Source organism: Massilia sp. Leaf139 (assembly GCF_001424165.1).
Taxonomy (GTDB): Bacteria; Pseudomonadota; Gammaproteobacteria; order Burkholderiales; family Burkholderiaceae_D; genus Telluria.
In genome coordinates this window covers 1,298,723-1,355,738 of the sequence record NZ_LMOJ01000001.1, presented here as the reverse complement: position 1 = coordinate 1,355,738, position 57,016 = coordinate 1,298,723, and the positions used below count along the sequence as shown (strand labels likewise).

Below are 57,016 nucleotides of genomic sequence, written 5' to 3'. Positions count from 1 at the left end.
TCCGGGCGGCGGCACCACCGACTACGCAATCGCGATCTTCCACGCGGCCCTGAAGGGCGAAACCTACGAGTGCTTCCTCGGCCCGGACACTACGTTGCCGATGATCTACATGCCGGACGCGATCCGCGCGACGATCGAACTGATGGACGCGCCACTGGAGCAGGTCAAGATCCGCTCCTCGTACAACGTGGCCGGTGTTTCGTTCAACCCGCGCGAACTGGCCGCCAGCATCCAGAAGGCCGTGCCGGCCTTCGAGATCGCCTACAAGCCGGACAGCCGACAGGCGATCGCCGATACCTGGCCGAAGAGCCTGGACGACAGCCGCGCCAGCGCCGACTGGGGCTGGAAGGCGCGCGTCGGCATCGAAGAAATGGTGGCCAGCATGCTCGAGAATATCGACGTCAGCGTCGCCGCCTGAACACCATAAGAATGACAAGGGCCTGCGAGGGCCCAGGAGACTAGTAACAATGGATATGAGTGTTTTCGATCTGTTCAAGATCGGTATCGGCCCATCGAGCTCGCACACCGTGGGCCCGATGGTGGCGGCGCGCCGCTTCCTGCTCGAATGCGGGCCGCTCGACAGCGCAGTCGGCGTCGAAGCCCACCTGTATGGCTCGCTGGCGCTGACCGGCGTCGGCCACGCGACCGACAAGGCCGTCGTGCTCGGCCTGATGGGCGAGACCCCGCAGGACATCGACCCCGATACGGTCGAGGACAAGCTGGCGGAAGCGGAGCTCGACGGCGTGCTGCGTTTGCTCGGTTCGAAGGAAGTGCCGTTCACAATGCGCGCCAACCTGGTCTGGCACAAGCAATCGAGCCTGCCCGAGCACCCGAACGGCATGCGCTTCGTGCTGCAGCTTGCGGACGGCAGCGTGATCGAGCGGATCTTCTATTCGGTCGGCGGCGGCTTCATCACCGCGGCCGGCGAGAGCCAGCGGCCGGCCGAGACGACGGGCGCCCCGGTGCCGTTCCCGTTCGCCACCATGGCCGAGCTGCTGGCCCAGGGCAGCGCGCACGGTCTCTCGATCCCGCACATGTTGCGGGCGAACGAGCTGGCGCGCATGAGCGAAGCCGAACTCGATGCGGGCCTGGATCGCATCTGGCACGTGATGCGCGACTGTATCGACCACGGCCTGGTGACCCACGGCCAGCTGCCGGGCGGCCTGAACGTCAAGCGGCGCGCGGCCACGCTCTGGAAGCAGGCGCACTGCATCGAAGGCAAGCGCGTGAACGAACTGCCGCACGACGCGACCCACCAGGTGACGCTGTACGCGATGGCCGTCAACGAGGAGAACGCGGCCGGCGGGCGTGTGGTGACGGCGCCGACCAACGGCGCGGCCGGCATCATCCCGGCGGTGCTGCGCTACTACGCCGAGGACTGCCGTCCGACGGATTCGGTGAAGGGCATCCGCGATTTCCTGTTGACCTCCGCTGCCATCGGCATGCTGTGCAAGAAGAACGCCTCGATCTCGGGCGCCGAGGTCGGCTGCCAGGGCGAGGTCGGCGTGGCCTGTGCGATGGCGGCGGCCGGCCTGGTGGCGGCGCTCGGCGGCTCGAACGAGCGCATCGAGAACGCTGCCGAAATCGGCATCGAACACCATCTCGGCATGACCTGCGACCCGATCGGCGGCCTGGTGCAGATCCCCTGCATCGAGCGCAACGGCATGGGCGCGATCAAGGCGATCACGGCGGCCTCGCTGGCCCTGAAGGGCGACGGCACCCACTTCGTCAGCCTCGACAACGTGATCGAGACCATGCGCCAGACGGGGGCGGACATGCAGGTGAAGTACAAGGAGACCTCGCTGGGCGGCCTGGCGATTCATGTGGTGACGGTGAATCACGCGGCTTGTTGAGGACATATACGCGGGCATGCCCGCTCTACGGGACACACGATCGCGTAGGGCAGGCATGCCCGCGTTGACAACGCAAACCCGTCCGCACACATGATTCCGGCGCGCGCACTATAATAAAAGATCAACGCGAGCCTACCGGATCATCCAAAACATGCACTACGTGTCTACCCGCGCAACGAGCGCGTCCGCTTCCCGCAATCCGGAAACCTTCTCGACCATCCTGCTCGGCGGCCTGGCGCCCGACGGCGGCCTGTTCATGCCGGCCGAATACCCGCGCGTCTCGCACGAGGAACTGAACGCCTGGCGCACACTCTCGTACGCCGGACTCGCCTACGAGATCCTGCGTAAATTCGCGACCGACATTCCGGACGCCGACCTGAAGGCGCTCACCGCCAGAACCTATACCCCCGAGGTCTACCGCAACGCGCGCGCCGGCGAGAACGCCGCCGACATCACGCCGCTGCGCACGTTGGAAGACGAGGGCGGACAGAAGCTCATTCTGCAGGCGCTGTCGAACGGCCCCACGCTCGCCTTCAAGGACATGGCGATGCAGTTGCTGGGCAACCTGTTCGAATACGCGCTGGCGAAGGACAACGAGGAGCTCAACATCTTCGGCGCCACCTCGGGCGACACCGGCAGCGCCGCCGAATATGCGATGCGCGGCAAGCGCGGCGTGCGCGTGTTCATGCTGTCCCCGAGCGGGAAGATGAGCGCCTTCCAGACCGCCCAGATGTTCAGCCTGCAGGATCCGAACATCTTCAACATCGCCGTCGAAGGCGTATTCGACGACTGCCAGGATCTGGTGAAGGCCGTCTCGAACGACCTGTCCTTCAAGGCGCGCCACAAGATCGGCACGGTGAACTCGATCAACTGGGCGCGCGTCGTGGCGCAGGTCGTGTATTACTTCCGCGGCTATCTGGCCGCGACGAGCGACAACGCGCAGAAGGTGTCGTTCACCGTCCCCTCTGGGAACTTCGGCAACATCTGCGCCGGCCACATCGCGCGCATGATGGGACTGCCGATCGACAAGCTGGTGGTCGCCACCAACGAGAACGACGTGCTCGACGAATTCTTCCGCACCGGCGTCTACCGCGTGCGCAAGTCAAGCGAGACCTTCCACACCAGCAGCCCGTCGATGGACATCTCGAAAGCCTCGAACTTCGAGCGCTTCGTCTACGACCTGGTGGGCCGCGACAGCGAACGCACCCACGCGCTGTTCCGCAAGGTCGAGACGCACGGCGGCTTCGACCTCTCCGGCGGCCCCGGCGCCGACGGCGACGAGTTCAAGCGCGTGGGCGACTACGGCTTCGTCTCCGGCCGCTCGACCCACGCCGACCGCCTCGACACCATCCGCATGGTCGCCGACGACTACGGCATCGTGATCGACACCCATACCGCCGACGGCATCAAGGTCGCACGCGAACACATGGCGCCGGGCGTGCCGATGATCGTGCTGGAGACCGCGCTGGCCGCGAAGTTCAACGAGACCATCCTTGAAGCCCTCGGCACCGACGCGGAGCGTCCCGCCGGCTTCGAGGACATCGAAGCGCTGCCGCAGAAGTTCGTGCTGATGCGCCCGAACGTCGACGAGATGAAGACCTTCATCGCTGCGCATACGGGGCTGTAACATGAACGGAACGAACGAGAAACCGGCGCCGCGCCCCATGCTCTCCGTGCGCGAGGCGCTCGACACGCTGCTGGCCGCCGCGCGCCCGGTGCAGGACATCGAACGGGTACCCACGCTGGAAGCCAACGGCCGCGTGCTGGCTGCCGATCAGGCATCGACCATCGATGTGCCTTCGGCCGACAACACCTCGATGGACGGCTATGCCGTGCGTGCGCAGGATTGCGTGAACGGCGGCGCGAGCCTGCGCGTGGCGCAGCGCATCCCGGCTGGCCATGTGGGCGAACCCCTGGAGCCCGGCACCGCGGCCCGCATCTTCACCGGCGCCATGATCCCGCTTGGGGCGGACGCGGTCGTGATGCAGGAACAGTGCGAGCTGGCGGGCGACACCGTCACCATCCGTCATACGCCGAAAAGCGGCGAATGGATCCGCCGCACCGGCGAGGACATCCAGGCCGGTGCCGTCATCCTGCCGGCGGGCACGCGCCTGCGCAGCCAGGAACTGGGACTGGCCGCCTCGGTCGGACTCGCGGCCCTGCCGGTACGGCGGCGCCTGCGCGTGGCCGTCTTCTTCACCGGCGACGAGCTGACCATGCCGGGCGAAGCGCCGGGCGGCGTGCTGGCGCCGGGTGCGATCTACAACTCGAACCGGTTCACCCTGCGCGCGCTGCTGGAGAACCTCGGCTGCGTGATTACCGATTTCGGCATCGTGCCCGATTCGCTCGAGGCCACGCGCGATACGCTACGCGCCGCAGCGCGCGAGAACGACCTGATCATCACTTCGGGCGGCGTCTCGGTGGGCGAGGAAGACCATATCAAGCCGGCGGTGGAAGCCGAGGGCCAGCTGAACATGTGGCAGATCGCGGTCAAGCCGGGCAAGCCGCTTGCCTTCGGTGAGGTGCGCAGGGAGAGCGAGCATGGCAAAAGCGCGTTCTTCCTCGGCCTGCCCGGCAATCCAGTCTCGAGCTTCATCACCTTCCTGCTCTTCGTGCGGCCCTTCATCCTGCGCCTGCAGGGCGTGACGGGTTCGGTGGAGCCGCGCGCCTGGCAGCTGCGCGCCGATTTCAGTCTGCCGAAGGCCGACCGCCGCAACGAGTTCCTGCGCGCGCGCTTGAACGCCGGCGGCGGCCTCGACCTGTTCCCGAACCAGGGCTCGGGCGTGCTCACCTCCACGGTCTGGGGCGACGGCCTGATCGACAATCCGCCGGGACGCAGCATCCAGGAAGGCGACATCGTGCGCTTCATTCCCTTCGCCGAACTACAGCACTGACACCATGCACATCGAACTGCGATTTTTCGCGTCCGTGCGCGAAGCCCTGGGCCTCGCCAGCGAACGCATCGAACTGCCCGCGCACGTGACCACGGTGGGCGCCGTGCGCGCGCACTTGATCGCCCGCGGCGGCGCCTGGGAAACGGCCCTCGGCGAGGAGCGGGCGCTGCGCATGGCGTTTAACCACGTCATGTGCGGGCCGGAGACCGAGGTGAGCGAGGGTGGTGAGGTGGCATTCTTCCCGCCGGTGACCGGCGGGTGAAGTTGTAGGGTGGGCTCTCCGAGCCCACGGCGTGTCGCCCGTATATCGAGACCGCATGAACCCGCATGCCCACCCTGCGCCTTACAAGGCCGCGATCGACTTCTCGGCCAGCGCCAGCAGCTTGGCGCAATTCTCATTGCGCGCGCCGAAGGCGGCCCAGGCGGTCGTGCGCGCCATCTCCTGCCACTTGCGCAGGGTCTCGCCATCCATGTCGACCACGCGCGCGCCGGTGCGGGCGTACACGTTGGCCAGCGCCGCATCGTCCGCTTGCGCCATGCGCAGCGCGAACTTTTCCAGGTCGGCCCCGACGGCCAGGATCGCCGCCTGCTGATCCTTGTGCAGGCGGTCGAACACGGTCTTCGACATCAGGAGCGGCTCGAGCATGAACCAGTAGCCGCCGCTGCGCGCCGTGGTGAGCGAGCGCGAAACGTCGTGCAGGCGGAAGGAGATCAGCGAGGTCGACGAGGTGAAGGCGGCGTCGAGGGCGCCGCTCTTCATCGCGCTGTGGATCTCGTTCGAGGGCACGTTGACGATGGTCGCTCCCGCCTCCTGCAGGATCAGGTCCATCTCGCGCGAGCCGCCGCGCACCTTCAGGCCGCGCGCGTCTTCGGGGGCAACGATCGGCGCGCCGCGCGAAGCGACGCCGCCGGCCTGCCAGATCCAGCTGATCACCATCAGCCCCTGGTCGGCCAGGATGCGGGTCAGCTCCTTGCCGACTTCGGCATTCTTCCAGCCGTAGCCTTGCGCGTAGGACGTCACCAGGCCGGGCATCAGGCCGATGTTCGCTTCCGGCGACTCGGCCGCGGCATACGAGAGCGGCACCAGGGCCAGCTCCAGGCTTCCCTTCCTGAGGGCGGCAAACTGGTTGTTCGGGGCCATCAGGCTGGCGTTCGGGTAGATCGAGAATTTCAGGCTGCCACGGGTGCGCTTTTCGACATCGGTGGCGAACATGCGGCACAGGCGGTCGCGGAAGTCGCCTTCCGTGATGCTGCCGCCGGGGAACTGGTGCGAGATTTTCATCGACTGCGATGCGGCCCAGGCGCTGCCGAGCCACAGGGGACTGGACGCGATCGCGCCCAGCAGGGTTCTACGAGCCAGGATCGGCCCTGTCTTCAACGACATATTCATCCTCCAAGATGAGTAAAACGACACTACCGGGCGAATCGCATTTATCTGATGACAAACGTCGTTCGCTTTTTATACCTATTAGGTGCTTACAAGAATATTCCTTCGATAAAGCTTGTCAAGCAGTATCTTGTTTTCTTAACAAATGCACCGTGAATAACTGATGAGTATCGCGCCTGCCGCGGACGGCAGGCTTCGGGGGCGTCAAGGAGGATGATTCCTAGAAAAGGAACTTATTTCCGGTCGAGCGTGTCGCAGACGCCGCAGGCTAGCCCGCGCTTGGTATTGCGGTAGCGGGCGCCGATGAACAAGGCCGAGGCGACCGCCGCCCAGGCCAGAGCCGACGGCCAGGCCCGTTCGAATGTCTCGCCGCTGGCCAGGTCGATGATGGTCAGCAGGGCGAACATCGAGACGACGGCGAACAGGTACTGCGTGATCCAGTGGCGCAGTGGGGGCATGGTGTGTCTCCTTTACAGGGTTTTCAGGAATCGGCGCAAGGCGTCGTGCACCGCGCCAGGCTGGTCGATCATGGCGAAGTGGCGCGCGTTGTCTATCTGGACGACTTCCAGCTTGGGGGTGCCGGTCATCAGTTCCCGATAATACGCCAGCTTCTCGCCGGCGGACATCCCCGTCGCAGCGGCGTCCGGGCCGTAGGTCGGCGCCATCAGCATGACCGGCGCCTGGATCTTCGGCAGGCCGGCACGCAGGTCGCGCGCCAGGACGGCGCCGACATAGGCGGCGGCCGCGGCCGGGTCGCTGCGCGCGGTGAGCTGGGCAAGGTCGTCGGCCTTGCCCATGTCGACCACGCCGATGGTGCGCATGTACTGGCGCTGCTGGGCCGCGAAAGCCTGGGGCGTGGCCGCCGCCATGCGCTGGCGCATATTCTCGGCCATGGCGCCGCGCTGCTCCGGCGGCGTGTCCTCGGTGCGCGGGAATACCGGCAGGCCGTCGATGGCAACCGCGCCGCCGATCCGGCTTCCCAGATCCTGGGCCAGGGCGATCGACAGGGTGGCGCCCACGCTGTGCCCGACCAGCACCGGCTTGACCAGCCGGTTCGATTCGATCAGCTGGGTCAGCGCCGCCTTGGCCGCATCGAACGGGTCGCCCGCCACCGCCGGGCGGCCGTCGAAGCCGGGCAGCGTGACGACATACACCGTGTGGCTGCCGGCGAACTGGCGCACCGTCTCCTGCCACACCCAGCCGCCGCTGGCGAGGCCCGGGATCAGGATCAGCGCCTGCCTGCCGCTGCCGTAGCGCTCGACCAGCATGCCCTGCAGCTCGAAGTGGCGTTCGGGCAGGACGGTGACGGCGGCGAAGCGGTTCTGGGTGGCGGGGGCAGGGGCGGCGGTCTGGGCCAGCGCCGGCACGGCGCTCGCGACGAGCAGGGTGAACAACAAGGATGCTTTCATACTGGCTCCGGGTCGGGGTTGAAGATCGATTCGATCGGTTGCTGAAACAGGCGGGAAATCGCAAAGGCGAGCGGCAGGCTGGGGTCGTAGCGGCCGTTCTCGATGGCGATCACGGTCTGGCGCGACACGTCGAGCAGCTCGGCCAGGTGGGCCTGGCTCCAGCCGTGCTCGGCGCGCAATTCCTTGATGTGGTTGTTCATCGGTCGAGCAGCTTGCGCGCGACCTGCACCACGACCACCGACAGGCAGAGCACGATCCAGACGGTGAACATCGACAGGCGCGGATAGCCGGCCGTTTCGAGGAAGCCGTAGCTGAAGGTCAGGCCGGCCGTGATGGCGGCGCCCAGCGAGACGTTTTCCAGCAGGTGCTTGCGCACATATTCGTCGGCGCGCCGGATCTGGCGGGCGATGGCCCAGATGCCCAGGCCGAATCCCAGCATGGGGCTGAGCAGGACGACGGTGCGCAGCAGGCCGGCTTCCATCGGCCGGCCGAACCGGATCGCGGCCATCAGCAGGATGGTGTACAGCGCGATGGCGCCGAAGAGTTCCCGCATGTAGATCTTTGCATTGCGTTTTTCGTGCACGATGGTCTCCTGGATGTAAAGTGAACTTTACTGTAAAGTATGCTTTACATCGTAGGCTAGGCCGAAAGTGATGTCAAGTACCCTTTACATTTTCTTCGGCCGCGTGTTCTGCACTACAATGCGCGTCCTTCCCTTATCGTCGCCAGCATGTCTTCTACCGTACCCGTACCCCGTCGCGTCGCCGTCATCGGCGGCGGCCCCGCCGGCCTGATGGCCGCCGAAGTCCTGGCGGCGGGCGGCGCCGAGGTCGACGTCTTCGACGCCATGCCTTCGGTAGCCCGCAAATTCCTGCTGGCCGGGAAGGGGGGCATGAACATCACCCATTCCGAGTCCTATGCCGACTTCGTCGCCCGCTACGGCGCGCGCAGCAGCGAGGTCGAAGCCTGGCTTGCCGCCTTCACGCCCGGCGACGTGCGCGCCTGGATCCATGGGCTCGGCATCGACACGTTCGTGGGCACCTCGGGCCGCGTCTTCCCGACCGACATGAAGGCCGCGCCCCTGCTGCGCGCCTGGCTGCACCGGCTGCGCGAAAGCGGCGTGCGCTTCCACATGCGCCACCGCTGGCTGGGCTGGGACGGCGAGGCACTGCGCTTCGCCACGCCCGTGGGCGAGACCACCCTCGCTTTCGACGCGGTCGTGCTGGCCCTGGGCGGCGCCAGCTGGGCGCGCCTCGGTTCGGACGGCGCCTGGGTGCCGCTGCTGGAAGCGCGCCGGGTCGATGTCGCGCCGCTGGTGCCGGCCAACTGCGGCTTCGACGTCGACTGGACGCCGCATTTCAGCGAGAAGCATGCGGGCGCGCCGCTCACCACGGTGGCGATCGAATACACCGGTCGCAGCGGAGAACGCGCACGGCGCCAGGGCCAGTTCGTGGTCACCGCCGGCGGCATCGAGGGCAGCCTGGTGTACGCGCTGTCGAGCGTGCTGCGCGACCAGATTGCTGCAGGCGGCGAGACCACCATCTGCCTGGATCTGGCGCCGGATCACGACGCGGCGCGGGTATTTGCCGAGGTGACGCGTCCGCGCGGCGCCCGTTCGATGTCGAGCCACCTGCAAAGCCGGCTCGGGATCAAGGGGGTGAAAGCGGGCCTGCTGCGTGAATGCCTGGCGCAGGCGGACTACCTGGATGAGGAAACCCTGGCCGCGAGCATCAAGGCGCTCCCCCTGACATTGAAACGTCCGCGCCCGATCGACGAGGCGATCAGCAGCGCCGGCGGCGTGCGTTTCGAATCCATGGACGAACATGGCCAGCTGCGCGCTCTACCGACGGTCTTCGTGGCGGGCGAGATGATCGACTGGGAGGCGCCGACCGGCGGCTACCTGCTCACGGCCTGCTTCGCCAGCGGCCGCGCCGCGGCGCGCGGCGTGCTGGAGCTGCTGAAGCCTCAGTGACCGGACTCAGTGATCAAACTCAGTGATCGAACTCAGTGATGAAAATGCACGTCGCCGCTGCCGGTGCGGCTGACGCTGCGCTCGGGCGGATTGCCGTGGACGTCGACGTCGCCGCTGCCGCTGACGGCCGCCGCCACGGCGGCGCTGGCCGTCACGCTGGCGTTGCCGGAGCCGGTCTGGCGCACCTTGACGTTCTCGGCGCGCAGGCGCTGGGCGTCGAGGGTGCCGGAGCCGTTCGACATCGCCTGGAAGCTGCGCGCCGCGCCTGCGATCGCGATCGTGCCGGAGCCGGTCAGCTCGGCCTCGACGCTGTCGCCGTTGCCGGCGTCGAGCGTCAGCTGCCCGGTGCCGTGCACAACCGCCTTCGCCTGGCGGTAGCGGCCGTTGAAATCGAGGCTGCCGGAACCGTTCAGCTCCACTTCGATCGCCTCGCCCGAGAAGCCGTTGACGCGGGTGTCGCCGCTGCCGTCGACGCCGACCCGTTCGAGCGCGGGCAGGGTGAGTTCGACTTCGATCGGCTGGCGGTGGCGCAGCACGATGCCGCGCGTGCCGATGCTCAGCACACGGCCGTTCTGGGTCGTTTCGACATTCGCCAGCAGTCGCTGTTCGCCGCGCACGGTCAGGGCCGGCTGGGCGCCGTAGCGCAGGGTAAGGTCGATCGGGCCGCTCAATTCCACGGCGCGCACCTGGCGCGTGACCTGGCGCGTCTCTTCGCCGACGATGCGCGCATCCAGGCGCGCGCTGCCACCCTGGGCGCGCAGGGCGCCGTAGGCCAGGCCGATCAGGACGAAGGCGAGAACCAGCAGGCCCAGGCCTACGCGCAGGTAGGAACGCATCGCTTCTCCTCAGGTAAGCTCACTTGGGTAAGCTCTATTAACTGCCGCGCAGCAGCGACATGTTCATTTGCAGGTAGCGCTTGACGCCAAGGGCGGCGTAGCGCGTCACGGCGATCGACACCAGGAACAGCACGATCCCGCCCAGCACCGCCGACACCCCCAGCACCGTTTGCGTCGCGCGCGACTCCTCGTCCATATCGGACGAAATGCGGATGCCGTCGACGGCCACGGGTGGGCTGGTCGCGCCGTCCACGTCGCCGCCTGCTTCCGCTTCGCTGCTCACCTCGACCCCTCTTTCGTCGATGCGCACGCGTGTGCGTACGTTCTCGTTGCCGATCTCGCCGCCGATGTCGTTGATGATCTCGCGCAGCGGCCCGCCCAGCACCAGTTCGTTGGCGCCGGCCAGGCCGGTGGCGGTGATCGCGATGCCGCCGACGTAGAGCGCAAAGGCGCAGGCGTAGAGCGCGGCCAGGAGCGAACCGAAGACGGCGGCCGGGATCACCATGAACAGGTTGAAGATCAACAGGCCGAGCACCGAGACGAACAGGCGCACCAGGTTGGCCGGGTTCTTCTGCTGGGCGAAAGCGCTCATGTGGGCGTTGGCGCGCAGGGTCAGGGCGACCTTCTTTGGATCGTCCAGCTCGGCCGCGATCTCTGTTTCAGGTTGCCCGGCGGCGATGCCGTCGACGAAGCGCTGCTCGTACCAAGCCAGGGTCTTCGCCTGCAGCTCCGGCGGCAGGCCGAGCATGGCCCGCTTGAGCGCGTCGAGGTAGTCGAGCTTGCCCATCGTTCAAGCGTGGCCGACGGCGAGCATCGACAGCAGCGCCGGGCCGGTGGCGTTGGTGCGCGCGCCGAGGAGTTCGGGAGCGACCAGCACCAGGGTGCTGGCGGCGACGAGGGCCAGCAGGAGCAGGGTGCGCAGGCCGAGTTGGGGTGTCATGGCGGTGTCCGGTGAACAGTGAGTGTGGCAGGGTATTCGATGGGACTACTGTACGGATCCGGCATGTCTCTTGCCAGCGGCATGCGACAAGCTGCCGTTTCCGGCGCTTGAACTGCCGCCACGCAGGATGACCGCGGCCGCGGCCTGGCCGCTGCGCACGGCCGACTCGAGGGTGGCGGGGTAGTTCGCGTCGCCTTCACTGGCTGTGTAGTCGCCGGCCAGCACCAGGCCGGGCAGGGCGGTGGCATTGGCCGGACGCGCCAGGCCCGGGGTGCAGGCGAAGGTGGCGCGCTTTTCCGTGATCACCCGGCTCCACTGCGGGGCGTCGAGTCCGAGGCCCGGGAAGGCGGCGCCCAGCTGGGCCGCGCAGGCGCGCGCGAGTGCTTCCTGATCCAGCGCCGCGGCGGCGCCGGCGGCGCTGATCACGACCGCCAGCAGGCCGGCCTGGTTGGTGTCGAGCTGGCCGCGGTCGAACACGAACTGGCCGAAGCGTGCCTGGCCAGGGGCGTCGAGCAGGGCGTACAGCGGATGGGGCAGGCGCAGGCCGGGGGCGTATTGCAGGTAGCAGGTGGCGATCGGCTCGTACTCGAAGGCGGCCAGCTGCGCGGCCTGGTCGGCGGTTTCGGACAGCGGCGCGAGCAGGGCGCCCGTCTGCGCCGGCGGCGTGGCCAGCACGACCGCATCGAATTCTCCGCGCCAGGCGCCGCCGAGGGCCTGGCCGGCCGCGTCCAGTTCCCACTTTCCGGCCGCCGGCGTCAGCGCCGTCACCTTGGCGCCCAGGTGCACCTTGCCGCCGTTCGACGCCAGGTAACGCCCGGCCGCCTGCGGGAACAGGGCGCCCAGGTCGAGGCGGGGAATCAGCATGTCGGATGCGGATCGCCTGGCGCCCAGGCTGTCGCGCAGTACGGCGAGGAAGACATTGGCGGAGGCGCGCTCCGGCGCCGTATTCAGGGCCGCGAGGCAGAGCGGATGCCACATCAGGCGCTGCACGCGTTCGGTCTGGCCGAAGCGCTCGAGCAGGGTGCTGACGCTGACGTCGGTGTCGAGCCGCCAGCCCATCCATTTGGCGGCGCTCGAGAACTGCGCCAGCGCCTTCTTGTCCTCGTAAGCCAGGCCCTTGGCGCGCAGCAGGCCGACCAGCATGTGCCAGGGCGCGGGCAGGCGCGGCGCGACCAAGTCCATGCCGCCGGCGCCGGGCGGATAACGCATCTGCAGCGGCAGGCGCAGGATCGCCTGGCCTGGTTCGACCCCGACGCGCTTCAACAGTCCCAGGGTTTGCTTGTAGGCGCCGAGCAGGATGTGCTGGCCGTTGTCGAGCACGCGGCCGTCGACTTCGACCTGGCGCGCGCGTCCGCCCAGGGTGCGCGCCGCCTCGAACAGGGTGACTTGCGCGCCGCGCCGCGCCAGTTCGACCGCCGCCGCGCAACCGGCCCAGCCGCCGCCGACAACGGCGACGCCGAGGCCACTTCCTTTAGTTGCGGACATAGGTCTTCCACGCCAGCCAGAGCTTGCGCAGGGGCGTGAGCGAGATGCGCTGGTTCAGCACGTGATAACCGTCGCGCGCGATCTCGTCGAGCAGGGTGCGGTAAATGGCGGCCATCATCAGGCCGGGCCGCTGGGCGCGCCGGTCTTCCTTCGGCAGCAGCGCCAGCGCCTCGTCGTACATGGCCTGGGCGCGTTCGGTCTGAAAGCGCATCAGCGCCTCGAACTTCTCGCTGTGCTTCGCATTCATCAGGTCGGCCGCCGTCACGCCGAACTGCTGCAGCTCGTTCACGGGCAGGTAGATGCGGCCGCGGCGCGCGTCGTCGCCGACGTCGCGGATGATGTTGGTAAGCTGGAAGGCCAGGCCCAGCTTCTCGGCATAGGCCAGGGTCTGCGGATTGGCGTAGCCGAAGATGCTGGCCGAGAGGATGCCGACCACGCCGGCGACATGCCAGCAGTACTTGCGCAGGCCTGGATAGTCCAGATAGCGGCTCTGGTCGAGATCCATCTCCATGCCATCGATGATCGCCTGCAGGTGCTGCTCTTCCAGGTGGTAGACGTCGAGGTGGGGCTTCATGGCCTGGGTCACCGGGTGCGTCGGCGTGCCCTTGTACATGGTCGACACTTCGGTGCGCCACCAGGCCAGCTTGATGCGGGCGAGCGAGGCGTCCGTCGCTTCGTCGACCGTATCGTCCACCTCGCGGCAGAACGCGTACAGGGCCGTGATCGCACGGCGGCGCTCGGGCGGCAGGAACAGGAAGCTGTAATAGAAGCTGGAACCGCTCTGGACAGTCTTTTGCTGGCAGTATTCGTCAGGAGACATGTAAAAAAGGCAATATTAGGCGATGCGAATCCGCTATCTTAGCCGATGCGCGCCATGGCCGGGCCGCTGTGCCCGCCTTTTTAGCCAATTACATCCGGATTGCGCGCCAGCCCATCACCAGGTAGTCCGGCTTGCCCAGCTGCGGGCGGCGCCGGAACACGTCGTAATCCGCCGCTTCGATCCGCTCCAGGATGCGCAGGCCGCCCTGGATCACCAGGCGCAGCTCCCAGCCGATGCGGCCGGGCAGGCGCGTGGCCAGCGGCGCGCCGGACAGCATCAGCGCCCGTGCGCGCTCCACCTCGAAGGCCATCAGGGCGCGCCAGGCCGGGGTATCCGTCCCGTTCGCGATGTCGGCCTCGGTCACCCCGAAGCGCTGCAGGTCTTCCTGCGGCAGGTAGATGCGGCCCTTGCCGATGTCGACGCCGACGTCCTGCCAGAAGTTGATCAGCTGGAGGGCGCTGCAGATGGCGTCGGCGTCGCGCAGGTTGGGCGCGCCGCCGACGCCGTACAGGGCCAGCATCAGGCGTCCGACCGGATCGGCCGAGCGGCGGCAATAGTCGAGCAGGGCGGCGTAGTCCGGGTAGCGGGTGGTGACCACGTCCTGGCGGAAGGCGGAGAGCAGGTCGCGCAGCGGCTGCAGCGACAATCCGTGCCGGGCGACGACGCCGGCCAGGCGCACGAACATCGGGCGGTTCGGGGTGCGGCCGGCGGCAATGTCGTCGAGGGCGGCCTCGTACTCGGCCAGGCCGGCCAGGCGTTCGGCGGGCAGGGCGTCGCCCTCGTCGGCGACATCGTCGGCGCCGCGCGCGAAGGCATAGATGGCTTCCACGGCAGGCACCAGGCGGCGCGGCAGGAGGATGGAGGCAACGGGGAAGTTTTCGTAATGATCGACGGCCATGCGACTGAAATGACCAGTAGGTCATTTGCGAAATGTATTTGCAACATTATAATTGCCGCGCTTGAGTAGGCCGAATTGCGCTGATAATGATGCCGATAATGACGCAGACAAGCTTGACGACGGCCGTGCCGCCGCACCTGTCCCATGCCACGAATTCAAGGAAGAACACCGTGTCCACTTCGACCCGACTGAACCGCAGGCTGGCCGCGCCGGCCCTGCTCCTGTGCGCGCTGTTGCTGACGGCCTGCTCGAAAGAGGAAGCGAAACCGGAGCCGGTGCGCCCGGTGCGCGCCGCCGTGTTGACGGAGGGCGCCGCGGGCGCCAGCGCCGATTTTTCGGGCGAGGTGCGCCCGCGCATCGAATCGCGCCTGGGCTTCCGGGTGGCCGGCAAGATCACGGCGCGCGAGGTCGACGTCGGCAGCGCCGTGACACAGGGGCAAACGCTGATGCAGCTCGATCCGCAGGATCTGAAGCTGGCCGCGAGCCAGGCCCAGGCCAGCCTGCGCGCGGCCGAGACCAACCGCGATCTCGCCAACGCCGACTACAAGCGCTACCAGGAACTGCGCGCCAAGAATTTCGTCAGCCAGTCGGTGCTCGACACCAAGCGTGCCGCCCTGCGCGCGGCCCAGGCCGAAGCCGACGCCGCGCGCGCGGCCTTCCGCGGCCAGTCGAACCAGGCGGGCTATGCCAGCCTCGTGTCCGACATCGACGGCGTCGTCACCGGCATCGACGCCGAGGTCGGCCAGGTGGTCACGGCCGGCACCCCGGTGGTGCGCGTGGCCCGTACCGACGAACTCGATGTCGTGATCGGCATTCCGGAAGACCGTGTCGGCGACCTGCGCAAGGCCAATTCGGTGACGGTGCGGATGTGGGCGGCGCCCGGCGCGGCGATTGCCGGCCGCGTGCGCGAAGTCTCGCCGGTGGCCGATCCGGCGACCCGCACCTATACCGCCAAGATCGCGATCCCGCCGAGCCCGAACGTGCGCCTGGGGATGACGGCGGCGGTGCAGGTGGCGTCGAAGGATGGCGGCGGCGGCCTGCGCGCGCCGCTGACGGCGCTGCACCACGAGAAGGGCGTGACCGGCGTCTGGCTGGTCGAGAACGGCGCCGTGCGCCGCGTGCCGGTGAAGATCGTCGGCCAGGCCGGCAACGACGTATTGTTGGGCGAGGGCGTGAAAGCCGGCCAGACCGTCGTCACCGCCGGCGTCAACCTGCTGCGCCAGGGCCAGAAGGTGCGCATCCTGACCGCGGACGTGGCGCGCCGCGACGACACCGAGGCCGCGGCATCCGGCGCTGGGGCGCCGAAATGAGAGGGTTCAATCTCTCGCGCTGGGCGCTCGAACACATTCCCCTCACGCGCTACCTGATCGGCGCCTTGCTGATCGGCGGTATCCTCGGCTACAACGTGCTGGGGCAGGACGAGGATCCGCCGTTTACCTTCCGCGTGATGGTCGTGCGCGCCATCTGGCCAGGCGCGACCGCCGTCCAGATCGCCGAGCAGGTCACCGACAAGCTCGAGCGCAAGCTGCAGGAAACGCCGTACATCGAAAAGATCCGCAGCTTCTCCAAGCCGGGCGAAACGACCATCCTGGTCGAATTGCGCGAATCGACGCCGCCGAAGGACGTGCCCGATTCCTGGTACCAGGTGCGAAAAAAAATCGGTGACATCGCAGGAACCCTGCCGCAGGGCGTGATCGGCCCCTTCTTCAACGACGAATTCGGCGACACCTACGGCTCGATCTTCGCCCTCTCCGGCGACGGCTTCACCTATGCCGAGATGAAGGACTACGCCGACTTCGTGCGCCAGCAGCTGCTCGCGGTGCCGCTGGTGGCCAAGGTCGAACAGTTCGGCGTGCAGAACGAGAAGATCAACATTCTCTTTTCGAACAAGAAGTTCGCCCAGCTGGGCGTGCCCTTCGAGCAGATCGTCAACCAGCTCGCCACCCAGAACAATGTCGAGGCGTCCGGGGTACTGGTGACGCCGACCGACAACCTGCAGGTGCGCGTCACCGGCGCCATCAAGACCGTGAAGGAACTCGAAGACCTGCAGCTGCGCGCGGGCAGCACGACCTTCCGCCTGGGCGACTTCGCCACCGTCAAACGCGCCTACCAGGATCCGCCGCAGGACAAGATGCGCTTCAACGGCAAGGAGGTGATCGGCCTGGGCGTGTCGATGGAAAAGGGCGGAAACATCATCAAGCTGGGCGAATCGCTGGAGAGCACGGTCGAGCGCATCCGCGCCCAGCTGCCGGTCGGGATCGAGCTCGAACGCGTGTCGGATCAGCCGCGCGCCGTCACGGCCTCGGTCAGCGAATTCATCCGCACGCTGATCGAGGCGGTCTTCATCGTCCTGGCCGTCAGTTTCCTCGCGCTGGGCCTGCACACGAAGCCGAAACTCTCGCTCGACGTGCGTCCGGGCCTGGTGGTGGCGCTGACCATTCCGCTGGTGCTGGCGATTACCTTCCTGTTCATGCGCATGCTCGACATCTCGCTGCACAAGGTCTCGCTGGGCGCCCTGATCATCGCCCTCGGCCTGCTGGTGGACGACGCCATTATCGCGGTCGAAATGATGGTGCGCAAGATGGAGGAGGGCCTGTCGCGCCTGGAGGCGGCCACCTATGCCTACACCTCGACCGCGATGCCGATGCTGACCGGCACCCTGATCACGGCGGCCGGCTTCCTGCCGATCGGCCTGGCCAAATCGGCGGCGGGCGAATACACCTTCTCGATGTTCTCGGTGAACGCGATCGCGCTGCTGGTGTCGTGGGTGGTCGCCGTCACCTTTACGCCCTATATCGGCTTCATCCTGCTGAAGGTGAACCCGCATGGACAGGGGCATTCCGAGCACGATGTCTTCGATACGCCGGGCTTCCGGCGCTTCCGCGGGGTGGTGAGCTGGTGCGTGGAGTTCCGCAAGACGACGATCGTGGTCAGCCTGCTGGTGTTCGCGCTGGGCGTGTTCGGCTTCAAGTTCATCGAGAAGCAGTTCTTCCCGGATTCGAGCCGGCCGGAGCTGATGGTCGAGATGTGGCTGCCCGAGGGGACGAGCTTTGCCGCCAACGAAGCGCTGGCCAGGAAGTTCGAAGCCTTCGTGCGCAAACAAGAGGGCGTGGAAAGCATCACCAGCTATGTCGGCACCGGCAGCCCGCGCTTCTATCTGCCGCTGGATCAGATCTTCCCGCAGTCGAACGTCTCGCAATTCGTCGTGCTGCCAATCGACGCGGCGCACCGCGAAACGCTCAAGGGCAAGATCGAAGAAGTGTTCCGCAACGACTTCCCCGAGGTGCGCGGGCGCGTAAAACTGCTGCCGAACGGGCCGCCGGTGCCGTATCCGGTGCAGTTCCAGGTGGCAGGGCCGGACATCGGCATCGTGCGCGGCGTGGCCGACCAGGTGAAGGACGTGCTGCGCGCGAATCCGAACGCGGTCGGCGTCAACGACAACTGGAACGAGTCGGTGAAGGTGCTGCGCCTCGATCTCGACCAGGACAAACTGCGCGCGCTCGGCGTCACCTCGCAACTTGTGCGGCGCTCTGTCCAGACTGTTTTGACAGGCACGACCATCGGCCAGTTCCGCGAAACGAACGAACTGATCGACATCGCCGTGCGCCAGCCGATCGAGGAGCGCTCGACCATCACGGTGCTGAAGGACATGAACATCCCGACCAGTTCCGGCCGCTCGGTGACCCTGGGACAGGTGGCGCGGGTCGACTTCGTCTGGGAGCCGGGCGTGATCTGGCGCGAGGGCCGCGAGTGGGCGATCATGGTGCAGTCCGACGTCGTGGCCGGCATCCAGGGGCCGACCGTATCGAGCCAGGTGGCCGAGCAGTTGGCCGACCTGCGCGCCAGGCTGCCGGCCGGCTACCGCATCACGCTCGAAGGCGCGGCGGCCGACAGTTCGGAAGCCGAGGCCTCGATCACGGCCAACGTGCCGCTGGTGCTGTTCATCGTCTTCACCCTGCTGATGCTCCAGCTGCACAGCTTCTCGCGCGCACTGCTGGTATTCCTCACCGGGCCGCTGGGCGTGGCGGGGGCGGCGATGGCGCTGCTGGTGCTCGATCGTCCCTTCGGTTTCGTGGCCAACCTGGGGGTGATCGCGCTGTTCGGGATGATCATCCGGAACTCGGTGATCCTGGTCGACCAGATCGAGCAGGACATCCGCGCCGGCGCCGAGGCCTGGGACGCGATCGTCGAGGCCGCCGTGCGCCGCTGCCGGCCGATTCTGCTGACCGCGGCGGCGGCGGCGCTGGCCATGATTCCACTGTCGCGCTCGGTGTTCTGGGGGCCGATGGCGGTGGCGATCATGGGGGGCTTGCTGGTGGCGACCGCACTGACCCTGCTGTTCCTGCCGGCCTTGTATGCGGCGTGGTTCAGGGTGAAGAAGCCGGTGCGTTGAGACGTTTTGGGGCGTTTCGATTCGCATGCGGCGGGACGCGGGCATGCCCGCCCTACGTTACGCCACTGTTCCGTGAACTTGCTACGGGGGGTGGTGCACCGTAGGGCGGGCATGCCCGCGTTCAGCCCTCGAATATCGGTGCAGCTGGCCAATAATCACGCCATCCGATATATGCATACCGACCAAGCCCGCACCGAATGAAAATTCACTCCTATAGTGTCAGAAAATCCAGTAAAATACCGGGTTGAAGTTGTAGCCCCTAAACAATGGAGTGCAAGGGCGGCCGGTTTCATTGTCGGGCGCCCTTTGTTTATGTGGCAATATGCAATCCTGCGCGAGGATGGCGAAATTGGTAGACGCACCAGGTTTAGGTCCTGACGCCAGCAATGGTGTGGGGGTTCGAGTCCCCCTCCTCGCACCACGAATAATTATTTTTTTGGACGATTTTTACGATGGCAACTGCAGTCGAAACCCTGGATAAACTCGAGCGTCGCTTGACGATCACTTTTCCGCTGAGCGACGTCCGTTCGGAAGTTGAAAAACGCCTCAAGAAGCAGGCCAAGACCGCCAAGGCGCCTGGTTTCCGTCCGGGCAAAGTGCCTCTGAAAATGGTCGCAGCCCAGTACGGCTACCAGATCGAGTCCGACGTGCTGAACGACCGCGTCGGTCGCGCCTTCAACGAGGCAGCCAACGAGAACCAGCTGCGCGTTGCCGGCTTCCCGAAAATCGAGCCGAAAGAAGACGCGCCGGAAGGCATGCTGGCCTTCGACGCCACTTTCGAAGTCTTCCCTGAAGTCGTCATCGGCGACCTCTCGAACGTCGAAGTCGAAACCGTGGCCGCCGAGGTGTCGGACGCCGAGATCGACAAGACCATCGACATCCTGCGCAAACAGCGCGTGCACTACCACACCAAGGGCGAGACAGGCGAGCACGGCGACGGCGGCGAGCCGGTCGCAGCCAATGGCGACCGCGTGACCGTCGACTTCGTCGGCGTAATCGACGGCGTCGAGTTCCCAGGCGGCAAGGCTGAAGACTACGCCTTCGTGCTGGGCGAAGGCCGCATGCTGCCGGAATTCGAAGCCGCCACCGTCGGCCTGAAGGTCGGTGAAGCGAAGACCTTCCCGCTGGCTTTCCCTGAGGATTACCATGGCAAGGACGTCGCCGGCAAGACCGCCGAGTTCACCATCACGCTGAAGAAGCTGGAATGGGCGCACATGCCGGAAGTCGACGAAGAGTTCGCCAAGTCGCTGGGCATCGAAGACGGTTCGATCGAAAAGATGCGCGCCGACATCAAGACCAACCTGGAGCGTGAAGTCAACGCCCGCGTCAAGGCCCGCAACAAGGAAGCCGTGATGGACGCCCTGGTCAAGGTCACCGAGATGGACGTGCCGACCGTCATGATCCAGCAGGATTCCGAGCGCTTGGCCGAGCAGACCCGCCAGGACATGGCCCAGCGCGGCATGGACGTCAAGAACATGCCGTTCCCGACCGAACTGTTTGCCGAGAAGGCCGAGCGCCGCGTGCGCCTGGGTCTGATCCTGTCGCAACTGGTGTCGGAGAACAACCTGCAGGCAACGCAAGAGCAGGTGAAGGCCCAGATCGAAGATTTCGCGCAGAGCTACGAAGATCCGAAGGAAGTGCTGAAGTACTACTACAGCGATCGTCGTCGTCTGGGCGAGGTGGAGTCCCTTGTTTTGGAAGAAAACGTCGTTAACTATGTGCTTGGCAAGGCGAAGGTCACTTCCAAGGCCGTCGCATTCGACGAATTGATGGGCAGCAACCCACAGGCTTGATTGGCGGGGTAGGCTCGGCGTTTTGGGCTTCCCCTTTTCGAGCACCACTTACAAGGAACGAGACAGGTATGAACCGTAATCCGGCATTGGACACCCAAGCACTCGGCCTCGTGCCGATGGTAGTTGAGCAAAGCGGCCGTGGCGAACGCGCGTACGACATTTACTCGCGTCTGCTCAAGGAACGCGTGATTTTCCTGGTCGGTCCTGTCAACGATCAAATGGCCAACCTGATCGTCGCCCAGATGCTGTTCCTGGAGAGCGAGAATCCCGACAAGGACATCTCGCTCTACATTAACTCGCCGGGCGGCTCGGTCTCGGCCGGTCTCGCGATCTTCGACACGATGAACTTCATCAAGCCCGACGTGTCGACGCTGTGCACGGGTCTGGCCGCCTCGATGGGCGCCTTCCTGCTCGCCGCCGGCGCCAAGGGCAAGCGTTTCTCGCTGCCGAACTCGCGCGTCATGATCCACCAGCCGTCGGGCGGTTCGCAGGGCATGGCCTCGGACATCGAGATCCAGGCCAAGGAAATCCTGTACCTGCGCGAGCGCCTGGCGCGCATCATGGCCGACAATACCGGCCAGACGATCGAGCAGATCCACAAGGATACCGACCGCGACCGCTTCATGTCGGCCGAGGAATCCGTCGAGTATGGTCTAATCGACAGGGTGTTGACGAATCGCTCGTAAGCGCGCTTGAGGCATCACACAGGTGTTGCTTAAATAACGCCCGGGCGCAAACACGTTCGGGCGTTTGTTTTTTATTTCGGGTAGCATGGTGGTGTACGCGAGCATTGCCGCGTGCCCCGCATTCGCGTTATGCTCGCGCTACATGCTAGCGTCACGGCTCACGCTGCTTGCGTTCTATTCTTTCTTAGTACTTCATACGAGACAAAGCCCCCCATGTCTGACAAAAAATCCTCCAGCGGCGAAAAGCTTCTGTACTGCTCGTTCTGCGGCAAGAGTCAGCACGAGGTCAAAAAACTCATCGCAGGCCCATCGGTCTTCATCTGCGACGAGTGCATCGACCTGTGCAACGACATCATCCGCGACGAGACATCGAACGTCGAGTCGGTGGCGGGCGCCAAGTCCGACCTGCCGACGCCGCACGAGATCGCCGAACTGCTCGACCAGTACGTGATCGGGCAGCAGACCGCCAAGCGCATCCTGTCGGTGGCGGTGTACAACCACTACAAGCGCCTCAAGCACCTGGGCAAGAAGGATGACGTCGAGCTGGCCAAGAGCAACATCCTGCTCGTCGGCCCGACCGGCTCGGGCAAGACCCTGCTGGCCCAGACCCTGGCGCGCATGCTGAACGTGCCCTTCGTCATCGCCGACGCCACCACGCTGACCGAGGCGGGCTATGTGGGCGAAGACGTCGAGAACATCATCCAGAAGCTGCTGCAGAGCTGCAACTACGAAGTCGAAAAGGCCCAGCGCGGCATCGTCTATATCGACGAAATCGACAAGATCTCGCGCAAGTCCGACAATCCGTCGATCACCCGCGACGTCTCGGGCGAAGGCGTGCAGCAGGCCCTGCTGAAGCTGATCGAAGGGACGATGGCCTCGGTGCCGCCGCAGGGCGGGCGCAAGCACCCGAACCAGGACTTCGTCCAGATCGACACGACCAACATCATGTTCATCTGCGGCGGCGCCTTCGACGGCCTGGCCAAGATTGTCCAGAACCGTTCGGAAAAGGGCGGCATCGGTTTCGCGGCCAGCGTCAAGAGCGCCACCCAGCGTTCGAACAGCGAGATCATGATGGAAGCCGAGCCGGAAGACCTGATCAAGTTCGGTCTGATTCCGGAACTTGTCGGCCGTCTGCCTGTCGTAGCTACCCTGAACGAGCTGACGGAAGAAGCGCTGATCCAGATCCTGATCGAGCCGAAGAATGCGCTGATCAAGCAGTATTCGAAACTGCTGGAAATGGAAGGCGCCGAACTGGAAATTCGTCCAGCCGCATTGCACGCCATTGCGAGAAAAGCATTGGCGCGCAAGACCGGCGCACGCGGTCTGCGCTCCATCCTGGAACACGCGCTGCTCGACGTGATGTACGAATTGCCGAATCAGCAAAACGTCGTGAAAGTCGTGGTTGATGAAAATACGATCACGAATGGCGCGAAACCTTTGCTCATTTATAGCGAAACTGCAAAAGCGTCCGGAGAAAATTAAAAAATATCCGCGCGGAAACCACAAAACCACTTGTGCGCTGGGAGCTTGGCGGTACAATTTACCTCAATAAAAGCATCCGGCTTCAATCGAAAAGCCACTCGTGACTCCGGTCGCGTGGTGGCTTTTTCATTTCAAATCGGGATTTTATTGGAACGTCCAGATTGCACTTAGCTACCAAAAATTTTCGACTTTTTTTATTCGAAGAAATTATTTTGGACGGTCTTGAGTTTTAACCGTGTACGCCCAACATCCGTTACACGCTTTTTATAAGGTATACCATGACAACTTCGAAATTAACCGAGCAAACGACGCTGCCCCTGCTGCCGTTGCGCGACGTGGTCGTATTTCCCCATATGGTAATACCCCTGTTCGTTGGCCGCCCGAAATCGATCAAGGCGCTTGAAGCCGCGATGGAGCAGGGCAAGAGCATCATGCTCGCCGCCCAGAAGGCGGCCGCCAAGGACGAACCTTCGGCCGCCGACATCTACGAGATCGGTTGCGTCGCGAATATCCTGCAAATGCTGAAACTGCCCGACGGCACCGTGAAGGTGCTGGTCGAAGGCTCCCAGCGCGCCCGCATCGACCACATCAGCGATGCGCCGACGCATTTCGTCGCCGAGCTGACCCCGCTGCGTTCGGAAATCGGCGACGATTCCGAAGTCGAGGCGATGCGCCGCGCGATCGTCCAGCAGTTCGACCAGTACGTCAAACTGAACAAGAAAATCCCGCCCGAGATCCTCGCCTCGCTGGCCGGCATCGATGACGCCGGGCGCCTGGCCGACACCGTCGCCGCGCACCTGCCGCTGAAGCTCGAGCAAAAACAGGTCATCCTGGAAATCTTCAACGTCGCCAAGCGCCTCGAGCACCTGCTCGGCCAGCTGGAAGGCGAACTGGACATCCTGCAGGTCGAGAAGCGCATCCGCGGCCGCGTCAAGCGCCAGATGGAAAAGTCGCAGCGCGAGTATTACCTGAACGAACAGGTCAAGGCCATCCAGAAGGAACTGGGCGAGGGCGAAGACGGCGCCGACATCGACGAGCTCGAGAAGAAAGTCATCGCCGCCAAGATGCCGAAGGAAGCGCTCGACAAGGCCACCGCCGAGATCAAGAAGCTCAAGCTGATGTCGCCGATGTCGGCCGAAGCCACCGTCGTGCGCAACTACATCGACACCCTGGTCTCGCTGCCATGGAAGAAGAAGTCGAAGGTCACCAACGATCTGTCGAACGCCGAGAAGGTGCTGGAAGCCGAGCATTACGGCCTCGAGAAGATCAAGGAACGCATCCTCGAGTATCTTGCAGTCCAACAGCGCGTCGACAAGCTGAAAGCCCCGATCCTGTGCTTCGTGGGCCCTCCAGGCGTTGGTAAGACCTCGCTCGGACAGTCGATCGCCCGTGCCACGAACCGCAAGTTCGTGCGCATGGCCCTGGGCGGCGTGCGCGACGAAGCCGAGATCCGCGGCCACCGCCGTACCTACATCGGCTCGATGCCGGGCAAGGTGCTGCAGTCGCTGGCGAAAGTCGGCGTGCGCAACCCGCTGTTCCTGCTCGATGAGATCGACAAGATGGGCGCGGACTTCCGCGGCGATCCGTCGTCGGCCTTGCTGGAAGTGCTCGATCCGGAACAGAACCACACCTTCTCGGATCACTACCTGGAAGTCGACTTCGACCTCTCGGATGTGATGTTCGTGGCGACCTCGAACTCCTTCAACATCCCGCCGGCACTGCTGGACCGGATGGAAGTCATCCGCCTGTCGGGTTATACCGAAGACGAGAAGACCAGCATCGCGCAGCGCTACCTGCTGCCGAAGCAGGTCAAGGCGAACGGCCTGCAGGACGGCGAGATCAAGGTGGAAGAGTCGGCGATTCGCGACATCATCCGCTACTACACCCGCGAAGCCGGCGTGCGTTCGCTCGAGCGTGAAATCTCGAAGATCTGCCGCAAGGTCGTCAAGATGCTGCTGCTGAAGAAGTCGGACAAGGCTGTCGTCGTCAGCAACAAGAACCTCGACAAGTTCCTGGGCGTGCGCCGCTACGATTTCGGCGTGGCCGAGAAGGACAACCAGGTCGGCCAGGTGGTCGGTCTGGCCTGGACGGAAGTCGGCGGCGACCTGCTGACGATCGAGGCCGTGAACGTGCCGGGCAAGGGCGGCATCATCCGCACCGGTACCCTGGGCGACGTGATGAAGGAATCGATCGAAGCGGCCCGCACCGTGGTGCGTTCGCGTGCGCAGCGCTTCGGCATCAAGGCCGAAGCCTTCGAGAAGAACGACATCCACATCCACGTGCCGGAGGGTGCGACGCCGAAGGACGGTCCGTCCGCCGGTATCGGCATGACGACGGCGCTGGTGTCGGCCTTCACCGGAATTCCGGTGCGCGCCGACGTGGCGATGACGGGCGAGATCACGCTGCGCGGCGAAGTCCTGCCGATCGGCGGCCTGAAGGAAAAGCTGCTGGCGGCGCACCGCGGCGGCATCAAGACGGTGTTGATCCCCGAGCAGAACGTGAAGGACTTGGCCGAGATTCCGGACAACGTCAAGAACAAGCTCGAGATCGTGCCCGTGCGCTGGATCGAGAAGGTGCTGGAAGTTGCGCTGGAACGCCAGCCGGAAGCACTGGTCGACGTGCCGGCCGTGTCGGTGACGCCGAACCCGACTGCCGAAGGGCAGGGCGAGGTGGTCAAGCACTGATCGCTTCGTGATGGAATGAAAGGCGCCCTGCGGGGCGCCTTTTTTTTGTTGTTGGGCTGCGCCAGATCATCGCGCGGGCATGCCCGCCCTACGTTATGCGGCTGCTAACGACATTCTGATCGAAACGGTGGTGCACCGTAGGGCGGGCATGCCCGCGTGTTGAACGCTGCGCATTCGAAACAAGCACCCCGGGGCACTGCCGCCGAATCCCGTTCATCACACACTACCCAACAAATCACGCAACTGAACCATTCATCAGTGAATGTTGCTTGACAGAAGCAATTCACCCTTGTTTAATACGCGCTTGCACTTTTTGCAGGAAGGCGCAGCGCCGCCGCGTCAGAACGACTAGAGGATACGAGTGAACAAGACTGAACTGATCGAAGAAATCGCGAAATCCGCGGACATTACGAAGGCCTCGGCCACCCGTGCATTGGACGCGATGATCGAAGCGGTGACCAACACCCTGAAGAACAACGACAGCGTGACCCTGGTCGGCTTCGGCACCTTCACCGTCGGCGATCGCGCCGCCCGCACCGGCCGCGATCCGCGCACCAAGGAACCGATCAAGATTAAAGCTGCCAAGGTTCCGAAATTTAAGGCTGGTAAAGCGCTAAAAGATGCTGTAAACTAATGCCTTCGTTGCAGTGACATGCAAAGAAAACTTCCTGAGGGAAGCCTGGTCGTCTCGGCTTTCTTGTAGGTTGATGTAGTACCCAGTATTTCGTGGAGCGGTAGTTCAGTTGGTTAGAATACCGGCCTGTCACGCCGGGGGTCGCGGGTTCGAGCCCCGTCCGCTCCGCCACGAATACAACGAATTTGGAGCGGTAGTTCAGTTGGTTAGAATACCGGCCTGTCACGCCGGGGGTCGCGGGTTCGAGCCCCGTCCGCTCCGCCAGATTTCAGTGATACCTGGAGTGCTTGAGAAAGAGCACTTCAACGAGAAGAGGCGAACGCGAGTTCGCCTTTTTTTTTAACATGTGCTTAGAAGTTTTTTACTGCGAGCCATTTCTACAGCGATTGGTGCACCATGTTTGATTTCGTACGTAACAACAAGCGCTTGCTGCAGGGCGTCCTGCTGCTGCTGATCATCCCTTCCTTCGTGCTCGTCGGCGTCGACAGCTACCAGGATCGCGGTGACAGCGCCACCGGCGTCGCCGAAGTGGACGGCCGCAACATCACCCAGCAGGAATGGGACGATGCGCAGCGCCGCCAGATCGACCAGGCGCGCCAGCAGATGGGCCCGCAGTTCGACCAGAAGATCTTCGACACGCCGCAAGCCAAGCGCGAAGTGCTGGAGAACCTGGTGGCCGAACGCGCGGTCAACGCCGAAATCGCACGCAGCCACCTGACCGTCAGCGACCAGGCCGTGTTCAAGGCCATCAATGCGATCGAAACCTTCCGCAAGCCGGACGGCAGCTTCGACATGGAGGGCTACCGCGCCGCGTTGGCCGCACAGGGCCTGACGCCGGAAGCCTTCGACGCGCGCATGCGCCGCGACATGGCGATCCAGCAACTGGCCGGATCGATCCAGGGCACCGCCTTCGTGCCGCGCTCGGTCGCCAGCCGCATCTCGGACATCAACGACCAGGAACGCGAAGTCCAGGAACTGGTGTTCCCGATCGCCCAGTACCTGCCGCAAGTCAAAGTGACCGACGAGATGGTGAAAGCCTTCTACGACAAGAACGCGACCCTGTTCCAGATCCCGGAAACCGTCAAGGCCGAGTACATCGTGCTCGACAGCGCCGCCGTGGAAAGCCAGGTCAGCGTCAGCGACGCCGAAATCAGCCAGTTCTACAGCGCCAACCAGAAGCGCTTCACGACGCCGGAACAGCGTACCGCCAGCCACATCCTGATCACCAAGGCGCAGGGCGCCAAGCCGGCCGAGGAAGCCGCTGCCAAGGCCAAGGCCGAAGCCGTGCTGGCCCAGGTACGTGCGAACCCGGCCGATTTCGCGGCCATCGCCAAGACCCAGTCGCAAGATCCGGGTTCGGCGCCGGCGGGCGGCGACCTCGGCCTGGTCGAGCGCGGCTCGCTGGTCAAGTCCGTGGAAGACGCGATCTACGGCTTGAAGGATGGCGAAGTCAGCGGCATCGTGCCGTCGGAATTCGGCTACCACATCATCAAGCTCACTTCGCTCAAGCCGCAAGTCCAGAAATCGTTGGAAGAAGCCAAGACCGAGATCGCCGCCGAGGTGAAGAAGTCGAAGCTGTCGAAGAAGTATTCGGAACTGGCCGAACAGTTCAACGACAGCGTGTACGAGCAGTCGGAGAGCCTGAAGCCGACCGCGGAGAAGCTCGGCCTGACCATCCAGACCGCCGACGGCCTGACCCGCAAGCCGAACCCGGCCCTGGGCGCGGCGCCGTTCAACAACGAGAAATTCCTGGCCGCCCTGTACTCGACCGATTCGATCAAGAACAAGCGCAACACGGAAGCGGTGGAAGTGGCACCGGCCGTCCTGATCGCCGGCCGCGTGGCTGAGTTCAAGCCGGCCACCAAGCGTCCCTTGGCCGAAGTCGAAGCCCAGATCCGCCAGCGCGTGACCGCGGAAGAAGCGCTGCGCCTGGCGCGCCAGGCCGGCGAAGCGAAGCTGGCCGCCGCCAAGGCCTCGGGCGACGCCGCCGGTTTCGGCGACGTCAAGGTGCTGTCGCGCACCAAGGAACCGGCGATCAACCCGGTCGGCGCGCTGGCCGTGTTCAAGGCCGACGTGACCAAGCTGCCGGCCTATGTCGGCGTGGATCTGCCGGGCCAGGGTTACGCGGTCTACCGCATCGGCAAGGTCGCCCAGCCGGCCCAGCCGGATACCGCGCGCCGCGCCCAGGAAGCCGAGCAGATCGGCAACCTGGTCGGCCAGGCCGAGCTGTACAACTTCGTCGAGGCGATCAAGGTCAAGTCGAAGGCGAAGATCAACGCGGCGGCGCCGGCCAAGGCGGAATAAATGGAAGAGGCCTGCGGGCCTCTTGCGACGACAAAAAAACCCGGGTGCTCTCGCAGCCGGGTTTTTTTACGTTTGGTGTGAAGAGATTATGCGGCGTGCGAACACACGTAAAACGTGTGGGCTCGTAGAGCCCGCCCTACGGTACTGTTGAAGGTGGTGTTCCGTAGGGTGGGCGCCCCGAGCCCACGCGTACGCACGTTCAAAAAGTCGAAACCGAATTCGGAGTCAACCGGAGCGGCTCAAGCCGCGTGCAACACCCGCGCCGCCCGCAAAAAATCAGCCTGTCCGATATCGCCCAGTTCCAGCACCTGCGCCTGCCCATACTGCACGAAATTGCGATCGATCGAACGCAGGTAGGCCGGATCGTAGTGCTCCACCAGCAGCTGGTCGACCAGCTCCGGCATCGCGCCCTCGTTCGCCAGCGCATGCCAGGCGTCGATCTTGGCGCGCCCGTGCAGCTGCACCAGGTGGTCGAGCTGGCCGTTCAGGGCGTCCGGATCGCGTGCAAAGTGTTCGTAGTCTTCCATCAGCAGCCGCACCCGGTTCGGACGCGACAGGTTCAGGGACACGCAGGGCGCCGCGCGGATGCCTTCCATGACGGCGTCCGGCACGCGCAGATTGCCGACCTTCTTGCTCTCGCTTTCGACGAAGACCGGACGGCTCGGGTCGAAATGACGCAGCTTGTCCCAGATCCGGGTCTCGAACAGCTTCTGGGTCGGCTGCGGCTCGTGCGGCAGGTGGCCGAGCACCGAGCCGCGGTGGGCTGCCAGCTTTTCCAGGTCGAGCACCTGGGCGCCGATGCCGTCGAGCGTTTCCAGCAGCCTGCTCTTGCCGCTGCCGGTCGTGCCGCAGATTACGCGCCATGCCAGCGCCGGCGGCGCCTCCAGCGCGGCGCTCACCTGGGCACGGTAGGCCTTGTAGCCGCCGTCGAGCTGCACCACCGGCCAGCCGATCTTGGCCAGGATGTGGGCCAGCGAACCGCTGCGGTTGCCGCCGCGCCAGCAATACACCAAGGGTTTCCACTCGCGCGGCTTGTCGGCGAACCGCGTCTCCAGGTGCATCGCGATGTTGCGCGCCACCAGGGCCGCACCCAGCTTCTTCGCTTCGAAAGCGCCGACCTGCTTGTAGAGCGTGCCGACCCGGATGCGCTGCTCGTTGTCGAGCACCGGGCAGTTGATCGCGCCGGGCAGGTGGTCGAGCGCGAACTCGCCTTCGCTGCGGGCGTCGATGATGGTGTCGAACCCGTCGAGGTCGGGGAGAATATCGGCAAAGCTCAGGACGGCGGGGTATTTCATCGGCATGTCAGCGTTGTTGAATGAGGGTGGAGAAGGTCGGCCAGATGTTGTTCAGGATGATCGGATGGGCCTGGGCGCTCGGGTGCAGGCGGTCGGCCTGGAACAGCGCCGGCTTGTCGGCCACGCCCTCGAGCATGAAGGGCACGAGGGGCGCCTTGAATTCCTTCGAGAGCGCGCTGAACATCCCGAAGAAGCGCTCGGTATAGGCGCGCCCGTAGTTGGGCGGCATGCGCATGCCGATCAGCATGACCTTGGCGCGCTGCTGCTGCGACAGCGTGATCATCTGGCGCAGGTTGGTCGCGGCCGCTTCCACCGGCAGGCCGCGCAGGCCGTCGTTGGCGCCCAGTTCGATGACGACCACGTCCGGCTTGTGCGCGGTGAGCAGGGCCGGCAGGCGCGCGCGGCCGCCGCTGGTGGTCTCGCCGCTGATGCTGGCGTTGACGATGGTGGCGTCGATTTTCTCGCGCTTGAGTTTTTGTTCGAGCAGGGCGACCCAGCCCGCGCCGCGGGTCAGGCCGTATTCGGCCGACAGGCTGTCACCCACCACGAGTACGGTTTTTGGTGCAGAATAGGCGCTCGCCGCCGCGAGCCCCAGGCTTGCGGCGACAATTAATTTCTTGAATAAAGCAAGCATGCGCGATAACTCCGAGGCGTTCAAAAATACCGTCGGCGGCAAGGCCGCCCCAGCGACCGGGGCCGCCGCGATACGGGTGGAAGGATTGTCCAAGCGGGTGGCGGACGCCAGCGGCGAACTCACCATCCTGCACAGCATCGATTTTACCGTGCAACCGGCCGAGACGCTCGCGATCGTCGGCGCCTCCGGCTCCGGCAAGTCGACGCTGCTCGGCCTGCTCGCCGGTCTCGACACCCCGAGCGGCGGCCGCGTGCTGCTCGACGGCACCGACATCTTCGCCCTCGACGAGGACGGCCGCGCCGCCTTCCGCAAGGCCAAGCTCGGCTTCGTGTTCCAGTCCTTCCAGCTGCTGTCGCACCTGAACGCGCTGGAAAACGTCATGCTGCCGCTGGAACTGCGCGGCGATAACGGTGCGCGCGAAAAGGCCGAGGCGATGCTGGGCCGGGTCGGTTTGTCGAGCCGGCTGCGCCATTATCCGAAATACCTGTCCGGCGGCGAACAGCAGCGCGTCGCCCTGGCCCGCGCCTTCGTCACCGAACCGCCGCTGCTGTTCGCCGACGAGCCGACCGGCAGCCTCGATGCGGCAACGGGTGAATCCGTGATTCAGCTGATGTTCGAACTCAATCGCGAGCGCGGTTCGACGCTCGTGCTGGTGACGCACGATCCGGCGATGGCGGCGCGCTGCGGGAGAACCATTACGATCGCGGCGGGGAAGCTGGTTTAGCGTTTCGAATCGCGAGCGCCTGTTGAACGCGTGGGCAGCAGAGCCGCCCACCGTACGGCGCAGGATGTAGGGTGGGCGGGTTCTCCGCCCGCGCGTTCAAGCAGCTTAAGAACGTCCTGCCGCGTGCTGTTTCACCAGCCCGTTGAACACCGCCCGCACCGCCGCCGGCAATTCCCCGGCCGTCATCCCGACCGGCCCGATCCCTTCCTGCACCAGCCGATCCGCCGCCGCGCCGTGCATCCAGACGGCGCCCACGGCCGCTTCCCAGGCCGGCCAGCCCTGCGCCAGCAGCGCGCCGCAGACGCCCGCCAGCACGTCGCCGCTGCCGCCCGTCGCCAGCCCCGGATTGCCGGTCGGGTTGACCGCCACTTCGCCATCCGGGCGCGCCAGCACGGTGCCGCAGCCCTTGAGCACCACTACCGCCTGCAAGCGCTTGGCGAGGGTGCGGGCGGCGCCCAGGCGGTCGGCCTGCACCTCCACGGCCGTGATCCCGAGCAGCCTCGCCGCTTCCAGCGGATGCGGGGTGACGACCGTCGGTTCCTGGCGCCGCGCCGCGCGCTCCTGCAGTTCCAGGCTGGCCGCCACCAGGTTCAGGCCGTCGGCGTCGATCACGATCGGCGTCGTGCCGTCGATGCCGGCGCCGAGCACGCGCATCGCTTCCATGGCGCCGCCCATACCCGGCCCGAGCACCAGCACGCGTCCGGCCAGCTCGACATCGTGTGCGGCGCGCAGCATCAGCTCCGGCTGCAGCGGGTCGAGCGCCAGGGCGGGCCCCAGCATGGCCGCGAACACGCGTCCGGCGCCCGCGTACAGCGCCGCGCGCGCGGCCAGGATCGCGGCGCCGGCCATGCCGTGCGCCCCGCCGATCACCGCTACGTCGCCGTACTGGCCCTTGTGCGAATTCAGGCGCCGCGGCGCCAGATACGGTGCGAAGAGGGCGGGCGAGGCGATGCTGGCCTGGGCCGGCTCGTACAGGTTCGATTCCAGTTCGAGATCGGCGACCTGCACCGCGCCCGCGTGGTCGCGCCCCTCGGCAGTGTGCAGGCCGGGCTTGTCGCCGATGAAGGTGATCGTGTGGGTCGCGCGTACGGCGACGCCGTTGCCGACGATGGCGCCGCTGTCGGCATCGAGCCCGCTCGGCACGTCCAGCGCCAGCACCGGGCAGGCCAGGCGGTCGATGCCGGTGACGAGCTCGCGGTAGCGCCCCTCCAGCGGGCGTTCCAGGCCGATGCCGAACAGGCCGTCGACCACCAGCGCCCAGTCGCGCACGTCGAGGCCGACGTCGGCGAAATTGGCGCGGCTGGCGCGGGCGCGGGCGAGCGCCTGAGCGGCCTCCGGCGAGACCTTGCCGCTGCCGGCCAGGTGCAGGACGACGACGTCGGCGCCGGCTTCGGCCAGGTTGGCCGCGACCTCGAGCGCGTCGCCGCCGTTGTTGCCGGGGCCGGCCAGCACCAGCACCGGCCGCGCGCGTTCGCTGCCGAGCAGGGCAAGGGCGGCGTCGGCCGCGGCGCGGCCCGCGCGGCGCATCAGGGTGCCCGGCTCCAGGCTGGCCGCGGCGGCCGCTTCGATGGCGCGGATCTGCGCTACGCTGTAAAGACGAGTGTCCATATGAGTTCCAAAATTTTCGTGTTCATGCATTTTCGCCAATTTTCGGGCGCTGGGCGCATACAATACGCGAATACTTGAACCGGCAGGGAGTTTGACGATGGATTGGCAGTTCTGGATCGACCGCGGCGGCACCTTTACCGACATCGTGGCGCGCCGCCCCGACGGTGCGCTGGTCACGCACAAGCTCCTGTCGGAGAACCCCGAACAGTACCGCGACGCGGCCGTGGCGGGCATCCGCCACCTCCTGAGCCTGGCGCCCGGCGCGACCTTGCAGGGCGCCTCCATCGAGGCGGTCAAGATGGGCACCACGGTGGCCACCAACGCGCTCCTCGAACGCAAGGGCGCGAAGACGGCCCTGGCCATCACTCGCGGCTTCCACGACGCCCTGCGGATCGCCTACCAGAACCGGCCCAAGCTGTTCGAGCGCCACATCGTGCTGCCCGAGCTGCTCTACGGCGAGGTGGTCGACGTGGTCGAACGCATCGGCGCCCATGGCGAGATCGTGCGCGAACTCGACCTGGAGCGCGCGCGGCGCGACCTGCAGGCCGTGTTCGACGGCGGCACGCGCGCGCTGGCGATCGTCCTCATGCACGGCTACCGCTACACCCAGCACGAGGAAGCGCTGGCCCGCATCGCGCGCGAAATCGGCTTCACCCAGGTCTCCGCTTCGCACGCGGTCAGCCCGATGATGAAGCTGGTCGCGCGCGGCGACACCACCGTCGTCGACGCCTACCTGTCGCCGATCCTGCGCCGCTACGTCGACCAGGTCGCGAGCGAGCTGCCGGGCGTGAACCTGCAGTTCATGCAGTCGAACGGCGGCCTGACCGACGCCCGTGCCTTCCAGGGCAAGGACAGCATCCTGTCCGGGCCCGCCGGCGGCATCGTCGGCATGGTGCGCGCCAGCCGCCTGGCCGGCTTCGAGCGCGTCATCGGCTTCGACATGGGCGGCACTTCGACCGACGTTTCGCATTACGCGGGCGAGTTCGAACGGGTGTTCGAGACCCAGGTCGCGGGCGTGCGCATGCGCGCCCCGATGATGAGCATCCACACGGTGGCGGCCGGCGGCGGCTCGATCCTGCACTTCGACGGCAGCCGCTACCGCGTCGGCCCGGACAGTGCCGGCGCCAATCCCGGCCCGGCCAGCTACCGGCGCGGCGGGCCGCTCACGGTCACCGACGCCAACCTGATGCTCGGGAAGATCCAGCCGGCGCACTTCCCGCACCTGTTCGGGCCGAACGGCGACGCGCCGCTCGACCTCGACATCGTGCGCGGGAGGTTCACGGCACTGGCCCGCGAGATCGAAGCGGCCAGCGGCGACGCGCGCACGCCGGAACAGGTGGCCGAAGGCTTCATCCAGATCGCGGTCGGCAACATGGCCAACGCGATCAAGCAGATCTCGGTGCAGCGCGGCCACGACGTGACAGACTATGCGCTCACCAGCTTCGGCGGCGCCGGCGGCCAGCACGCCTGCCTGGTGGCCGACGCGCTCGGCATGAAGACGGTGTTCATCCACAGCCTGGCCGGCGTGCTGTCCGCCTATGGCATGGGTCTGGCCGACCAGAGCGCGATGCGCGAGCAGGCGGTCGAGGAACGCCTGCATGAGAGCGGGGCCGCGGCGCTCGGCGCGCGCCTGGAGGCGCTGGCCGCGGCCGCCGTGGGCGAACTTCGCGCGCAGGGTGTGCCCGATGCCCGCATCGAGGTCGTCAAGCGCGTACACCTGCGCTACGAGGGTACCGATTCGGCCCTGGTCGTCGAACATGCCGACGCCGGCGCCATGCAGGCCGCCTTCGAAGCGGCCTACAAGCGCCGCTTCTCCTTCCTGATGCCGGCGCGCGCCCTGATCGTGGAAGCCGTCTCGGTGGAAGCCCTGGGCCGCTCGGAAGCGCCGCCGGAGACGATCGCAGCAAAGACGCAACGCGCCTCGCCGCCGGCGCCGGCGCAAACGGTGCCGATGTTCGGTGCCGGCGAGTGGCGCGCGACCAGCATCTACCGCCGCGCCGACATCGGGCCGGGCGACCTCGTCGCCGGCCCGGCCATCGTCGCCGAAGACAATGCCACCACCGTCATCGAACCCGGCTGGCAGGCGGAAGTCACGCCCTATAACCACCTGGTGCTGCGCCGCGTGGAGGCGCTGCCGGAGCGGCGCGCGATCGGCACAACCGCCGATCCGGTCATGCTGGAGATCTTCAACAACCTGTTCATGTCGATCGCCGAGCAGATGGGCCTGCGCCTGCAGAACACGGCGCATTCGGTGAACATCAAGGAGCGGCTCGACTTCAGCTGCGCCATTTTTGACGCCGACGGCAACCTGGTGGCGAACGCGCCGCACATGCCGGTGCACCTGGGCTCGATGGGCGCGAGCATCAAGACCGTGATGAACGCGAACGCCCGCCGCATGCGCGCCGGCGACGTGTACGTGCTGAACGACCCCTACAATGGCGGCACCCACCTGCCGGACGTGACGGTGATCTCGCCCGTGTTCGACGCAGCGGGACAAGAGATTCTTTTCTACGTCGGCTCGCGCGGCCACCACGCCGACATCGGCGGCACCACGCCCGGCTCGATGCCGCCGGATTCGACGCACATCGACGAGGAGGGCGTCCTGATCGACAACTTCAAGCTGGTCGACGGCGCCGACGGCGTGCTGCGCGAGACTGAAGTCCGCGCCATGCTGACGGGCGCGCGCTACCCGGCGCGCAATCCGGATCAAAATCTGGCCGACCTGCGCGCCCAGGTCGCGGCCAACCAGAAGGGCGTCGAAGAGCTGCACCGGATGGTCGCGCACTTCGGCCTGGACGTGGTGCGCGCCTACATGGGCCACGTGCAGGACAATGCCGAAGAGGCCGTTCGGCGCGTGATCACAGCCCTGGACGACGGCGCCTTCACGGTGGAACTCGACAACGGCGCGCGCATCGCGGTGGCGGTCAGCGTCGACCGCCAGGCGCGCAGCGCCCGCATCGATTTCACGGGCACCTCGTCCCAGCTGCCGAACAACTTCAATGCGCCGTCGAGCGTCTGCATGGCGGCCGTGCTCTACGTGTTCCGCACCCTGGTGCAGGACGAGATTCCGCTCAACGGAGGCTGCCTGAAACCGCTGGAAGTGATCATCCCGCCCGGTTCCATGCTCAACCCGCATTACCCGGCCTCGGTCGTCTCGGGCAACGTCGAGACTTCGACCTGCATCACCAACGCCCTCTACGGCGCGCTGGGCGTGATGGCGGCCTCGCAGGGCACGATGAACAACTTCACCTTCGGGAATGCGAAGTACCAGTACTACGAAACCATCTCCGGCGGCAGCGGCGCGGGCGAGGGCTTCGACGGCACCGACGTCGTCCAGACCAACATGACCAACTCGCGCCTGACCGATCCGGAGATCCTGGAGTTCCGCTTCCCGGTGCGGCTGGAGAGCTATGCGATCCGCACCGGCTCAAGCGGCGCCGGGCGCTGGTGCGGCGGCAATGGCGGCGTGCGTGAAGTGCGCTTCCTGGAGCCGATGACGGCGGCGATCCTGTCCAACAACCGGATTTACGCGCCCTTCGGCATGGCCGGCGGCGGGCCCGGGCAGCGCGGGATCAACACGGTGGTGCGCGCGGACGGGCGGGTCGAGCAGATCGGGCACATCGGCAAGGTGGAGATGGCGGCGGGCGACATGTTCGTGATCGCCACGCCAGGCGGGGGAGGGTATGGCGAACCGTAGGGTATATGCCGAATGCGCCGGCGCGGGCCGGCCATCAGCCCGAAATACCGTACTTCCGCCGCATCGCGTGGTACTCCGCCTCCAGCGGCTCCAGCCGCGGATGCTGCGCATCGATCGCCCGGATCTTCTCCAGCTGCGCGCGGCATAGTGCGCCCAGCGGGTGATCCCAGCCCAGCTCGTTGATCTGGCGGAGCACGCCGCCGGCCACGGCGATCATCACCTGCAGGTTCTGCGGCGCCATGTGCAGCGCCTCCAGCAGGGTCTGCACCGCACCGCGCACGTCGCCCATGTTGCGCTTCTCGTCGGCCACGCCGAGCAGGATCTGGGCTTGGGCCTTGAGCTGCTGCTGGACGCCGTCGGCCAGGTCGCGCCGGCCCGCTTCGGCGAACAGGGCCAGGGCGTCCTGCGAAGTGATGCCGCTGCCCGTATCGTTCACCACCGCCATCATCACGTCCTGCGCGCCCTTGTCGAAGCGGTGCTCGAGGCAGGCGCGCACCAGGCCCAGCTTCAGGCCGGTGGACAAGCCGCTGCTGGCGCGCACGGCGCCCACGGCGCCCTGCAGGTCGGCCAGGGCGCCGGCGCGATTGCCGGCGGCGTCGTGCACGGCGGCGTTGGAGACGGCCACGCACGCGTCCAGTTCGGGCGAGGCTTTCATCGAGCGCTCCAGTTCGCGCACCACGCCGCTCGCACCGAGCACGTCGCCGCGCTTGACCAGCGCTTTTACGAGACGCACGTGGTCTTCCGGATCGCGGAACTCCGAATAGCGCGCCTTGGCGACTACCTGCCTGAAGGATTTTTCGGCGGCCGCGGCGTCGCCCGCTTCCAGCGCGAGCTCGCCGAGCTTGCGCAGGCGGCGCACCATGTGCGGCGAGATCGCCACGGCTTCCTCGAGGATCTTCTGGGCCTGGGCGTGGTTGCCGGCCGCCTCGTGGCAGCGCGCCAGCAAGTCATAGGCCGCCATCAGGCGCGGATTGGCGGCGACCAGCACCTGCAGCGTCTCGCGCGCGTCCTCGATGTTCTTCTGCGCGAACTGCGCGCGCGCCAGGCCGAGCGCGGCCCAGCCCAGCGCCTTGTAGTCGAGCACCTTGCGGTAGATTTCCTCGGCCTCGCCATGCTGGCCCAGGTTCACATGCAGGTCGGCGCGCAGGCGGGCGAACTCGAGGGCGTAGCGCGGATGGGCGATCTCGGCGGCGGCGGCCGAACGGATCGCTTCCTGCGTCTTGCCCTGGGCGACCAGCTGCCAGGTCGGCAGAAACACGACGCGCCGCTCGAGCGCCCGCCCAATGCGTGCGCCCAGGGTTTCGGCGGTGAAGGGTTTCAGCACATAATCGGTCGGCGCCAGCTCGGCCGCGCCGATCACCTTGCCGTAGACGGCTTCCGAGGTGAGCATGATGAAGATCGCCCAGGGGCTGATCAGGCGGTGGTGGCGCAGGTCTTCCAGCAGCTGCTGGCCGTCCTGGCCGTCACCCGCGTTGCTACCGAGGTCGTATTCGCAGAGGACGATGTCGTAGGCCCGGCGCATCAGCTGGCGGATCGCGGTGCCGGAGTTGACGGCGTATTCGATCTTGCTGATGCCCAGCAGGTTGAGCATGTTCTGCAGGTTGCTGCGCATGCCCGGATTCGGGTCGATCACCAGTACCGATAATTGGCTGTTTTCTTGCATCGTCTCTCTCTTGGACAGCCTCGTGGCCGCGTTCTCCGATCGCTACAATACCGGCAAGCGCCGGGCGCGGCAACCGGCAGCGAGGCTGCGATCGCAGGCAATATTGTCAACCCTGTATAATAGCGGGCTATCTTCCACCCGCAGCCACGCTGCATCAACCGACTTCCAGCCATGTTGATTCTGCCGGGTTCCAACGCCCTGTCTGTATTTCGTAGCCAACGCCTCCTGACCCAACTGCAAGCTGCCGCCCCCGCGATCGCCGCGGTGCAGGCCCGCTTCGTCCATTTCATCGACAGCGGCGCCCCGCTCTCGATCGAGGACACGCGGCAGCTCACCGCCATGCTGACCTACGGCGAGCCGGTGCCGGAGACCCTGTACGAAGGCACCACGGTCGCGTTCTTCGTAATTCCGCGCCTGGGCACGATTTCGCCCTGGGCCTCGAAGGCCACCGACATCGCCCACAACTGCGGCATGGCCCACGTGCACCGCATCGAGCGCGGCGTGGCTTACACGCTGGTCTTGAAGAGCGGGATCCTCGGCAGCAGCATCGGCGCGCCGAAGAAGCTGAGTGAAGAAGAACTGGCCAATGTCGCCGCCTTGCTGCACGACCGCATGACGGAAACCGTGCTGCGCAGCGCCGACGAGGCTTCCCAGCTGTTCCAGGAACTCGAGGGCAAGCCGCTCGAAGCGATCGACGTGCTCGGACAGGGACGCGACGCCCTGGTGCGCGCGAACACGGAACTCGGCCTGGCGATGTCGATCGACGAGATCGACTACCTGTTCGACGCTTTCACGAAAGCGCAGCGCAATCCGACCGACGTCGAGCTGATGATGTTCGCCCAGGCCAACAGCGAACACTGCCGCCACAAGATCTTCAACGCCGACTGGATCATCGACAGCGTGAAGCAGGACAAGTCGCTGTTCGGCATGATCAAGAACACGCACCAGCTGCAGCCGAAGGGCACCGTGGTGGCCTACAGCGACAATTCCTCGATCATGGAAGGTGCGACGGTGACGCGCTTCTTCCCACGCGAAGATGGGGAATACGCGCCGGTCACCGACTTGACCCACACCCTGATGAAGGTCGAGACCCATAACCACCCGACCGCGATTTCGCCCTTCCCGGGCGCCTCCACCGGCGCCGGCGGCGAGATCCGCGACGAAGGCGCGACCGGCCGCGGCGCCAAGCCGAAGGCGGGCCTGACCGGCTTCACGGTCTCGAATCTGCTGCTGCCGGATGCCCAGCGTCCGTGGGAGAACGCCGCCGACGTGACGGCTGCCGGCGCCAAAGCCGACGCTCCTGTCTACGGCAAGCCGGAGCGCATCGCCTCGCCCCTGCAGATCATGATCGACGGCCCCCTCGGCGGCGCCGCCTTCAGCAACGAATTCGGCCGTCCGGTACTCGGCGGTTATTTCCGCACCTACGAGCAGAACGCGCAGGCGGCGGGCGGCGTCTACGGCTACCACAAGCCGATCATGATCGCCGGCGGCATCGGCAACATCTCGGACCAGCACACCTTCAAGAACGACATTCCGGCCGGCAGCCTGCTGATCCAGCTCGGCGGCCCCGGCATGCGCATCGGCATGGGCGGCTCGGCGGCGTCCTCGATGGCGACCGGCACCAACACGGCCGACCTCGACTTCGACTCGGTGCAGCGAGGTAATCCGGAAATGGAACGCCGGGCCCAGGAAGTCATCAACGGTTGCTGGCAGCTGGGCGAGAAGAACCCGATCATCTCGATCCATGACGTCGGCGCCGGCGGCCTCTCGAACGCCTTCCCGGAAATCGTGAACGACGCCAAGCGCGGCGCGACCTTCGATCTGCGCAAGATCCAGCTGGAAGAATCGGGCATGGCGCCGAAGGAAATCTGGTCGAATGAGTCGCAGGAGCGCTATGTGCTGGCGATTGCGCCTGAAAGCCTGAGCTTGTTTGCATCGCTGTGCGAGCGCGAGCGTTCGCCCTTCGCCGTGATCGGCGTCGCCACCGAGGAGCGCCAGTTGCGCGTGGTCGATCCGCAGGCCGGTAACAATCCCGTGGATATGCCGATGGACGTCCTGCTCGGCAAGCCGCCGAAAATGCTGCGCGAGGTCGAGCACGTCCAGCGCGCCCTGCCTGCGATCGACCTGACCGGCATCGAACTGGAAGAGGCGGCGCGCCGTGTGCTGCTGCTGCCGACCGTGGCCGACAAGTCCTTCCTGATCACCATCGGCGACCGCTCGGTCGGCGCCATGACCGCGCGCGACCAGATGGTCGGCCCGTGGCAGGTGCCGGTGGCTGACTGCGCCGTCACCACCATGAGCCACGAAGGCTTCCTTGGCGAAGCGATGGCGATGGGCGAGCGCACCCCGCTGGCCGTGATCGACGCCGCCGCCTCGGGCCGCATGGCCGTGGGCGAGGCGATCACCAACATCGCCGCCGCCCCGATCGCCAGCATCGAAGACATCAAGCTGTCCGCCAACTGGATGGCCGCCTGCGGCCAGCCGGGCCAGGACGCGGCCCTGTTCGACACGGTCAAAGCGGTCGGCATGGAGCTGTGCCCGGCACTGGGCATCAGTATCCCGGTGGGCAAGGATTCGCTGTCGATGCGCACGACCTGGAACGATGACGGCGAAAATAAATCCGTGATCTCGCCGGTGTCGCTGATCGTCTCGTCGTTCGCGCCGGTGACGGACGTACGCCGTTCGCTCACCCCGCAACTGCGCACGGACGTGGGCGACACGGCGCTCGTGCTGATCGACCTCGGCCGCGGCAAGAACCGCCTTGGCGCATCCAGCCTGGCGCAGGTGACCCAGCAGCTGGGCGACTCGGTGCCGGACGTCGATTCGCCGGAAGACCTGAAAGCCTTCTTCGCCGCCGTCCAGCGCCTCAACGGCGAGGGCAAGCTGCTGGCCTACCACGACCGTTCGGATGGCGGCCTGTTCGCCACGCTGGTCGAGATGGCCTTTGCCGGCCGCGCCGGCGTCTCCGTCAACCTCGACATCCTGACCATGGAAGGCGAGCATTCGTCGGACTGGGGCGACGCCAAGAACTGGGCGACGCAGGTGGGCGAGCGCCGCAACGAAATGACGCTGCGCGCCCTGTTCTCGGAAGAGCTGGGCGCCGTGCTGCAGGTGCGCGACGCCGACAAACGCGAAGTCATGAACGTACTGCGCGAACTGGGCCTGGGCGCCTGCAGCCATATCATCGGCAAGGTCAACGAGCGCGGCGCGATCGAATTCACGCGCGACGCCAAAGTCATCTACAACGCCAAGCGCAGCAGCCTGCACCGGCTGTGGTCGGAAACGAGCTGGCGCATCGCGCGCCTGCGCGACAATCCGGACTGCGCCGACCAGGAATACGAGCGCCTCCTGGACGAAAGCGATCCCGGCATCACGCCGATCCTCACTTTCGACCCGAGCGAGGACATCGCCGCCCCGTTCATCGCGACGGGCGTGCGTCCGCGCGTGGCCATCCTGCGCGAGCAGGGCGTCAACTCGCACATCGAGACCGCCTGGGCGATGCACCAGGCCGGCTTCGCCGCCGTCGACGTCCACATGAGCGACCTGATCGCGGGCCGCGCGACACTATCCGACTTCCATGGCGTGATCGCGGTGGGCGGCTTCTCCTACGGCGACGTGCTGGGCGCGGGCGAGGGCTGGGCCAAGACCATCCTGTTCAATGCTCAGCTGGCCGACCAGTTCGCCGCCTTCTTCGCGCGCCAGGACACCTTCGGCCTGGGCGTGTGCAACGGCTGCCAGATGCTGGCCAACCTGAAGCCCATCATCCCGGGCGCCCACGCCTGGCCGAAGTTCACGCGCAACAAGTCGGAGCAGTTCGAGGCGCGCTTCGGCATGGTCGAAGTGCTGGACTCGCCGTCGATCTTCTTCGCCGGCATGGCGGGAACCCAAGCGCCGCTGGCAATCGCCCACGGCGAGGGCTTCGCCGACTTCTCGCTGACCGGCAACCTGGACGAAGTCGTGCAGTCGCTGCGCTACGTCGACAACCGCGGCCAGGCGACCGAGGCCTATCCGTTCAACCCGAACGGCTCGCCGGGCGGCTTGACCGCGGTGACGACGCCGGACGGCCGCTTCACGGCCATGATGCCGCACGCCGAACGCGTGTTCCGCACGGCCGTCCACTCGTGGGCGCCGCCGAGCTGGGGCGACGACGCGCCGTGGATGCGCATGTTCCGCAATGCGCGCAAGTGGGTGGGCTGATCAGCCAGATACGCGAATGAAAAACGCCTCCCTCCGGAGGCGTTGTTGTTCGCGCAGGGTGGTCGGCTCCACCCTGGCATGGGCGCCGACGCTGCGTGTGCGCCGCCCACGCGTTCAACCGACACAAGAACGGCCGCGCGGCATGCATGGGCCGCTTGAACGCGTGGCGGCGTTCAGGTCGCGAGGGGAGCAAACCGTAGGCTGGAGCCGACCGGTGAAGCCGTGGTCGAGGCCATTGGCCCCGACCACCCCTACGGCAATAAAAAAGGCGCTTCCATGGAAGCGCCTTTCTATCGAGCCGATCCGGAATTACTGGATCTTGGCCTTCTTCAGCAGCGACTCGCGGTATTCCGCCAGCTTACGCTGTTGCAGTTGTTCCGCGACCTGCTGCTTGACCTGCTCCAGCGGCGGGATGGTCACTGGACGGGTTTCTTCCAGCTTGATGACGTGGTAGCCGTACTGGGTCTTCACCGGGGTCTCGGTGATGCCGCCTTTTTGCAGGGCGGTCATGGCCTTCGAGAACTCAGGAACGAAACGGCCTGGGTCAGCCCAGCCGAGGTCGCCGCCATTGGCAGCCGAGCCCGGATCCTTGCTCTGCTTGGCCAGTTCGTCGAACTTGCCGCCGGCCTTGAGCTTGCTGATGATGGCTTTCGCGTCTTCTTCCTTCTCGACCAGGATGTGGCGCGCGTGGTATTCCTTGTCCGGTGCGCCGGCTTTCGCCTTGTCGTACTCGGCCTTGATCTCGGCATCCTTGACCGGGTTCTTCTTGACGTAGTCGGCCAGCATCGCGTTGATGATGATGCTCTGGCGCGCGTTGTCGATGGCGGCCTTGACGTCGGCTCTAGCGCCTACGTTCTGCTTGTCGGCTTCCTGGATCAGCACTTCGCGGCCGATCAGGTCTTTCTTGATCATTTCGCGCAGCTGCGGCGAATCGCTTGCACGGCCCTGGGCAACGACCTGCTTGACCATCTGGTCGACCCGCGCTGCCGGAATCGGCTTGCCGTTCACGGTCGCAACGTTTTGGGCGAAGACAGGTGCGGCCACGATGAACGACATGGCGAGCAACAGGCGGGTTGGCTTCAAAATCATTGTTCAGATCCTATAAAAACACGAAAAGTCGCCCGCTGGCGACGCGAGACCGGCGCCAGCGACGGCGCCGGTGGCAAACATCTTACTGTACCTTCGCCTTCTTGACCATTTCCTCTTGGTAAGCCGCCAGTTTGTTCTGGGTGAGGCTTTCCGCGATCTGGGCCTTGATCTCGTCCAGGGCCGGCACTTTCACGGCGCGCGTGTCGTCGACCTTGATGACGTGGAAGCCGGCGCCGGTTTTCACTGGCGTCTCCGTGAACTGACCCTTGTTCAGCTTGGTGAAGCCGGCCGCGAACTCAGGCGGGAAGGCTGCCGGGGTTGCCCAGTCGAGGTCGCCGCCATTGGCTGCCGAACCGGTGTCCTTGCTGGTCTTGGCCAGGTCTTCGAACTTGGCGCCGCCCTTGAGCTTGGTGACGACGGCTTTGGCTTCGTCTTCGGTCGTGGTCAGGATGTGGCGGATGTGGTATTCCTTCTCGCCGGACTGGGTCTTGGCGAAGCGGTCGTACTCGGCCTTGATCTCGGCGTCGGTAACCGGGTTCTTGGCGATGTAATCGCGCGCCAGCTGGTTCACGACGATGGCCTGGCGGGCGCTGTCGAGGGCTTGCTTGACGTCGGGCTTCTTGTCGTAGCCCTGCTTGATGGCTTCCTGCATCAGCACTTCGCGTGCGATCAGATCGCGCTTGATGGCTTCGCGCAGTTGCGGGGAATCCTGGCCTTGGCCCTGGGCGACGACCTGCTTGACGATCGCATCGACGCGCGAGGTCGGGATGGCCTTACCGTTAACGACGGCCAAGTTCTGGGCGAAGGCGGGTGCGGCGATCATGGCGATCAGGGCTAACAGCAGGCGTGCTGGCTTAAAAGTCATTATTGAATTTCCTGTGGAGGGAGTTGCTTGGACGAGATTAGAGTAGTTCTTTTGCAGAGCAGTTCAATACAGAGTGTGAAGCATCATTCTTAAGCCATCCTGAACCGGCCTCAGTCCGATTCGGAAGGCGTCAGGGCCGTGATCGCCAGGGCGTGGATCTCGGCCCGCATCATTTCGGCCACGGCATCATACACCAGTCGATGACGCATGACGAGTCTCAGTCCATGGAAGCGATCCGAGACGATTTTCACGCTGTAATGCCCGCCGCCCGAGGCCGCGCCGGCATGGCCGACGTGCAGGTGGGAGTCGTCGCTGACCTCGAGGAAGCTGGGTTCGAGCGCGGCCGCCAGTGCGGTGTGGATGCGCTCCAGACGTTCGTTGGGGAATTTGGTGGTGCCGGTGTTCATGCTTATGCTTCCTCCTGCGGGATATGCTTCATGAGCAGCATCGACTGGGCGATGGTGAACACGAAGAAGATGGCGGTCATGCCGAAGACCTTGAAATTGACCCAGGCCGCCATGTTGTCGCGGTAGACGACGAAGGCCATCAAGAGGTTCAGCGCGCCGAGCAGGAACAGGAACACGACCCAGGTATAGCCGACGCGGGGCCAGACGGCGTCCGGCAAGGGCAGCGCTTCCTCCATGGCCTTGCGCATCAGGTTCTTGCCGAAGAAGAGCTGGCTGACCAGCAGCGCCGCGGCGAAGATCCAGTAGATGATGGTCGGTTTCCACTTGATGAAGGTTTCGTCGTGCAGGTAGATGGTCATGCCGCCGAAGACGACGATCACGGCCAGCGACACCCACAGCATGCCGTCCACCTTGCGCTTGCGCGCCAGCAGGTAAGCCACCTGGAGCATGGTGGCAATGATGGCGACGACGGTGGCGAGCATGGTCGGCGCCTGCGCGGCCATGATCTTGCCGCCGGAAACCATGCCGCCCAGGTACTGCTCGGCGATCGCGAGCGCGGCCGCCTCGTTGCCGTTGCCGATCTTGTAGACCAGGAAGAACAGGATCAGCGGAAAAAAGTCGAACAAAAATTTCATGGGGTTCCAGGCGATTAAACTTCTTTGAAACTCAATGCTGCCGAGTTGATGCAGTAACGCAGTCCGGTGGGGGGCGGGCCGTCGGGAAACACATGGCCGAGGTGGGCGTCGCAGACGGCGCAGATGATTTCGGTGCGCACCATGCCGTGGGTGCGGTCGGTCTTCTCGATGACGTTGTCGGGATCCAGCGCCTTGAAATAGCTGGGCCAGCCGCAGCCGGACTCGAACTTGGCGTCGGATTCGAACAGCGGCGTATTGCAGCAGACGCAGGTGTAGATGCCGTGCTCATGGTGATCCCAGTACTTGCCCGTAAAGGCGCGTTCGGTGGCGGCGTGGCGCGTCACCTGGTATTCCATCGGGTCGAGCTGGGCACGCCACTCGGCGTCGGTCTTGGTCACTTTGTCGGTCATGGTTAGTCTTTCTACAGGAATGGGGAAGTGCCTCAGGACGAGCAGCTCACTTCGAGGTGCGCCGCCCAGTCCGGCGGCAGCGCGGCATAGCGTTCCTTGCCGGGCTGCTCGTCGAAGGGATGTTCGAGCACGGCCAGCAGTTCGCGCACGCCCGTGTAATCGCCGTTCTGCGCCTGTTCGATCGCCTGCTGGGCCAGATAGTTTCGCAGAACGTAGATCGGATTGACGCGGTTCATGGCGGCGCGGCGCTCGGCGTCGACGCTCGCCTCCTTGCGCAGGCGCGCGCGGTAGCGCACGGCCCACTCGTCGAAGGCGGGGCGGTCGATGAACAGGTCACGGATCGGCTCATCGCGCAGTTCAAGCTGATCCGTGGGTGCGTCAACCTGCAGTTCGCCCAGGCGCCGGAACAGCAGCGTGAAGTCGACGTGGCTCCCCTGCATGACGGTGAACAGGCCGTCGATCAGGGCGCGGTCGTCGGCCTCGAAGGTGCGCAAGCCCAGCTTGGCATGCAGCAGTTCGTCGAGCTTCGCTTCGAAGACGGGCATGTAGACGTCCAGCGCTTGCTGGGCCGCCTCAACGGTGCCGATCAGCGGCAGCAGCGCATTGCCCAGCGCGTAGCAGTTCCAGTGGCCGATCGCCACCTGGTTCGCGTACGAATAGCGCCCGCCCTGGTCGGTGTGATTGCAGATGTGGTTCACGTCGAAGGCTTCCATGAAGCCAAAGGGGCCGTAGTCCAGGGTCAGGCCGAGGATCGACATATTGTCGGTGTTCATCACACCGTGCATGAAGCCGACCGCTTGCCAGCCGGCGATCATGCGCGCCGTGCGCCGCGTGACTTCGGCCAGCAGGGCGGCATACGGATTCTCGGCGCCGCGCAGCTCGGCATAGAAGGTGTCGATCACATAGTCGGCGAGGCGCTTCAGTTCGTCCGGCTTGTCGCGGTAATGCCAGTGCTCGAAGGAGCCGAAGCGCACGAAACTGGGCGCCATGCGCGTGACCACGGCCGCCGTCTCGATGTTCTCGCGCATCACGCGCTGGTTCGAGCCGGTCACGCTGAGTGCGCGCGTGGTCGGGATGCCGAGCGCGGCCATCGCTTCCGAGCACAGGAATTCGCGGATCGAGGAGCGCAGCACGGCGCGGCCATCGCCCATGCGCGAATACGGCGTCTTGCCGGCGCCCTTCAGTTGCAGTTCCATGCGGCCTTCAGGGCCGTCGATGTCGCCGAGCAGGATGGCGCGGCCGTCGCCGAGCTGGCCGGCCCAGACGCCGAACTGGTGGCCGGAATAGACGGCCGCGAGCGGCTCCGAGCCGGGAAGCAGGCTGTTGCCGGTGAGGGCCGCGACGAAATCGTCCTGGGCCAGGCTGGCGGCGTCGAGACCGATCAGCCTGGCCGCGCGCTCGCTGGCCGCGACGAAATAAGGCGCGGGCAGGGGCGTCGGCATCAGGCGCGTGTAGAACGCGGGCGGCAGGGCGGCGAAGCCGTTCTCGATGTGCAGGTCGGCAGGTGTAATGGCAGCTCCAGTGAAGAGAATCAACGCAATTGAGCGGGATTCTACCGTACCCGGCAAATTCTATTCGCGCACGCCCGATCTGCGGCAGGGGCTTACATTCCGTAACGAATAGCACGGTCGTGCTGCGTCGCAGCATGGAAAGGGCTTGACGGGCTGCGCTGGCGCGAATCACACTCGACCGGAGAGTTGATATTTCGTCCACAGGAGACCCCGCACATGTCCTATCCGAAGAGCCCGCTCATGGGCCAGATGATGAACCAGCCGCTGCTCATCTCGAGCATCATCGAATTCGCGGCGCGCCATTTCGGCGACAACGAAATCGTCTCGCGCCGCGTCGAAGGCGACATGCACCGCTATACCTACCGCGAATGCGAAGTGCGCGCGCGCCGCATGGCCAAGGTGCTCGAGGGCCTGGGTGTGCAGCTGGGCGACCGCGTCGCCACCCTGGCCTGGAACGGCTACCGCCACCTCGAGCTGTATTACGCCGTGTCCGGCTCGGGCGCGGTGATGCACACGGTGAACCCGCGCCTGCATCCGGAACAGATCGCCTACATCGTCAACCACGCGGAAGACCAGTACCTGTTCTTCGACCTGACCTTCCTGCCGCTGGTCGAAGCCGTGGCCGCCCACTGCAAGACGGTCAAGGGCTTCGTCCTGATGAGCGACCGTGCCCACATGCCGGCCGAGACCAAGATCCCGAACCTGCTGTGCTACGAAGACCTGATGGCATCGAGCAGCGACGATTACGCCTGGCCCCTGTTCGACGAGAACTCGGCCGCGACGCTGTGCTACACCTCGGGCACCACCGGCAACCCGAAGGGTGCCTTGTACTCGCACCGCTCGACCATCCTGCACGCCTACGCATCCAGTACGCCGAGCGCGCTGAACGTGTCGTCGAGCGACACCGTGCTGCCGGTGGTGCCGATGTTCCACGTGAATGCCTGGGGCCTGCCGTATTCGGTGCCGCTGTCGGGCGCCAAGATGGTGTTCCCGGGCGCGGCGCTGGACGGCAAGTCCTTGTATGAGCTGTTCGAAGCCGAAGGCGTCACCTTCTCGGCCGGCGTGCCGACGGTCTGGCTCGGCCTGATCAACCACGCGGTGCAGAACAAGTTGCAGTTCTCGACCTTCCGCCGCACCGTGATCGGCGGCTCGGCCTGCCCGCCAGCGATGATGGACACCCTGATGGACAAGCTCGACGTCCAGGTAATCCACGCCTGGGGCATGACGGAGATGTCGCCGCTCGGCACGGCCAGCACGCTGCAGGCCAAGCACCGGAACCTGCCGGCGGATGCGCAGCGCAAGATCCTGCAGAAGCAGGGCCATGCCATCTACGGCGTCGACATGAAGATCGTCGACGACGACGGCGTCGAGCTGCCCTGGGACGGCACGACTTACGGCCACCTGTACGTGAAGGGCCCGTGGATCATCTCCAGTTACTTCAAGGAAGAGGGCGGCGACGTGCTGAAGGACGGCTGGTTCCCGACCGGCGACGTGGCCACCATCGACAGCGACGGCTACATGCAGATCACCGACCGCAGCAAGGACGTGATCAAGTCCGGTGGCGAATGGATCGGCAGCATCGACCTGGAAAACATCGCCATGGCGCACCCGGCCGTGCTGCAGGCGGCCTGCATCGGCGTGGCCCACCCGAAATGGGACGAGCGGCCGATGCTGGTGGTCGTCAAAAGGCCCGGAGCGGAGGTCACGCGCGAAGAGCTGCTCGGCTTCTTCGAGGGCAAGATCGCCAAATGGTGGCTGCCGGACGACGTGGTCTTCACCGAAGCGCTGCCGATGGGGGCGACCGGGAAGATCCAGAAGAACCGGCTGCGCGATCAGTATCGGGAGCACAAGCTGCCGACGGCCTGAGGAGAAGTGCCGATGCCGCTGCCGATCGATCCGAACGCGCCGACCGACTTCGATTTCATCGTCGGCGACTGGAAGGTGCTGCACCGGCGCCTGGATGCCCGCCTGGCCAACTGCACGGACTGGACGGAATTCGAGGGCCTGTCTTCGACCAGCAAGACCCTCGGGGGCTTCGGCAATCTCGAGGACAACCTGCTGTATTTTCCGGAAGGCGCGGTGCGCGCGATCGCCGTGCGCTCGTTCTGCGCAGCCACGGGAGTGTGGTCGATCTGGTGGCTCGACGGACGCAACCCGACCATGCTCGACGTGCCGGTGCGCGGCCGCTTCATGGACGGCGTCGGGCTGTTCTATGCCGACGACGTGCTGAACGGGCAGCCGATCCGGGTGCGCTTCACCTGGACGGCCACGCCGGGTGCGCACCCGCGCTGGGAGCAGTCCTTCTCGAACGACGGCGGCGCCAGCTGGGAGACCAACTGGACGATGGAGTTCGTTCCGCGCTAGCGCGGTTCAGGCGCTAAAACCTTCCCATCCGGGCAGGCCCGGCTGGCTGAACAGAGCGAGGATCTCCCCGGCCGGCACCGGCCGCGCCAGCAGGAAGCCCTGGATCTCGTCGCAGTCGTGTTTTTTCAGACAGTCGGCCTGGCCCAGGGTCTCCACACCCTCAGCATTCACGCGCATGCCAAGCGTGCGCGCAAACGAGATCACGGCCAGCGCCACTGCGGCCGCACTCGGCACCGTTTCGATCTCGTGCACGAAGGAGCGGTCGATCTTGAGCTTGTCGGCCGGGAAGTTGCGCAGGGCGCTCAAGCTCGAATAACCGGTGCCGAAATCGTCGATCGAGATCGTCACGCCCAGGCCCTTGAGTTCGTGCAGGAGCGCCGTGGCGTGCTCGAGGTCGTGCATGATGGAGCTTTCCGTGATCTCCAGCTCGAGGCAGGCCGGCCGCAAGCCGGTGTCGCGCAACACCGCGCGCACCGTCTCGACGATGCGGCGCTCGCGCAGCTGGCGCGCCGCGACATTCACCGCGACCGTCAGCTCCCTCGCCGCACCAGTGCTGGCTTCCTGCCACAGACGCGCCTGCAGGCAGGCCTGGCGCAGTACATGCTCGCCCAGCGCCACGATCAGGGCCGAGTCTTCCGCGATCGGGATGAACTGGCCGGGCGGGAGCAGGCCACGGGTCGGATGCTGCCAGCGCACCAGCGCTTCGGCGCCGACGAAGCGGTTGCTTGCCACGTCGAGCTTGGGCTGGTAGTGCACCACCAGTTCTCCCGCCGGGATAGCGCGGCGCAGCTCGCTCTCGAGTTCCATGCGCTCGGCCACGGCCGCGTCACGGGCGCTGGCGTAGAACTGGACATTGTCCTTGCCTTGCGCCTTGGCCCGGTGCATGGCCGTGTTGGCGCGCCGCAGCAGCGGTTCGGGCTCGTCGCCGTCGAGCGGATAGATGCAGGCGCCGATGCTGGCCGTCAGCACGACATCCTTGCCCGCCAGGCGTACCGGTTCGCGCACGGCGGCCAGCATGGCCGAGAGGAGCACGCTGCTGCGCCCTGCGCTGTCGAGTCCGCACAGCAGGACGACGAATTCGTCGGAGCCGATGCGCGCGACGGTGTCGCTGTCGCGCACCAGGCGGGCGAGGCGGCGCGCCGTCTCGCACAGGAAGGCGTCGCCGCAGGCATTGCCGAGCCCCGTATTCATGAACGAGAAGCCGTCCAGGTCGAGGTAGACGACGGCGACCAGGCTGCCCTCGTGCTGGGCATTGAGGATCGCCCCCTGCATGCGGTCGACCAGCAGGGCCCGGTTCGCCAGCCCGGTGATCTGGTCGTGGGTGGCGCGGTGCTCGAGCTCGCGGGTGCGCTCGGCCACGCGCATTTCCAGCGTGTCGCGCGCGATGCGCAGCGCTTCGTTCGCCTCGGCCAGGCGCGCCTGGTAGCGGCGGGCCTCGATGATGCGGTGGATGGCGCTCGAAATATTGCTGAGGAAGGGTAGGTAGGGGCGCAACGCGGCGGCGTCGGCCACCCGGATCGCCAGGCAGCCCAGGTGCTGTCCCGGCGCATACATCGGAAAGCACTGCAGGTCCGGAGCCAGCTGGCGCAGCAGGTTCTGCGCCGGCTCACGCGGCACCTCCCCGCAGCAGCGTTCCAGCAGTCCCGCCAGGGCCGGCTCGGGTTGGTTGACGCCCTTCAGGTAGAGAAAGGCATCGGCGATGCCCGGCACGGCCGACATGGCGCGGCGCACGAAATCGGCGATGCGCAACTCGTCGGGAATGGCGTCGATGGCCTGCTGGATCACCAGCAAGCGCCCCAGCACGGCAGCGCTCGGGCTGTCCGCATCCGCGCTTGCCGGCGTGTCCATGCTCAGGCGCGCTGGAAGAAAGGGTTGCGCAGGATGTGGCCGCCGACGATCATCACCGGATGCACGTTCATCACGTCGAACATCATCGCGCCGTCGAACTTGCGCAGGTCGTACTGGCACATCACGGTGATCGGCGTCTCCTTGACGAGCTCGTTGATGCGCGACTCGCATTCGATGATGTGCTCGCGGCCCGGCACGCCGCGCAGCGCCCAGTCCATTTCGCCGGCGAAGCGGGCGCCGGCCGCACCGGCGGCCTTGGCCTGGACATATTGCGCGCGCAGGCGCGCCAGCATGCCGTCGGGATCGAAGCTGCCGTCCGGATAGTAGCCTTCGCGCGTGGTCAGCAATTGCACCCGATCCGCCGGGCCCCGGAGCGCTTGCGTCAGGTCGAGCGCGGCGGCCGCGTGCGCCAGTTCCGCATGGGTCGCCACATCGGCCAGGTAGCCGAAGACCTCGTCTTCCAGCAGCGCATGGCGCGCGAACAGCGGCAGGATGCGCCTGCGCTCCTCGTCGCTGTTGTACAGGTAGCAGATGTGGGTACCCTCGGGATAGCGCTCATCCGTGAACCCGAGACAGATATGCCGTCGTTCTTCCGTCATGCAGCCTCCGCTTGTGTGCGCCTCTTGACGGCGCTCCATGCGTAAAGGATACACCTGCGCGTGTCAATACTGCGTACAGACAGCGAAATAGGCGAGCTCTTCTGCCAGGCGCCTAGCGCCCGTCCGGGGCAGGCAGCAGGTGGCGGAAGGTCGGCTCGATGTTCCGCGCATGCAGGTGGCGCACGATGTCTTCCAGCGTCGCGTCCGCCAGCAGCAGCCCGGCGGGAGCGGCTGCGGCCGGCGCCGGCGCCTGAACCGCGACGGTTGCCGGCTGCGCCAGGGCGGGCGCCGCCTCCGGACGTCCGAGCGCGGCAAACGCGGCGGCGAACTCCTCGGGTGCGACGCTGTCCACGCCTTCCAGGAAGGCCGCTTGCGCCAGCGGCGGCGGCGCGATCTCGAGCCAGGGTTCGTCGGCGAAGGAGGCGCCCATGCCCGGGTGGATGAAGGCGGCCCAGCGTCCGCTGGCGGCGTCTAGGCAGGGCGGCAGCGGCGGCGTTTTCGCCTCGGCGCGGGCGGCGCCCTCGGGCAGCCAGGCCTGGCGTACCCGGCGCACGAACTGGCGCGCCTGGGCCGCCGGCACCGGTGCGGCGAGCGCAATCCACAGGCAGTAGCCGAGGCCGGTCACGCTCACCGCCGGCGCGGGAAAGCCGTGCTCGGCCTGCAGGGCGTTGGCCGCCTCGCACAGCTGCGCCCAGTGTTCGCCCGCCGGGGTGTCCTTGCTCTTCTCGAAGGGGATGGCAACGGCGCGCGTCAGCCCGCCGGCCGCGAGCAGGTCGGCGTCGCCGCCGTCCTGTCCCGGCGGCTGGCCCTGCAGCTGGCGCGCCAGCGCGGGCGCGGCGGCGGCGTCCATGACGAACAAGCGCAGCAATTCGGCAATCAGCTTTTCCATCTCGATCCTTCGTGGGTGGTAACGCGAAGCCGGCATTCTGACACACGCGCCCTGGACACACACGCTGCAGAGACCCCGGGCTAATCGAGCCGGCGAATTTTTCGATGCCTGGAATAAGACGACCGTACTTTTTTCAGTTATAGTAAAAAGTGTTGGTTCAACTATTACAAAGGAAGAGACATGAGTGCAGACTACGTCGTGCATGGCAGCGTTGCCGTCATCACCCTGAACAATCCGCCCGTCAACGGCCTTGGCATGGCGACCCGCACCGCGGCCGTCGAAGGGCTGCGCCGCGCGGCGAGCGACGATGCCGTCAAGGCGATCGTCATCACGGGCGCCGGCAAGGTGTTTTCGGGCGGGGCCGACATCCGCGAATTCAATTCGCCGAAAGCGCTGACCGAACCGACCCTGCACACCCTGATCGCCACCGCCGAAGATTCGAGCAAACCCGTTGTTGCCGCGATCCACGGCGTCTGCATGGGCGGCGGCCTCGAGCTCTCGCTCGGCTGCCACTACCGCGTCGCCACCCCGGGCGCCCAGATCGGCCTGCCGGAAGTGAAAATCGGCCTGGTGCCCGGCGCCGGCGGCACCCAGCGCCTGCCGCGCGTGGTCGGCCTCGAGCAGGGCCTGAACATGATCGTCTCGGGCAACCCTGTCATGTCGGAAAAGCTGGCCGACACCAAACTGTTCGACAAGGTCTTCGCCGAGGGTGCCGACCTGGTGGCCAGTGCCGTCGACTTCGCCGCGAGCATCGCCGACGTCCGTCCGCTGCCGAAAGTGCGCAACCTGAAGGTCGATTATCCGAACCACGAAGCCTTCCTGCAGTTTTCGCGCAATACCGTAAAAGCCATGGCCGGCGCCTTCCCGGCCCCGCTCGAATGCGTCGAGTGCGTGGCTGCCGCCGTCACCATGAAATTCGAGGACGGCCTGAAGTACGAGCGCGACCGCTTCCTGGCCCTGGCCCAGACCGACGAATCGAAAGCCCTGCGCCACGCCTTCTTCGCCGAGCGCGCCGCGAGCAAGGTGCCGGACGTGCCAGCCGACACCCCGACCCGCAAGATAGAGAAAGCAGCCGTGATCGGCGCCGGCACCATGGGCGGCGGCATTGCGATGAACTTCGCGAATGCCGGCATCCCGGTCACCATCCTGGAAACGAAGCAGGATGCGCTCGACAAGGGCCTGGCTACGATCCGCAAGAACTACGAAAACACGGTCAAGAAGGGCAAGCTGAGCCCGGAGAAGGCGGGCCAGCGCATCGGCCTGATCAGCGGCACCCTGGCGTATGAGGACATCGCGCAGGCCGACATCGTCATCGAAGCCGTGTTCGAAGACCTGGGCGTCAAGGAAACCGTGTTCCGCCAGCTCGACGCGGTCATGAAGCCGGGCGCGATCCTGGCCTCGAACACCTCGACGCTCGACCTCGACAAGATCGCTGCCTTCACGCAGCGTCCACAGGACGTGATCGGCCTGCACTTCTTCAGCCCGGCCAACGTGATGAAGCTGCTGGAAATCGTGCGCGGCAAGGAGACCGGCAAGGACGTGCTGGCCACCGCGCTGGCGCTGTCGAAAAAGATCAAGAAGACCGGCGTAGTGTCAGGCGTGTGCGACGGCTTCATCGGCAACCGCATGCTGGAGCAGTACCTGCGCCAGGCTTTCTTCCTGCTGGAAGAGGGCGTGCTGCCGGAGCAGATCGACAAGGCCATCGAGAAATTCGGCTTCGCCATGGGCCCGTTCCGCATGAGCGACCTGGCCGGCAACGACATCGGCTGGTACATCCGCAAGCGCCGCTACATCGAGACCCCGGACATCGAATACTCGAAGGTGCCGGATCTGCTGTGCGAACAGTGCCGCTTCGGCCAGAAGACCGGCGCCGGCTGGTACGACTACAAGGCGGGCGACCGCACCGCCTATCCGTCGCCGGTCGTGACCGACATGATCCTGTCGCACGTGCAGGCGAGCGGCGGTGAGCGGCGCCAGGTCAGCGATCAGGAAATCGTCCAGCGCCTGGTGTTCGCCCTGGTGAACGAAGGCGCGCGCATCCTGGAAGAGGGCATCGCCCTGCGCGCGTCGGACATCGACATGGTCTACCTGACCGGTTACGGCTTCCCGCTGCACCGCGGCGGCCCGATGCTGTATGCGGACACGGTCGGCCTGCCGAACGTGCTGGACGCCATGCGCGGTTTCGCGCGCGGCCGCCACGGCGACGCCTGGACGCCGGCGCCGCTGCTCGAGCGCCTGGCGGGCGAGGGCAAGGGTTTTAACGGCTGAGCGATTCCGAACCTGCCGTTTTAACGACGCTCTCCGATTCGCCACCGGCGAATCGGAGAGCGTTTTTACATTGACAACGAAAGAAACCATGTCCATCGATTGCCGTGCCGAATACCGGCGCGCGCGCAGCGCCGATATTCCGGCCATGTCGCGCATCCGCTTATCCGTCCGCGAAAACGTGCTGTCCGATCCGAAGCGCGTGACCGCGCAAATGTATGAGGATTATCTCGAGAAGGACGGCCGCGGCTGGGTTGCCGAAATCGGCGGCGAGATTGCCGCCTTTTGTTATGCCGATAAAAACGATGGATCGATCTGGGCGCTGTTCGTCGATCCGGAAAAAGAAGGGCGGGGCCTGGCCAAAACCCTGCTGCACCTGGCCGTTGACTGGATTTTCGAGATCGGCCATGCATCTGCAAAGCTCGATACCGGGGCGCATACCCGCGCCGACCGCTTCTATGCGCTGCAGGGCTGGACGCGCAGGCAGCTGGGCGAAGCGAAAGTCGATTACATAATGGATAATCCAGCGTTCCGCAAATGATAATCATTTCCGATTGATGAGATGGCGAATGGTGGGCATACTCTCATCGATAAAAAGAGTTAATCTTTTCGCCGATTGCGCCCTGATCCAGTCCGACGTATTCCGATGTCGGTGCATCCTGCGCCGAGACGAATGGGCCGAGGATAAACAGGCTTTCAAATCGGATATTCGAATTGAATATTTCTATCGAATAACAGACAAAATGTCGTGCTAAGATCGTTAACGGAGTATTTACGTTCAGCTTCCCGATATCGTCCATGCCATTCTTTACTGCGCCCTTCCGTGATGCCTTGCAGGATAGCCTGGCCGCCCTCGCGGGTTCGGCGACCCATGGGGCCGCGGGGCAAGCCGGCATGAGCGGCGCGGATTGCGCAGGCGGCGACGGCGGCTCCACGCTCTATCGGGCGATCGCCGAGCAGCTGCCCTGCGGCGCGGTGTTCGTCGTCGATCCGGGCTTGCGCTATGTGCTGGCCGCGGGTTCGGGCTTGCGCGCCTCGGGCTTCGCGCCCGCCCACTTCGAGGGACGCACCCTGCAGGAAGCCCTGCCGCCGGAGCTGCTGGCCCAGTTCACGGCGGACTACCGCAGCATCCTCGCCGGCGGCAGCTTCGTGCGCGAACACCGCATCGGCGCGCGCTGGTACGAGTCGCATGGCACGCCGCTCGCCGATGCCCACGGACGCGTGCATGCCGCGCTGGTGGTTTCCTACGACATCACCGAACGCAAGCGCCACGAGACGCGCCTGCGCCTGCTCGACACCCTGGCCAGCGCGGTGCGCGCGGCCGTCGAGCCGAACGACATCGCCACCAGCGCGCGCGCCCTGATCGAGGAATATCTCGGGCCGGTGCGCTGCGTCGTCGCGGGGGTGTGCGGCGAACTCGAGTCCGTCGAGCTCGACGGCCTGGTGCTGCCCCAGTTCGGCCCGGACGTCGTCGCCCGCCTCGCGCGCGGCGAGACGGTCGCAGCAGGCGAGAACCATCCGGGCCTGCCGCTTTCGGTGGGCGCCTGCCTGCTGGTGCCGCACATCGTGGCGGGCCGGCCGGCGGCGGTCACGGCCGTCATCAGCCGCGCGCCGCTGGACTGGCGCCCCGAGGACGTGGCGCTGGTGCGCGACATCGCCGACCGCGCCTGGGTGCACATGGAGCGCCTGCGCCTGCTCGACTCGCTACAGGACGCCGACCGCCGCAAGGACAAGTTCCTGGCCGTGCTCGCGCACCAGCTGCGCGATCCGCTGAACGTGGTGCGCAACAGCCTGAGGCTGCTGGGCCGGCCCGGAACGGGCGTGATGCCCGAAGCGGTGGTCGCGC

The 57,016-nt window shown here is 65.8% G+C and carries 46 protein-coding genes and 3 tRNA genes (2 of these 49 cut by a window edge); 25 read left to right on the top strand and 24 right to left on the bottom strand.

The window, feature by feature from the left end:
* From ASF77_RS06035 to moaD, 5 genes are all read left to right on the top strand, one after another.
* Positions 1 to 418, top strand: the end of a protein-coding gene (locus ASF77_RS06035; protein ID WP_056335839.1) for an NAD-dependent epimerase/dehydratase family protein. Its footprint begins 539 nt before the window's first position; the window shows 418 of its 957 coding nt (coding positions 540-957); its start codon lies beyond the left edge, outside the window; the stop codon is at positions 416 to 418.
* 49 nt (positions 419 to 467) lie between these two features.
* On the top strand, positions 468 to 1,853 hold the full coding sequence (locus ASF77_RS06030) for an L-serine ammonia-lyase (RefSeq protein WP_056335836.1): 1,386 nt from the start codon (positions 468 to 470) through the stop codon (positions 1,851 to 1,853).
* Positions 1,854 to 2,004: 151 nt separating this feature from the next.
* Complete coding sequence (thrC, locus tag ASF77_RS06025; RefSeq protein ID WP_056335833.1) at positions 2,005 to 3,480, top strand: threonine synthase; 1,476 nt, start codon at positions 2,005 to 2,007, stop codon at positions 3,478 to 3,480.
* Between the two features lie 37 nt (positions 3,481 to 3,517).
* Entirely contained in the window at positions 3,518 to 4,747 is a 1,230-nt protein-coding gene (gene glp / locus ASF77_RS06020) for a gephyrin-like molybdotransferase Glp (RefSeq protein ID WP_056336475.1), read from the top strand.
* Positions 4,748 to 4,751: 4 nt separating this feature from the next.
* On the top strand, positions 4,752 to 5,009 hold the full coding sequence (gene moaD / locus ASF77_RS06015; protein ID WP_056335830.1) for a molybdopterin converting factor subunit 1: 258 nt from the start codon (positions 4,752 to 4,754) through the stop codon (positions 5,007 to 5,009).
* An 81-nt stretch (positions 5,010 to 5,090) separates the two neighbouring features.
* Here moaD and dctP read toward each other — a convergent pair whose 3' ends face one another.
* The 5 genes from dctP to ASF77_RS05990 all read right to left on the bottom strand — a co-directional run bounded on the left by dctP (position 5,091) and on the right by ASF77_RS05990 (position 8,126).
* Positions 5,091 to 6,131, bottom strand: coding sequence for a TRAP transporter substrate-binding protein DctP (gene dctP / locus ASF77_RS06010; protein WP_200934128.1), 1,041 nt, complete (start codon positions 6,129 to 6,131; stop codon positions 5,091 to 5,093).
* A 236-nt stretch (positions 6,132 to 6,367) separates the two neighbouring features.
* Positions 6,368 to 6,592, bottom strand: a complete 225-nt coding sequence (locus ASF77_RS06005) for a hypothetical protein (RefSeq protein ID WP_056335827.1) — start codon at positions 6,590 to 6,592, stop codon at positions 6,368 to 6,370.
* A gap of 12 nt (positions 6,593 to 6,604) precedes the next feature.
* Positions 6,605 to 7,543, bottom strand: coding sequence for an alpha/beta fold hydrolase (locus ASF77_RS06000; RefSeq protein WP_056335824.1), 939 nt, complete (start codon positions 7,541 to 7,543; stop codon positions 6,605 to 6,607).
* Positions 7,540 to 7,743 carry a helix-turn-helix transcriptional regulator gene (locus ASF77_RS05995; protein ID WP_056335821.1) on the bottom strand — a complete coding sequence of 68 codons (204 nt, stop codon included), beginning with the start codon at positions 7,741 to 7,743 and terminating at the stop codon, positions 7,540 to 7,542. Before ASF77_RS05995 ends, ASF77_RS06000 begins: the two co-directional genes overlap by 4 nt.
* On the bottom strand, positions 7,740 to 8,126 hold the full coding sequence (locus tag ASF77_RS05990; protein ID WP_229445251.1) for a hypothetical protein: 387 nt from the start codon (positions 8,124 to 8,126) through the stop codon (positions 7,740 to 7,742). The genes ASF77_RS05995 and ASF77_RS05990 overlap by 4 nt, the downstream gene beginning before the upstream one ends.
* Before the next feature lie 147 nt (positions 8,127 to 8,273).
* Between ASF77_RS05990 and ASF77_RS05985 the strand changes: the two genes are divergently transcribed.
* Positions 8,274 to 9,515 carry a TIGR03862 family flavoprotein gene (locus ASF77_RS05985; RefSeq protein ID WP_056335818.1) on the top strand — a complete coding sequence of 414 codons (1,242 nt, stop codon included), beginning with the start codon at positions 8,274 to 8,276 and terminating at the stop codon, positions 9,513 to 9,515.
* Positions 9,516 to 9,547: 32 nt separating this feature from the next.
* Here the strand turns inward: ASF77_RS05985 and ASF77_RS05980 are convergent, their stop codons facing one another.
* The 6 genes from ASF77_RS05980 to hpnC form a co-directional block, all read right to left on the bottom strand.
* Positions 9,548 to 10,351 (bottom strand): GIN domain-containing protein, encoded by an 804-nt coding sequence (locus ASF77_RS05980; protein WP_056335815.1) that lies wholly within the window; start codon positions 10,349 to 10,351, stop codon positions 9,548 to 9,550.
* Between the two features lie 37 nt (positions 10,352 to 10,388).
* Positions 10,389 to 11,138 carry a DUF1700 domain-containing protein gene (locus tag ASF77_RS05975; protein WP_056335812.1) on the bottom strand — a complete coding sequence of 250 codons (750 nt, stop codon included), beginning with the start codon at positions 11,136 to 11,138 and terminating at the stop codon, positions 10,389 to 10,391.
* Between the two features lie 3 nt (positions 11,139 to 11,141).
* A complete protein-coding gene (locus ASF77_RS24615; protein ID WP_200934127.1) occupies positions 11,142 to 11,291 on the bottom strand; it encodes a hypothetical protein in 150 nt (49 codons plus the stop codon).
* 45 nt (positions 11,292 to 11,336) lie between these two features.
* Positions 11,337 to 12,776, bottom strand: a complete 1,440-nt coding sequence (hpnE, locus tag ASF77_RS05970; protein WP_056335809.1) for a hydroxysqualene dehydroxylase HpnE — start codon at positions 12,774 to 12,776, stop codon at positions 11,337 to 11,339.
* On the bottom strand, positions 12,763 to 13,596 hold the full coding sequence (gene hpnD, locus ASF77_RS05965; protein WP_056335805.1) for a presqualene diphosphate synthase HpnD: 834 nt from the start codon (positions 13,594 to 13,596) through the stop codon (positions 12,763 to 12,765). Before hpnD ends, hpnE begins: the two co-directional genes overlap by 14 nt.
* Positions 13,597 to 13,684: 88 nt before the next feature.
* Positions 13,685 to 14,494 (bottom strand): squalene synthase HpnC, encoded by an 810-nt coding sequence (gene hpnC, locus ASF77_RS05960; RefSeq protein WP_056335802.1) that lies wholly within the window; start codon positions 14,492 to 14,494, stop codon positions 13,685 to 13,687.
* A 170-nt stretch (positions 14,495 to 14,664) separates the two neighbouring features.
* Between hpnC and ASF77_RS05955 the strand changes: the two genes are divergently transcribed.
* The 11 genes from ASF77_RS05955 to ASF77_RS05905 all read left to right on the top strand — a co-directional run bounded on the left by ASF77_RS05955 (position 14,665) and on the right by ASF77_RS05905 (position 28,470).
* A complete protein-coding gene (locus tag ASF77_RS05955) occupies positions 14,665 to 15,804 on the top strand; it encodes an efflux RND transporter periplasmic adaptor subunit (RefSeq protein WP_229445249.1) in 1,140 nt (379 codons plus the stop codon).
* Positions 15,801 to 18,887, top strand: coding sequence for an efflux RND transporter permease subunit (locus tag ASF77_RS05950; RefSeq protein ID WP_056335799.1), 3,087 nt, complete (start codon positions 15,801 to 15,803; stop codon positions 18,885 to 18,887). Before ASF77_RS05955 ends, ASF77_RS05950 begins: the two co-directional genes overlap by 4 nt.
* Before the next feature lie 334 nt (positions 18,888 to 19,221).
* Positions 19,222 to 19,308, top strand: a tRNA-Leu gene (locus ASF77_RS05945).
* Between the two features lie 31 nt (positions 19,309 to 19,339).
* Positions 19,340 to 20,680 carry a trigger factor gene (gene tig, locus ASF77_RS05940; protein WP_056335796.1) on the top strand — a complete coding sequence of 447 codons (1,341 nt, stop codon included), beginning with the start codon at positions 19,340 to 19,342 and terminating at the stop codon, positions 20,678 to 20,680.
* A gap of 68 nt (positions 20,681 to 20,748) precedes the next feature.
* Entirely contained in the window at positions 20,749 to 21,366 is a 618-nt protein-coding gene (gene clpP / locus ASF77_RS05935; protein WP_056335792.1) for an ATP-dependent Clp endopeptidase proteolytic subunit ClpP, read from the top strand.
* A gap of 213 nt (positions 21,367 to 21,579) precedes the next feature.
* A complete protein-coding gene (gene clpX, locus ASF77_RS05930) occupies positions 21,580 to 22,848 on the top strand; it encodes an ATP-dependent Clp protease ATP-binding subunit ClpX (RefSeq protein WP_056335789.1) in 1,269 nt (422 codons plus the stop codon).
* A gap of 278 nt (positions 22,849 to 23,126) precedes the next feature.
* Positions 23,127 to 25,532, top strand: a complete 2,406-nt coding sequence (gene lon, locus ASF77_RS05925; RefSeq protein WP_056335787.1) for an endopeptidase La — start codon at positions 23,127 to 23,129, stop codon at positions 25,530 to 25,532.
* Between the two features lie 361 nt (positions 25,533 to 25,893).
* Complete coding sequence (locus tag ASF77_RS05920) at positions 25,894 to 26,166, top strand: HU family DNA-binding protein (protein ID WP_056335784.1); 273 nt, start codon at positions 25,894 to 25,896, stop codon at positions 26,164 to 26,166.
* Positions 26,167 to 26,260: 94 nt separating this feature from the next.
* Positions 26,261 to 26,337, top strand: a tRNA-Asp gene (locus ASF77_RS05915).
* Between the two features lie 16 nt (positions 26,338 to 26,353).
* A tRNA-Asp gene (locus ASF77_RS05910) sits at positions 26,354 to 26,430 on the top strand.
* A 132-nt stretch (positions 26,431 to 26,562) separates the two neighbouring features.
* Positions 26,563 to 28,470 carry a SurA N-terminal domain-containing protein gene (locus ASF77_RS05905; RefSeq protein WP_056335781.1) on the top strand — a complete coding sequence of 636 codons (1,908 nt, stop codon included), beginning with the start codon at positions 26,563 to 26,565 and terminating at the stop codon, positions 28,468 to 28,470.
* Positions 28,471 to 28,709: 239 nt separating this feature from the next.
* Here ASF77_RS05905 and mnmH read toward each other — a convergent pair whose 3' ends face one another.
* Both mnmH and ASF77_RS05895 read right to left on the bottom strand, forming a co-directional pair.
* On the bottom strand, positions 28,710 to 29,765 hold the full coding sequence (gene mnmH, locus ASF77_RS05900; protein ID WP_056336464.1) for a tRNA 2-selenouridine(34) synthase MnmH: 1,056 nt from the start codon (positions 29,763 to 29,765) through the stop codon (positions 28,710 to 28,712).
* Positions 29,766 to 29,772: 7 nt separating this feature from the next.
* Positions 29,773 to 30,399 carry an arylesterase gene (locus tag ASF77_RS05895; protein WP_056335779.1) on the bottom strand — a complete coding sequence of 209 codons (627 nt, stop codon included), beginning with the start codon at positions 30,397 to 30,399 and terminating at the stop codon, positions 29,773 to 29,775.
* On the opposite strand from ASF77_RS05895, the gene ASF77_RS05890 reads away from it, so the two are divergent.
* A complete protein-coding gene (locus ASF77_RS05890) occupies positions 30,398 to 31,123 on the top strand; it encodes an ABC transporter ATP-binding protein (RefSeq protein WP_056335776.1) in 726 nt (241 codons plus the stop codon). The genes ASF77_RS05895 and ASF77_RS05890 overlap by 2 nt on opposite strands.
* 105 nt (positions 31,124 to 31,228) lie before the next feature.
* On the opposite strand, the gene ASF77_RS05885 is transcribed toward ASF77_RS05890, so the two are convergent.
* On the bottom strand, positions 31,229 to 32,731 hold the full coding sequence (locus tag ASF77_RS05885; RefSeq protein WP_056335773.1) for a bifunctional ADP-dependent NAD(P)H-hydrate dehydratase/NAD(P)H-hydrate epimerase: 1,503 nt from the start codon (positions 32,729 to 32,731) through the stop codon (positions 31,229 to 31,231).
* A gap of 97 nt (positions 32,732 to 32,828) precedes the next feature.
* Here ASF77_RS05885 and ASF77_RS05880 point away from each other — a divergent pair, with 97 nt between their 5' ends.
* Positions 32,829 to 36,428 carry a hydantoinase B/oxoprolinase family protein gene (locus ASF77_RS05880; RefSeq protein ID WP_056335771.1) on the top strand — a complete coding sequence of 1,200 codons (3,600 nt, stop codon included), beginning with the start codon at positions 32,829 to 32,831 and terminating at the stop codon, positions 36,426 to 36,428.
* A gap of 34 nt (positions 36,429 to 36,462) precedes the next feature.
* Here ASF77_RS05880 and ASF77_RS05875 read toward each other — a convergent pair whose 3' ends face one another.
* Entirely contained in the window at positions 36,463 to 38,091 is a 1,629-nt protein-coding gene (locus ASF77_RS05875) for a tetratricopeptide repeat protein (RefSeq protein ID WP_056335769.1), read from the bottom strand.
* A 171-nt stretch (positions 38,092 to 38,262) separates the two neighbouring features.
* On the opposite strand from ASF77_RS05875, the gene purL reads away from it, so the two are divergent.
* Entirely contained in the window at positions 38,263 to 42,288 is a 4,026-nt protein-coding gene (gene purL, locus ASF77_RS05870; RefSeq protein WP_056335767.1) for a phosphoribosylformylglycinamidine synthase, read from the top strand.
* Between the two features lie 309 nt (positions 42,289 to 42,597).
* Here purL and ASF77_RS05865 read toward each other — a convergent pair whose 3' ends face one another.
* From ASF77_RS05865 to ASF77_RS05840, 6 genes are all read right to left on the bottom strand, one after another.
* Positions 42,598 to 43,377 carry a peptidylprolyl isomerase gene (locus ASF77_RS05865; protein WP_056335766.1) on the bottom strand — a complete coding sequence of 260 codons (780 nt, stop codon included), beginning with the start codon at positions 43,375 to 43,377 and terminating at the stop codon, positions 42,598 to 42,600.
* 82 nt (positions 43,378 to 43,459) lie between these two features.
* Positions 43,460 to 44,242 (bottom strand): peptidyl-prolyl cis-trans isomerase, encoded by a 783-nt coding sequence (locus ASF77_RS05860; protein ID WP_056335763.1) that lies wholly within the window; start codon positions 44,240 to 44,242, stop codon positions 43,460 to 43,462.
* A 110-nt stretch (positions 44,243 to 44,352) separates the two neighbouring features.
* On the bottom strand, positions 44,353 to 44,649 hold the full coding sequence (locus tag ASF77_RS05855; RefSeq protein ID WP_056335760.1) for a BolA family transcriptional regulator: 297 nt from the start codon (positions 44,647 to 44,649) through the stop codon (positions 44,353 to 44,355).
* 2 nt (positions 44,650 to 44,651) lie between these two features.
* Positions 44,652 to 45,284, bottom strand: a complete 633-nt coding sequence (locus ASF77_RS05850; RefSeq protein WP_056335756.1) for a septation protein A — start codon at positions 45,282 to 45,284, stop codon at positions 44,652 to 44,654.
* Positions 45,285 to 45,298: 14 nt separating this feature from the next.
* Entirely contained in the window at positions 45,299 to 45,694 is a 396-nt protein-coding gene (msrB, locus tag ASF77_RS05845) for a peptide-methionine (R)-S-oxide reductase MsrB (protein ID WP_056335752.1), read from the bottom strand.
* 32 nt (positions 45,695 to 45,726) lie between these two features.
* Entirely contained in the window at positions 45,727 to 47,235 is a 1,509-nt protein-coding gene (locus tag ASF77_RS05840) for a YdiU family protein (RefSeq protein WP_373961759.1), read from the bottom strand.
* A 186-nt stretch (positions 47,236 to 47,421) separates the two neighbouring features.
* Between ASF77_RS05840 and ASF77_RS05835 the strand changes: the two genes are divergently transcribed.
* The gene (locus ASF77_RS05835; RefSeq protein WP_056335746.1) at positions 47,422 to 49,071 is read left to right on the top strand and encodes a 3-(methylthio)propionyl-CoA ligase; all 1,650 of its coding nucleotides are present in this window, start codon (positions 47,422 to 47,424) and stop codon (positions 49,069 to 49,071) included.
* A gap of 12 nt (positions 49,072 to 49,083) precedes the next feature.
* Complete coding sequence (locus ASF77_RS05830) at positions 49,084 to 49,569, top strand: hypothetical protein (RefSeq protein ID WP_056335742.1); 486 nt, start codon at positions 49,084 to 49,086, stop codon at positions 49,567 to 49,569.
* A gap of 6 nt (positions 49,570 to 49,575) precedes the next feature.
* Here ASF77_RS05830 and ASF77_RS05825 read toward each other — a convergent pair whose 3' ends face one another.
* The 3 genes from ASF77_RS05825 to ASF77_RS05815 all read right to left on the bottom strand — a co-directional run bounded on the left by ASF77_RS05825 (position 49,576) and on the right by ASF77_RS05815 (position 52,905).
* The gene (locus tag ASF77_RS05825; protein WP_056335739.1) at positions 49,576 to 51,417 is read right to left on the bottom strand and encodes a bifunctional diguanylate cyclase/phosphodiesterase; all 1,842 of its coding nucleotides are present in this window, start codon (positions 51,415 to 51,417) and stop codon (positions 49,576 to 49,578) included.
* 2 nt (positions 51,418 to 51,419) lie between these two features.
* On the bottom strand, positions 51,420 to 52,016 hold the full coding sequence (locus tag ASF77_RS05820; protein WP_056335733.1) for an MEDS domain-containing protein: 597 nt from the start codon (positions 52,014 to 52,016) through the stop codon (positions 51,420 to 51,422).
* A gap of 112 nt (positions 52,017 to 52,128) precedes the next feature.
* Positions 52,129 to 52,905, bottom strand: coding sequence for a hypothetical protein (locus tag ASF77_RS05815; protein ID WP_056335729.1), 777 nt, complete (start codon positions 52,903 to 52,905; stop codon positions 52,129 to 52,131).
* Positions 52,906 to 53,085: 180 nt separating this feature from the next.
* Between ASF77_RS05815 and ASF77_RS05810 the strand changes: the two genes are divergently transcribed.
* The 3 genes from ASF77_RS05810 to ASF77_RS05800 form a co-directional block, all read left to right on the top strand.
* On the top strand, positions 53,086 to 55,173 hold the full coding sequence (locus ASF77_RS05810; protein ID WP_056335726.1) for a 3-hydroxyacyl-CoA dehydrogenase NAD-binding domain-containing protein: 2,088 nt from the start codon (positions 53,086 to 53,088) through the stop codon (positions 55,171 to 55,173).
* A 145-nt stretch (positions 55,174 to 55,318) separates the two neighbouring features.
* Positions 55,319 to 55,711: a GNAT family N-acetyltransferase gene (locus ASF77_RS05805; protein ID WP_056336461.1), complete on the top strand. Its 393-nt coding sequence runs from the start codon at positions 55,319 to 55,321 to the stop codon at positions 55,709 to 55,711.
* Positions 55,712 to 55,968: 257 nt separating this feature from the next.
* Positions 55,969 to 57,016 carry the 5' portion of a PAS domain-containing sensor histidine kinase gene (locus tag ASF77_RS05800; protein ID WP_082493575.1) on the top strand. It continues 566 nt past the right edge of the window, so the window shows 1,048 of its 1,614 coding nt (coding positions 1-1,048); the start codon lies at positions 55,969 to 55,971; its stop codon lies beyond the right edge, outside the window.

What these genes read in the sequence shown, in the direction of transcription:
- ASF77_RS05950 (WP_056335799.1), top strand. Translation starts at nt 15,801, where the DNA reads ATGAGAGGGTTCAATCTCTCGCGCTGGGCGCTCGAACACATTCCCCTC.
- moaD (WP_056335830.1), top strand. Translation starts at nt 4,752, where the DNA reads ATGCACATCGAACTGCGATTTTTCGCGTCCGTGCGCGAAGCCCTGGGC.
- ASF77_RS05835 (WP_056335746.1), top strand. Translation starts at nt 47,422, where the DNA reads ATGTCCTATCCGAAGAGCCCGCTCATGGGCCAGATGATGAACCAGCCG.
- purL (WP_056335767.1), top strand. Translation starts at nt 38,263, where the DNA reads ATGTTGATTCTGCCGGGTTCCAACGCCCTGTCTGTATTTCGTAGCCAA.
- hpnC (WP_056335802.1), bottom strand. Translation starts at nt 14,494, where the DNA reads ATGGCCGTCGATCATTACGAAAACTTCCCCGTTGCCTCCATCCTCCTG.
- thrC (WP_056335833.1), top strand. Translation starts at nt 2,005, where the DNA reads ATGCACTACGTGTCTACCCGCGCAACGAGCGCGTCCGCTTCCCGCAAT.
- hpnD (WP_056335805.1), bottom strand. Translation starts at nt 13,596, where the DNA reads ATGTCTCCTGACGAATACTGCCAGCAAAAGACTGTCCAGAGCGGTTCC.
- ASF77_RS05855 (WP_056335760.1), bottom strand. Translation starts at nt 44,649, where the DNA reads ATGAACACCGGCACCACCAAATTCCCCAACGAACGTCTGGAGCGCATC.
- ASF77_RS06005 (WP_056335827.1), bottom strand. Translation starts at nt 6,592, where the DNA reads ATGCCCCCACTGCGCCACTGGATCACGCAGTACCTGTTCGCCGTCGTC.
- dctP (WP_200934128.1), bottom strand. Translation starts at nt 6,131, where the DNA reads ATGTCGTTGAAGACAGGGCCGATCCTGGCTCGTAGAACCCTGCTGGGC.
- tig (WP_056335796.1), top strand. Translation starts at nt 19,340, where the DNA reads ATGGCAACTGCAGTCGAAACCCTGGATAAACTCGAGCGTCGCTTGACG.
- ASF77_RS05995 (WP_056335821.1), bottom strand. Translation starts at nt 7,743, where the DNA reads ATGAACAACCACATCAAGGAATTGCGCGCCGAGCACGGCTGGAGCCAG.
- clpP (WP_056335792.1), top strand. Translation starts at nt 20,749, where the DNA reads ATGAACCGTAATCCGGCATTGGACACCCAAGCACTCGGCCTCGTGCCG.
- hpnE (WP_056335809.1), bottom strand. Translation starts at nt 12,776, where the DNA reads ATGTCCGCAACTAAAGGAAGTGGCCTCGGCGTCGCCGTTGTCGGCGGC.
- clpX (WP_056335789.1), top strand. Translation starts at nt 21,580, where the DNA reads ATGTCTGACAAAAAATCCTCCAGCGGCGAAAAGCTTCTGTACTGCTCG.
- ASF77_RS05975 (WP_056335812.1), bottom strand. Translation starts at nt 11,138, where the DNA reads ATGGGCAAGCTCGACTACCTCGACGCGCTCAAGCGGGCCATGCTCGGC.
- ASF77_RS05850 (WP_056335756.1), bottom strand. Translation starts at nt 45,284, where the DNA reads ATGAAATTTTTGTTCGACTTTTTTCCGCTGATCCTGTTCTTCCTGGTC.
- ASF77_RS05860 (WP_056335763.1), bottom strand. Translation starts at nt 44,242, where the DNA reads ATGACTTTTAAGCCAGCACGCCTGCTGTTAGCCCTGATCGCCATGATC.
- ASF77_RS05985 (WP_056335818.1), top strand. Translation starts at nt 8,274, where the DNA reads ATGTCTTCTACCGTACCCGTACCCCGTCGCGTCGCCGTCATCGGCGGC.
- lon (WP_056335787.1), top strand. Translation starts at nt 23,127, where the DNA reads ATGACAACTTCGAAATTAACCGAGCAAACGACGCTGCCCCTGCTGCCG.
- ASF77_RS05880 (WP_056335771.1), top strand. Translation starts at nt 32,829, where the DNA reads ATGGATTGGCAGTTCTGGATCGACCGCGGCGGCACCTTTACCGACATC.
- ASF77_RS05895 (WP_056335779.1), bottom strand. Translation starts at nt 30,399, where the DNA reads ATGCTTGCTTTATTCAAGAAATTAATTGTCGCCGCAAGCCTGGGGCTC.
- glp (WP_056336475.1), top strand. Translation starts at nt 3,518, where the DNA reads ATGCTCTCCGTGCGCGAGGCGCTCGACACGCTGCTGGCCGCCGCGCGC.
- ASF77_RS05805 (WP_056336461.1), top strand. Translation starts at nt 55,319, where the DNA reads ATGTCGCGCATCCGCTTATCCGTCCGCGAAAACGTGCTGTCCGATCCG.
- ASF77_RS05890 (WP_056335776.1), top strand. Translation starts at nt 30,398, where the DNA reads ATGCGCGATAACTCCGAGGCGTTCAAAAATACCGTCGGCGGCAAGGCC.
- ASF77_RS05875 (WP_056335769.1), bottom strand. Translation starts at nt 38,091, where the DNA reads ATGCAAGAAAACAGCCAATTATCGGTACTGGTGATCGACCCGAATCCG.
- ASF77_RS05905 (WP_056335781.1), top strand. Translation starts at nt 26,563, where the DNA reads ATGTTTGATTTCGTACGTAACAACAAGCGCTTGCTGCAGGGCGTCCTG.
- ASF77_RS24615 (WP_200934127.1), bottom strand. Translation starts at nt 11,291, where the DNA reads ATGACACCCCAACTCGGCCTGCGCACCCTGCTCCTGCTGGCCCTCGTC.
- ASF77_RS05865 (WP_056335766.1), bottom strand. Translation starts at nt 43,377, where the DNA reads ATGATTTTGAAGCCAACCCGCCTGTTGCTCGCCATGTCGTTCATCGTG.
- ASF77_RS05980 (WP_056335815.1), bottom strand. Translation starts at nt 10,351, where the DNA reads ATGCGTTCCTACCTGCGCGTAGGCCTGGGCCTGCTGGTTCTCGCCTTC.
- ASF77_RS05825 (WP_056335739.1), bottom strand. Translation starts at nt 51,417, where the DNA reads ATGGACACGCCGGCAAGCGCGGATGCGGACAGCCCGAGCGCTGCCGTG.
- ASF77_RS05885 (WP_056335773.1), bottom strand. Translation starts at nt 32,731, where the DNA reads ATGGACACTCGTCTTTACAGCGTAGCGCAGATCCGCGCCATCGAAGCG.
- ASF77_RS05830 (WP_056335742.1), top strand. Translation starts at nt 49,084, where the DNA reads ATGCCGCTGCCGATCGATCCGAACGCGCCGACCGACTTCGATTTCATC.
- ASF77_RS05820 (WP_056335733.1), bottom strand. Translation starts at nt 52,016, where the DNA reads ATGACGGAAGAACGACGGCATATCTGTCTCGGGTTCACGGATGAGCGC.
- ASF77_RS06000 (WP_056335824.1), bottom strand. Translation starts at nt 7,543, where the DNA reads ATGAAAGCATCCTTGTTGTTCACCCTGCTCGTCGCGAGCGCCGTGCCG.
- ASF77_RS05810 (WP_056335726.1), top strand. Translation starts at nt 53,086, where the DNA reads ATGAGTGCAGACTACGTCGTGCATGGCAGCGTTGCCGTCATCACCCTG.
- ASF77_RS05815 (WP_056335729.1), bottom strand. Translation starts at nt 52,905, where the DNA reads ATGGAAAAGCTGATTGCCGAATTGCTGCGCTTGTTCGTCATGGACGCC.
- ASF77_RS06030 (WP_056335836.1), top strand. Translation starts at nt 468, where the DNA reads ATGGATATGAGTGTTTTCGATCTGTTCAAGATCGGTATCGGCCCATCG.
- msrB (WP_056335752.1), bottom strand. Translation starts at nt 45,694, where the DNA reads ATGACCGACAAAGTGACCAAGACCGACGCCGAGTGGCGTGCCCAGCTC.
- mnmH (WP_056336464.1), bottom strand. Translation starts at nt 29,765, where the DNA reads ATGAAATACCCCGCCGTCCTGAGCTTTGCCGATATTCTCCCCGACCTC.